Annotated in this window: 47 protein-coding genes and 1 riboswitch (1 of these 48 running past the window's edge); of the genes, 20 read left to right on the top strand and 27 right to left on the bottom strand. The window is 57.0% G+C overall.

The genetic code is table 11. The features are described 5' to 3' along the window. Nucleotides 1-210, top strand: the final stretch of a protein-coding gene (gene fruA, locus EPG66_RS08875) for a PTS fructose transporter subunit IIBC (protein ID WP_182686569.1). It extends 1503 nt beyond the left edge of the window; 210 of the gene's 1713 nt are visible here — the last part of the coding sequence; its start codon lies off the left edge, out of view; the stop codon is at nucleotides 208-210. A gap of 888 nt (nucleotides 211-1098) precedes the next feature. Here fruA and nfo read toward each other — a convergent pair. Together nfo and EPG66_RS08865 are read right to left on the bottom strand one after the other, a co-directional pair. Next, nucleotides 1099-1944: a deoxyribonuclease IV gene (gene nfo / locus EPG66_RS08870; protein WP_010671008.1), complete on the bottom strand. Its 846-nt coding sequence runs from the start codon at nucleotides 1942-1944 to the stop codon at nucleotides 1099-1101. 51 nt (nucleotides 1945-1995) lie between these two features. Next, nucleotides 1996-3051, bottom strand: coding sequence for a YeiH family protein (locus EPG66_RS08865; RefSeq protein ID WP_064703792.1), 1056 nt, complete (start codon nucleotides 3049-3051; stop codon nucleotides 1996-1998). A 106-nt stretch (nucleotides 3052-3157) separates the two neighbouring features. On the opposite strand from EPG66_RS08865, the gene EPG66_RS08860 reads away from it, so the two are divergent. The 5 genes from EPG66_RS08860 to EPG66_RS08840 all read left to right on the top strand — a co-directional run bounded on the left by EPG66_RS08860 (nucleotide 3158) and on the right by EPG66_RS08840 (nucleotide 8064). Further along, complete coding sequence (locus EPG66_RS08860) at nucleotides 3158-3532, top strand: YkvA family protein (protein WP_031592072.1); 375 nt, start codon at nucleotides 3158-3160, stop codon at nucleotides 3530-3532. Between the two features lie 9 nt (nucleotides 3533-3541). Continuing rightward, nucleotides 3542-4408 (top strand): DNA-binding transcriptional regulator YeiE, encoded by an 867-nt coding sequence (gene yieE, locus EPG66_RS08855; protein WP_010248285.1) that lies wholly within the window; start codon nucleotides 3542-3544, stop codon nucleotides 4406-4408. 117 nt (nucleotides 4409-4525) lie between these two features. Next, on the top strand, nucleotides 4526-5992 hold the full coding sequence (locus EPG66_RS08850) for an amino acid permease (protein ID WP_010671005.1): 1467 nt from the start codon (nucleotides 4526-4528) through the stop codon (nucleotides 5990-5992). A gap of 207 nt (nucleotides 5993-6199) precedes the next feature. Further along, nucleotides 6200-7276, top strand: coding sequence for a FecCD family ABC transporter permease (locus tag EPG66_RS08845; protein WP_010248280.1), 1077 nt, complete (start codon nucleotides 6200-6202; stop codon nucleotides 7274-7276). Beyond that, nucleotides 7276-8064 (top strand): ABC transporter ATP-binding protein, encoded by a 789-nt coding sequence (locus EPG66_RS08840; RefSeq protein ID WP_182686738.1) that lies wholly within the window; start codon nucleotides 7276-7278, stop codon nucleotides 8062-8064. The genes EPG66_RS08845 and EPG66_RS08840 overlap by 1 nt, the downstream gene beginning before the upstream one ends. Nucleotides 8065-8215: 151 nt before the next feature. On the opposite strand, the gene fghA is transcribed toward EPG66_RS08840, so the two are convergent. The 3 genes from fghA to ptrR all read right to left on the bottom strand — a co-directional run bounded on the left by fghA (nucleotide 8216) and on the right by ptrR (nucleotide 11207). Continuing rightward, entirely contained in the window at nucleotides 8216-9058 is an 843-nt protein-coding gene (gene fghA, locus EPG66_RS08835; RefSeq protein WP_115758280.1) for an S-formylglutathione hydrolase, read from the bottom strand. 12 nt (nucleotides 9059-9070) lie between these two features. Beyond that, nucleotides 9071-10195 carry an S-(hydroxymethyl)glutathione dehydrogenase/class III alcohol dehydrogenase gene (locus EPG66_RS08830; RefSeq protein ID WP_010248270.1) on the bottom strand — a complete coding sequence of 375 codons (1125 nt, stop codon included), beginning with the start codon at nucleotides 10193-10195 and terminating at the stop codon, nucleotides 9071-9073. Nucleotides 10196-10295: 100 nt separating this feature from the next. Beyond that, complete coding sequence (gene ptrR / locus EPG66_RS08825; RefSeq protein WP_182686567.1) at nucleotides 10296-11207, bottom strand: putrescine utilization regulator PtrR; 912 nt, start codon at nucleotides 11205-11207, stop codon at nucleotides 10296-10298. A 117-nt stretch (nucleotides 11208-11324) separates the two neighbouring features. On the opposite strand from ptrR, the gene EPG66_RS08820 reads away from it, so the two are divergent. The 7 genes from EPG66_RS08820 (at nucleotide 11325) to mglC (ending at nucleotide 19567) form a co-directional block, all read left to right on the top strand. After that, nucleotides 11325-12452, top strand: a complete 1128-nt coding sequence (locus EPG66_RS08820; protein ID WP_039389265.1) for a YbfB/YjiJ family MFS transporter — start codon at nucleotides 11325-11327, stop codon at nucleotides 12450-12452. 125 nt (nucleotides 12453-12577) lie between these two features. Beyond that, entirely contained in the window at nucleotides 12578-13243 is a 666-nt protein-coding gene (gene folE / locus EPG66_RS08815) for a GTP cyclohydrolase I FolE (RefSeq protein WP_010248259.1), read from the top strand. A 49-nt stretch (nucleotides 13244-13292) separates the two neighbouring features. Beyond that, a complete protein-coding gene (yeiB, locus tag EPG66_RS08810) occupies nucleotides 13293-14453 on the top strand; it encodes a DUF418 domain-containing protein YeiB (protein ID WP_010248256.1) in 1161 nt (386 codons plus the stop codon). 147 nt (nucleotides 14454-14600) lie between these two features. Beyond that, nucleotides 14601-15641 carry an HTH-type transcriptional regulator GalS gene (gene galS, locus EPG66_RS08805; protein WP_022625039.1) on the top strand — a complete coding sequence of 347 codons (1041 nt, stop codon included), beginning with the start codon at nucleotides 14601-14603 and terminating at the stop codon, nucleotides 15639-15641. Nucleotides 15642-15952: 311 nt separating this feature from the next. Next, on the top strand, nucleotides 15953-16948 hold the full coding sequence (mglB, locus tag EPG66_RS08800) for a galactose/glucose ABC transporter substrate-binding protein MglB (RefSeq protein ID WP_010248252.1): 996 nt from the start codon (nucleotides 15953-15955) through the stop codon (nucleotides 16946-16948). Nucleotides 16949-17016: 68 nt separating this feature from the next. After that, entirely contained in the window at nucleotides 17017-18537 is a 1521-nt protein-coding gene (gene mglA, locus EPG66_RS08795) for a galactose/methyl galactoside ABC transporter ATP-binding protein MglA (protein WP_010248250.1), read from the top strand. 19 nt (nucleotides 18538-18556) lie between these two features. Continuing rightward, complete coding sequence (mglC, locus tag EPG66_RS08790) at nucleotides 18557-19567, top strand: galactose/methyl galactoside ABC transporter permease MglC (protein WP_010248248.1); 1011 nt, start codon at nucleotides 18557-18559, stop codon at nucleotides 19565-19567. Between the two features lie 557 nt (nucleotides 19568-20124). On the opposite strand, the gene sanA is transcribed toward mglC, so the two are convergent. From sanA to metG, 6 genes are all read right to left on the bottom strand, one after another. Further along, on the bottom strand, nucleotides 20125-20844 hold the full coding sequence (sanA, locus tag EPG66_RS08785) for an outer membrane permeability protein SanA (protein ID WP_182686565.1): 720 nt from the start codon (nucleotides 20842-20844) through the stop codon (nucleotides 20125-20127). A 135-nt stretch (nucleotides 20845-20979) separates the two neighbouring features. Then, entirely contained in the window at nucleotides 20980-22677 is a 1698-nt protein-coding gene (locus tag EPG66_RS08780; protein WP_031592077.1) for an NAD-dependent malic enzyme, read from the bottom strand. Nucleotides 22678-22946: 269 nt separating this feature from the next. Next, on the bottom strand, nucleotides 22947-23837 hold the full coding sequence (gene cdd, locus EPG66_RS08775) for a cytidine deaminase (protein ID WP_182686563.1): 891 nt from the start codon (nucleotides 23835-23837) through the stop codon (nucleotides 22947-22949). 120 nt (nucleotides 23838-23957) lie between these two features. Next, nucleotides 23958-24650: a CidB/LrgB family autolysis modulator gene (locus EPG66_RS08770; RefSeq protein ID WP_010248240.1), complete on the bottom strand. Its 693-nt coding sequence runs from the start codon at nucleotides 24648-24650 to the stop codon at nucleotides 23958-23960. Beyond that, on the bottom strand, nucleotides 24643-25035 hold the full coding sequence (locus EPG66_RS08765; protein ID WP_083069090.1) for a CidA/LrgA family protein: 393 nt from the start codon (nucleotides 25033-25035) through the stop codon (nucleotides 24643-24645). The genes EPG66_RS08770 and EPG66_RS08765 overlap by 8 nt, the downstream gene beginning before the upstream one ends. A 233-nt stretch (nucleotides 25036-25268) precedes the next feature. After that, nucleotides 25269-27302, bottom strand: a complete 2034-nt coding sequence (metG, locus tag EPG66_RS08760) for a methionine--tRNA ligase (protein ID WP_182686561.1) — start codon at nucleotides 27300-27302, stop codon at nucleotides 25269-25271. A 177-nt stretch (nucleotides 27303-27479) separates the two neighbouring features. Between metG and apbC the strand changes: the two genes are divergently transcribed. After that, nucleotides 27480-28592 (top strand): iron-sulfur cluster carrier protein ApbC, encoded by a 1113-nt coding sequence (apbC, locus tag EPG66_RS08755; protein ID WP_182686550.1) that lies wholly within the window; start codon nucleotides 27480-27482, stop codon nucleotides 28590-28592. On the opposite strand, the gene EPG66_RS08750 is transcribed toward apbC, so the two are convergent. After that, complete coding sequence (locus EPG66_RS08750; RefSeq protein WP_010670997.1) at nucleotides 28589-29044, bottom strand: GNAT family N-acetyltransferase; 456 nt, start codon at nucleotides 29042-29044, stop codon at nucleotides 28589-28591. The genes apbC and EPG66_RS08750 overlap by 4 nt on opposite strands. A gap of 236 nt (nucleotides 29045-29280) precedes the next feature. Between EPG66_RS08750 and ahpC the strand changes: the two genes are divergently transcribed. Continuing rightward, nucleotides 29281-29844: an alkyl hydroperoxide reductase subunit C gene (ahpC, locus tag EPG66_RS08745; RefSeq protein ID WP_010248225.1), complete on the top strand. Its 564-nt coding sequence runs from the start codon at nucleotides 29281-29283 to the stop codon at nucleotides 29842-29844. 71 nt (nucleotides 29845-29915) lie between these two features. Then, nucleotides 29916-31484 (top strand): alkyl hydroperoxide reductase subunit F, encoded by a 1569-nt coding sequence (gene ahpF / locus EPG66_RS08740; protein ID WP_010248223.1) that lies wholly within the window; start codon nucleotides 29916-29918, stop codon nucleotides 31482-31484. Nucleotides 31485-31544: 60 nt separating this feature from the next. On the opposite strand, the gene EPG66_RS08735 is transcribed toward ahpF, so the two are convergent. Then, nucleotides 31545-32504, bottom strand: coding sequence for an AEC family transporter (locus tag EPG66_RS08735; protein WP_182686548.1), 960 nt, complete (start codon nucleotides 32502-32504; stop codon nucleotides 31545-31547). A 97-nt stretch (nucleotides 32505-32601) separates the two neighbouring features. Beyond that, on the bottom strand, nucleotides 32602-32799 hold the full coding sequence (locus EPG66_RS08730) for a hypothetical protein (protein ID WP_031592082.1): 198 nt from the start codon (nucleotides 32797-32799) through the stop codon (nucleotides 32602-32604). Between the two features lie 307 nt (nucleotides 32800-33106). Continuing rightward, nucleotides 33107-33207: riboswitch (TPP riboswitch) on the top strand. 34 nt (nucleotides 33208-33241) lie between these two features. Here EPG66_RS08730 and thiM point away from each other — a divergent pair. Beyond that, on the top strand, nucleotides 33242-34039 hold the full coding sequence (gene thiM / locus EPG66_RS08725) for a hydroxyethylthiazole kinase (protein ID WP_031592089.1): 798 nt from the start codon (nucleotides 33242-33244) through the stop codon (nucleotides 34037-34039). After that, on the top strand, nucleotides 34026-34826 hold the full coding sequence (thiD, locus tag EPG66_RS08720; RefSeq protein WP_182686546.1) for a bifunctional hydroxymethylpyrimidine kinase/phosphomethylpyrimidine kinase: 801 nt from the start codon (nucleotides 34026-34028) through the stop codon (nucleotides 34824-34826). Before thiM ends, thiD begins: the two co-directional genes overlap by 14 nt. Nucleotides 34827-34878: 52 nt before the next feature. Here the strand turns inward: thiD and EPG66_RS08715 are convergent, their stop codons facing one another. From EPG66_RS08715 to EPG66_RS08655, 13 genes are all read right to left on the bottom strand, one after another. Further along, on the bottom strand, nucleotides 34879-35565 hold the full coding sequence (locus tag EPG66_RS08715; protein ID WP_182686544.1) for a GntR family transcriptional regulator: 687 nt from the start codon (nucleotides 35563-35565) through the stop codon (nucleotides 34879-34881). 100 nt (nucleotides 35566-35665) lie between these two features. Further along, nucleotides 35666-37126 carry a mannitol dehydrogenase family protein gene (locus tag EPG66_RS08710; RefSeq protein WP_182686542.1) on the bottom strand — a complete coding sequence of 487 codons (1461 nt, stop codon included), beginning with the start codon at nucleotides 37124-37126 and terminating at the stop codon, nucleotides 35666-35668. Nucleotides 37127-37193: 67 nt separating this feature from the next. Beyond that, nucleotides 37194-38477: an MFS transporter gene (locus EPG66_RS08705; protein WP_182686540.1), complete on the bottom strand. Its 1284-nt coding sequence runs from the start codon at nucleotides 38475-38477 to the stop codon at nucleotides 37194-37196. Nucleotides 38478-38559: 82 nt separating this feature from the next. Beyond that, nucleotides 38560-39570 carry a Zn-dependent oxidoreductase gene (locus EPG66_RS08700; RefSeq protein WP_083069074.1) on the bottom strand — a complete coding sequence of 337 codons (1011 nt, stop codon included), beginning with the start codon at nucleotides 39568-39570 and terminating at the stop codon, nucleotides 38560-38562. Nucleotides 39571-39580: 10 nt separating this feature from the next. Further along, the gene (gene manD, locus EPG66_RS08695; RefSeq protein ID WP_010670990.1) at nucleotides 39581-40795 is read right to left on the bottom strand and encodes a D-mannonate dehydratase ManD; all 1215 of its coding nucleotides are present in this window, start codon (nucleotides 40793-40795) and stop codon (nucleotides 39581-39583) included. A 219-nt stretch (nucleotides 40796-41014) separates the two neighbouring features. Beyond that, nucleotides 41015-41914, bottom strand: coding sequence for a lipid kinase YegS (yegS, locus tag EPG66_RS08690; protein ID WP_033772226.1), 900 nt, complete (start codon nucleotides 41912-41914; stop codon nucleotides 41015-41017). A gap of 220 nt (nucleotides 41915-42134) precedes the next feature. Continuing rightward, nucleotides 42135-43514 (bottom strand): prephenate-dependent tRNA uridine(34) hydroxylase TrhP, encoded by a 1380-nt coding sequence (gene trhP / locus EPG66_RS08685; RefSeq protein ID WP_182686538.1) that lies wholly within the window; start codon nucleotides 43512-43514, stop codon nucleotides 42135-42137. Between the two features lie 123 nt (nucleotides 43515-43637). Further along, nucleotides 43638-44345, bottom strand: a complete 708-nt coding sequence (gene baeR / locus EPG66_RS08680; protein WP_031592098.1) for an envelope stress response regulator BaeR — start codon at nucleotides 44343-44345, stop codon at nucleotides 43638-43640. A 6-nt stretch (nucleotides 44346-44351) separates the two neighbouring features. Beyond that, nucleotides 44352-45740: an envelope stress sensor histidine kinase BaeS gene (gene baeS / locus EPG66_RS08675; RefSeq protein ID WP_031592101.1), complete on the bottom strand. Its 1389-nt coding sequence runs from the start codon at nucleotides 45738-45740 to the stop codon at nucleotides 44352-44354. Further along, a complete protein-coding gene (gene mdtD / locus EPG66_RS08670; RefSeq protein ID WP_031592103.1) occupies nucleotides 45737-47143 on the bottom strand; it encodes an MFS transporter in 1407 nt (468 codons plus the stop codon). Before mdtD ends, baeS begins: the two co-directional genes overlap by 4 nt. A gap of 51 nt (nucleotides 47144-47194) precedes the next feature. Then, nucleotides 47195-50269, bottom strand: a complete 3075-nt coding sequence (gene mdtC, locus EPG66_RS08665) for a multidrug efflux RND transporter permease subunit MdtC (protein ID WP_031592105.1) — start codon at nucleotides 50267-50269, stop codon at nucleotides 47195-47197. After that, a complete protein-coding gene (locus EPG66_RS08660) occupies nucleotides 50266-53388 on the bottom strand; it encodes an MdtB/MuxB family multidrug efflux RND transporter permease subunit (RefSeq protein ID WP_182686536.1) in 3123 nt (1040 codons plus the stop codon). The genes mdtC and EPG66_RS08660 overlap by 4 nt, the downstream gene beginning before the upstream one ends. Continuing rightward, nucleotides 53388-54626: an MdtA/MuxA family multidrug efflux RND transporter periplasmic adaptor subunit gene (locus EPG66_RS08655; protein ID WP_109650796.1), complete on the bottom strand. Its 1239-nt coding sequence runs from the start codon at nucleotides 54624-54626 to the stop codon at nucleotides 53388-53390. Before EPG66_RS08655 ends, EPG66_RS08660 begins: the two co-directional genes overlap by 1 nt. Before the next feature lie 240 nt (nucleotides 54627-54866). Between EPG66_RS08655 and EPG66_RS08650 the strand changes: the two genes are divergently transcribed. Both EPG66_RS08650 and EPG66_RS08645 read left to right on the top strand, forming a co-directional pair. Then, a complete protein-coding gene (locus tag EPG66_RS08650; protein ID WP_182686534.1) occupies nucleotides 54867-55826 on the top strand; it encodes an aldo/keto reductase in 960 nt (319 codons plus the stop codon). Nucleotides 55827-56035: 209 nt separating this feature from the next. Continuing rightward, on the top strand, nucleotides 56036-57379 hold the full coding sequence (locus EPG66_RS08645) for a carbohydrate porin (RefSeq protein WP_182686532.1): 1344 nt from the start codon (nucleotides 56036-56038) through the stop codon (nucleotides 57377-57379). Nucleotides 57380-57671 lie beyond the last annotated feature (292 nt).

Below are 57671 nucleotides of genomic sequence, written 5' to 3'. Positions count from 1 at the left end.
TGTATCGTTGGCGGTGCAACCACCGGCGCGATCTCCATGGCGGTTGGCGCAAAACTGATGGCACCACACGGTGGACTGTTTGTGCTGCTGATCCCTGGCGCAATTACCCCCGTTGTCGGCTATCTGATGGCGATCATCATCGGCACCGCGATTGCAGGTCTGAGCTATGCGGTACTCAAACGTCCGGAAGAGCAGCTGGCGAAAGCCTGATGTGCAGAAGTGCATAATCTGCTGAAGTAAAAATAACAGGGAGCCGGATGGCTCCCTGTTTGCTTTTACAGACGGTTCCCGAAGTCAAAGCGACGGGAACCGTCTGGAGTAAAGCATCGCGGGCCATGGACAAAAAGCCGGGAGCGTTTTTGAACAACGCAAAGCGTTGGCCCGGCTGCGGGCGCACCTCAGGGATGAGGTGCGTAATCGCCCGCGCTGCGCCTGCCAGGGATGGCGTTTTTTTGCGTCTTTACGGAAGGCGTATGCTCCCTGAGCCAGCGTTCTCTCTAAACGAAAAGGGAGCATGCCAGCCAGTTAAGCGACAGGTGATAACGCAGTCTGGTGCCGCTCAGGGGCTGCCGGTCCTCGCGCCGCTGCGCGGTTCCTTCACGTCATTCGCCTGCCTGACGGACCGCCGGGGATGGCACATCCTGTGCCGCCCCGCCTTTCGCCCGCGTCCTGCGGGCTCTCCTGGCAGACTCATTCTGTTCAGCGCTGCGGATTGCCTGCTCCTGATCGCCACCGGCCTGCTCTGAAGCTTCTGGTGCGTACTGTTAAAAAGGGCACGAGAGTGGAGGCCAGCGCGCCTCTGCTGCTGAAAGGGCTATCCGCAGCGCTGAGGCGTGACGGTGGGCCAGAAGTCCACGCCGGGAAGCGTGGACAGTTCGAGGCCGGCCAGTGAGGGCCGATCCCCGAACGGTTCGTCGGCACGACGTCAAAGCCGAAGGTACCGCGTGAGCGGCGCGAGGACGGCCCGGCAGCAGCAGAGGTGCGCTGGCCCGCACTGCGGCTCGCTCGCACTGACAAAAAAGCTGCCACGTCTGACCGTGACAGCCTTTACAAATCTAATCTTAACTGAGCAGCATTAAGCCAACCGGCTCCCTTTTACTATCCCTGCTGTTCGGCTTTCAGCCAGGCAATCTCATCTTTCCAGATATCGGGATTAATGGTTTCCAGAATCAACGGGATGCCATCAAATCGCGGATCTTTCATCAGCCAGCTAAACGCTGTTTTGCCGATATTGCCTTCACCCAGGCTGTGATGGCGGTCAACGCGACTGTCGAAGGCGCTTTTAGCATCGTTAAGGTGCATGCCGCGCAGATAATTAAAGCCGACAATGCGCTCAAATTCGGCGAAGGTCGCTTCGCAATCCGCTTCGGTACGCAGATCATAGCCACCGGCAAACGCATGGCAGGTATCAATACAGACGCCGACACGCGACTTATCTTCAACATGCTCAATAATGGTGGCGAGATGCTCGAAACGGAAACCCAGATTACTGCCCTGACCGGCGGTATTCTCAATAACGGCGGTGACGTTCTGACTCTGGTCGAGGGCGATGTTGATCGACTCCGCAATCCGCTTCAGACAGGCTTCTTCATCAATCTGATGCAGATGGCTGCCCGGATGGAAGTTCAGCAAAGTCAGGCCGAGCTGGTCGGCACGTCGCAGCTCATCAATAAAAGCCGCGCGGGATTTCTCCAGCGCCTCTTCAACCGGATGACCCAGGTTTATCAGGAAACTGTCGTGCGGCAGGATTTGCTGCGGACCGAATTTGTACGTCTCGCAGGCGGCGCGAAAAGCATCAATCACCTCAGTCGAGAGCGGGGCAGCCTTCCACTGACGTTGATTTTTAGTAAAGAGCGCGAAGGCGGTGGCTTCTATTTCATGGGCGCGGATCACTGCCTGATCCACGCCACCTGCCGCACTCACGTGTGCGCCAATATATTTCATGCCTTTCTCCTGGGGCTGTGCTCGGATGAGACGGCATGATACCCGATGCCGCTAGCCCATGAAATGTTGCACCAGCAGATTGATTGCACCGCCGCCCGCAATTAACCAGCCAAATACCAGCGCACCCAGCAGCAGCGGTTTAACGCCCGCCTCACGCAACGCCCCAAAACGGGTGGTCAATCCCAGCGCCGCCATCGCCATCGCCAGCAGCAGACCCGCCAGCTGATTCAGCGTCGCCACCACCGCGGCAGGCAGCAGTTGTAGCGAGTTAAACAGTGCGACGGCAATAAACAGCAGGGCGAACCAGGGAAACGTCACAGCCTGGCGTGCGTTGCTCCCTTGACGTTTGCCGCGTATCACGGCGCTCAGGCAGAGCAGAAAGGGAGCCAGCATCATTACCCGCAGCATTTTGGCAATGACCGCGCTGTTCTCAGCTTCCGGGCTGATGCTGTGTCCGGCGGCCACCACCTGCGCCACTTCATGAATGGTTGAGCCGGTAAAAACCCCGAACTGCGATGCACTGAGATCCGGGAACAGTTCATGCGCCAGCGGCCACAGCAGTGGATAGATAAAGATCGCCAGCGTGCCGAACAGCACCACGGTCGCGATAGCCACCGCAACTTTCGACGGCGCGGCTTTCACCACCGGCTCGGTCGCCAGTACCGCCGCAGCACCGCAGATACTGCTGCCCGCGCCAATCAGCCAGACGGTATCGCGATCCAGCTTCAGCAGCCGCATGCCCAGCAGGCAGGTTATCAGGAAGGTGCTGGTCAGGGTCAGCGCATCAATCAGGATGCCGCTGAAACCGACGTCAGCAATTTGTTGTAAAGTAATGCGAAAGCCAAACAGGATGATCCCCAGCCGCAGCAGTTTCTGCTTAGCCAGCAGCACGCCGTTGTCGCAGCGTGACGCCAGCGGCGAATAGATGCTGTTACCGACCAGGATGCCCAGCATAATCGCCAGAGTCAGTGAACCCAGCCCCAGGGCGGCAATCATCGGTTGCTGCGCCAGCCAGCTGGCTGCCCCGGCAATCACGGCGGTCAGCAGCAGACCCGGGATCCAGAGCGGAACGGGATGATGCGGTTTAGCGATGCTCAGTTCAGTCATGATGGTCACTCCTCCTGGTTGAGACCCGATCATGATGGCAACTGGTTTAAAAGTGAAATTGATAATATATTTATAATTAACCAGAATAAACGATAAGGCAGTAATCATGATAGTTTCGCGTCTGCGCCGCTGGGCGACGCTGATCAAAAGAGATGTGTTTGTGCTGGGGTTTGCCTTCCGCGATCCCCGCACACCCTGGTGGAACAAGCTGGGGATGCTGGGGCTGGTCGCCTATGGCATCAGCCCGATCGATCTCATTCCTGATGTCATCCCCTTTGTCGGTCTGCTGGATGACGCGGTGATTATTCCGACGGGCGTCATGGTCCTGCTGCGTTTACTGCCGCGAGAGGTGCGCATCAGCAGCAGCGAGCGGGCACAGTCTCAACGTTCGCGCGGCAAAAAAATTGCAGGCTGGCTGGTGGCAATAGGGTTGATCTGGCTGGCATTAATCATTTACCTGGTCAGGCAGTCACTGAGTTAAGAGGCAACGATGCACATTACGCTGCGGCAAATTGAAGTTTTCACCGAAGTGCTTAAGAGCGGCTCCACCACTCAGGCTTCGCAACTGCTGGCGCTGTCGCAGTCGGCGGTGAGTGCAGCGCTGGCCGATCTGGAGAGTCAGCTCGGCGTGCAACTGTTTGACCGGGTCGGCAAACGGCTGGTGCTGAATGAGCATGGACGGCTGCTCTATCCCCGTGCAGTAGGGCTGCTGGAGCAGGCGGGCGAAATCGAGCAGCTGTTTAAAGAGGATAACGGCGCGATCCGCATCTTTGCCAGCAGCACCATCGGTAACTATCTGCTGCCAGGCATGATGGCCGCTTATCGTCGCGATTTTCCCCGCCTGCCGCTGGAGCTGAGTGTCGGCAACAGTCAGGATGTGATTCAGGCGGTTTCCGATTTCCGCGTCGATGTCGGATTGATTGAAGGGCCGTGCCATATGACCGAGCTGGTCAGCGAGCCCTGGCTCGAAGATGAGCTGGTGGTGTTTGCCGCACCAGACGCGGCGATTCTGCAACAGCCGGTAACGCTGCAAACCCTGGCTGACGCCCCGTGGATCCTGCGCGAACGCGGCTCCGGCACCCGTGAAATTGTCGATTATCTGCTGCTGTCGCATCTGCCGAGTTTTCAGCTGGGCATGGAGCTGGGCAATTCCGAGGCGATTAAACATGCGGTGCGGCACGGCATGGGCATCAGCTGTCTTTCGCGCCGGGTGATTGCCGATCTGCTGGAGGCGGGCACGCTGGTTGAACTGACGATTCCGCTGCCGCGTCTTATCCGCACGCTCTATCGCATCCACCACCGGCAGAAGCATATTTCCAAAGCACTGACGCGGTTTTTTTCCTATTGTCGCGAGTAATTACTAATAATTCCGGCGCGATCATGAAGTTAACTAATAACAGGTTGGCATTCGCTATACAGAGGCGATCTGGCTGCTACAATCGCGCCTCATTTTTACCCAGCGTAGCGTTAACACATGCATAATGACTCAAATACAACACAACAACCTGCATTACGACGTGCGTTAAAAGCCCGTCACCTGACGATGATCGCCATCGGCGGCTCCATTGGTACCGGCCTGTTTGTCGCCTCTGGTGCCACCATCGCTCAGGCTGGCCCCGGCGGAGCACTGCTCTCCTATATCCTCATCGGCCTGATGGTCTACTTCCTGATGACCAGCCTCGGCGAACTGGCTGCGTTCATGCCGGTATCGGGTTCCTTCGCCACTTACGGCGCAAAATATGTCGAAGAGGGCTTTGGTTTCGCACTCGGCTGGAACTACTGGTACAACTGGGCGGTGACCATCGCGGTTGACCTGGTAGCGTCCCAGCTGGTGATGAACTACTGGTTCCCCGACACGCCTGGCTGGATCTGGAGCGCGCTGTTCCTGGGGCTGATGTTCCTGCTCAACTACATTTCGGTCAAAGGCTTTGGCGAGGCGGAATACTGGTTCTCGCTGATTAAAGTGGCCACCGTGATTATCTTTATCATCATTGGCGTGCTGATGATCACCGGCATTATGCGCGGTGCTGAGCATGCGGGCTGGCAGAACTGGCAGGTGGGCGACGCGCCGTTTGCGGGCGGCTTTGCGGCCATGATTGGGGTGGCGATGATTGTGGGATTCTCCTTCCAGGGCACCGAGCTGATCGGTATCGCGGCGGGCGAATCTGAAGATCCGGCGAAAAATATTCCGCGCGCTGTGCGGCAGATTTTCTGGCGTATCCTGCTGTTCTATGTGTTCGCTATCCTGATTATCAGCCTGATCCTGCCATATACCGATCCGCAGTTGCTGCACAATGATATCGACGATATCAGCGTCAGTCCGTTTACCCTGGTGTTCCAGAACGCCGGTCTGCTCTCTGCCGCCGCCGTCATGAATGCGGTGATCCTGACGGCTGTGCTGTCAGCGGGTAACTCCGGGATGTATGCGTCAACGCGTATGCTTTATAACCTGGCCAGCGAAGGTAAAGCGCCACGGATTTTCGCGAAGCTCTCTAAAGGCGGCGTTCCACGTAATGCCCTGTGGGCCACCACCGTGGTGGCTGGGCTGTGCTTCCTGACCTCAAAGTTTGGTAATCAGGAAGTCTATCTGTGGCTGCTGAATACCTCAGGCATGACCGGGTTTATCGCCTGGCTGGGTATTGCCATCAGTCACTATCGCTTCCGTCGGGGCTATGTGGCCCAGGGACGTGACCTGAACGATCTGCCTTACCGTTCCGGCTTCTTCCCGCTGGGTCCGATTTTCGCTTTTGTGCTCTGCCTGATCATCACGCTGGGTCAGAACTACCAGGCATTCCTTAACGACAGCATCGACTGGTACGGCGTGGCGGCAACCTACATCGGCATTCCGCTGTTCCTGATTATCTGGTTCGGCTACAAGCTGACGCGCGGCAGCCGTTTCGTGAAGTACAGCGAAATGGAGTTTCCGGTTCACAAAGATTAGCCCTGCGTAATCGCCCGCTCTGAGCCCGCCAGTGATGGCGGGTTTTGCGTCTTTGCGAAAGGCGCAGGCTCCTGTGCCATTCTCCCGCCTGCAACACCGTTTCTTACTGTTTTTTCACGTCTCGCTTATGTTCACGAATTGATAATTATTATCACCTGCACTATTGTGGCTGCGTTTTCTGACGTGATAGCCACACAGGGTTCAAACATGACTACCGAAACTTCGCTGCTGGCGGGGGAAGAGACGCTTCACCACACCATGCAGAACTATCATCAGGTGCTGCGCCGCCGCTTAATCTGGATTGGCGTGCTGCTGCTGGCGATACTCGCCTCGCTGATCCTCGACTTCACGCTGGGTCCGGCGGGACTCTCACTTGAAACGCTGTGGAATACGCTGCTCAGCCCCGAGAGCGTCGATGCCGGTACGCGCGTCATTGTCTGGGACATTCGTCTGCCCTATGCGCTGATGGCGCTGGTGGTGGGGCTGTCGCTGGGTCTGGCGGGCGCGGAAATGCAGACCATCCTGAATAACCCGCTGGCCAGTCCGTTTACCCTCGGTGTCTCATCGGCGGCGGCGTTTGGTGCCGCGCTGGCCATCATCCTCGGCGTGGGTATTCCCGGCATTCCCGATCAGTGGTTAATTTCTGCCAACGCCTTTGTCTTTGCTCTGTTTGCCGCGCTGATGCTGGATGCCGTGACCCGCTGGACTCAGGTCTCTTCGGCGGGCGTAGTGCTGTTCGGTATCGCGCTGGTCTTCACCTTTAACGCCCTGGTATCCATGATGCAGTTCATCGCCAGCGAAGATACCCTGCAGGGCCTGGTGTTCTGGACCATGGGCAGCCTGGCGCGAGCCTCCTGGGAAAAGCTGGGCGTGCTGAGCGTGGCGCTGGCCATTCTGGTACCGTTTTCCATGATGAGCAGCTGGAAGCTGACGGCGCTGCGTCTGGGCGAAGACCGCGCGGTAAGCTTTGGCATTGACGTGCGTCGTCTGCGCCTGACTACGTTACTGCGCATCAGTATCCTCTCTGCCCTGGCGGTCGCGTTTGTCGGCCCGATCGGTTTCATTGGCCTGGTCGCTCCCCATATCGCCCGCATGATGTTTGGTGAAGATCACCGTTTCTATCTGCCCGCCAGCGCGCTGGTCGGCGCGCTGGTGCTGTCGCTGGCGTCGGTCGCCTCGAAAAACCTGCTCCCCGGTGTAATCATCCCGGTTGGCATTGTCACCTCACTGATTGGCGTGCCGTTCTTCCTGAGTATTATTCTGCGTCATCGGGGGACGGTATGATGGAACAGGGTCTTACGTTACGCGGCTTCAATGCCGGGTATCCAAAAAATAAAGTCATTGATAATCTTAATATCGCGCCGCTGCCGCGCGGCGAGATCACTGTGCTGCTGGGGCCGAATGGCTGTGGTAAATCGACGCTGCTGCGTGCACTGGCCGGTCTGAATAAAGGCCAGGGCGAGATGTGGCTCAACGGTGAGGATCTCATGACCCAGCCGTTTGCCCGGCGGGCGAAGAACGTGGTTTATCTGCCGCAGTCGCTGCCTGCGGGCGTACATCTGCATGTGCTGGAGTCGATCATCGTGGCGCAGCGTGCCTCCGGGGGTCTGCACAGCGCCAGCAGCGAAGCGGAAATCATGCATCTGCTGGAGCAGCTGGGCATTGCCCATCTGGCGATGCGATATCTCGATCAGCTCTCCGGCGGTCAGAAACAGCTGGTCGGGCTGGCGCAGTCACTAATCCGTCGCCCGGCGCTGCTGCTGCTGGATGAACCGCTGAGCGCGCTGGATCTCAACTATCAGTTTCACGTGATGGATCTGGTGCGGCGCGAAACCGCCCAGCGTAACATCGTGACAGTGGTAGTGGTGCATGACATCAATATTGCACTGCGTCATGCGCAACATGCGCTGATGCTGAAGCAGGGCGCGCTGGTGGCGGAAGGGCAGCCGGATAAGGTGATCACGCCTGCCACTCTGGCAAAGGTGTATGGCGTCGATGGTCGTATCGAACACTGCTCGCGTGGTATTCCGCAGGTGATGATCGACGGGCTGACTGGCCCGGCACTGGTCTGATATTGAGCAGGCGTCCGGTAGGGCGCTGAGCATCACTGTTCTGAGAAAGGAATTTTTACAGGGCAGACTGGCAGGACGCTGGCTCTGTGACAGAGCGTTAGCCAGCAGAGCAGGCATAAAAGTTCAGGGCCGCGAATGCGGCCCTGATTGTTTACGCCAGCAGATGCTGCGCATGGAAGCGCAGATGATCTTCCACAAAGCTGGCTATAAAGAAGTAGCTATGGTCATAACCCGGCTGAATGCGCAGCGTCAGCGGGAAACCCACTTCATTCGCGACGTCTTCTAACCGCTCCGGTTGCAGCTGATCGGCCAGGAACTGATCGCTGTCGCCCTGATCAATCAGCATCGGCAGCCGATGCGACACCTCCGCCATCAGCTGGCAGCTGTCATATTCCCGCCACGCCGCACGATCGTCACCCAGATAGGCCTGAAACGCTTTCTGGCCCCAGGGTACCTGCATCGGATTCACAATTGGTGCAAAGGCGGAAGCCGAGGCAAAGCGGTTACCCAGACGCAGCGCCAGCATCAGCGCGCCGTGTCCGCCCATGGAGTGACCCATAATCGACTGACGTTCACTGACCTTGAAGTTATCCGCAATCAGGGCGGGTAACTCGCTGCTCAGATAATCGAACATGCGGAAATGGCTGGCCCAGGGCTGTTGGGTGGCATTGAGATAAAATCCCGCGCCCTGACCCAGATCGTATCCCTCATCATTCGCAACCCCTTCGCCGCGCGGGCTGGTATCCGGCATAATCAGCACCAGACCCAGTTCCGCTGCAACCCGCTGTGCGCCGGCTTTGCTGGTGAAGTTCTCATCGTTGCAGGTCAGCCCGGCCAGAAACCAGACCACCGGCGGCGGCGCATCACCGTGCGGGGTGGGCAGATAGATGCTGAAGGTCATCGGGCAATTCAGCACCGCAGACTGATGACGCCAGCGCTGCTGCCAGCCGCCAAAAATACGGTGTTCTTCCAGTAGCTCCAGAGTGGATGCCATAACGCCTCCTGATTACTTGTTAAAGTGCACGACCGAGCGAATCGATTTTCCTTCGTGCATCAAATCAAAGGCGTCGTTGATCTCTTCCAGCGGCATGGTGTGGGTGATGAAGTCGTTCAGCGCAAATTTACCGTCGAGGTAATCCTGCACAATGCCAGGCAGCTGCGAACGGCCTTTGACGCCGCCAAACGCGGAACCGCGCCAGACGCGACCGGTGACCAGCTGGAACGGACGGGTGGAGATCTCTTCACCGGCACCGGCGACGCCGATAATTACGGACTCGCCCCAGCCTTTGTGACAGCACTCGAGCGCGGAACGCATCACGTTGACGTTACCAATACATTCAAATGAGAAATCCACGCCGCCGTCGGTCAGCTCGACAATCACATCCTGAATCGGCTTGTCGTAATCTTTCGGGTTGATCAGATCGGTGGCACCCAGTTTGCGTGCCAGATCGAATTTGCTGGTGTTAAGGTCGATGGCAATGATGCGGCCCGCTTTCGCCATCTTCGCGCCGATGACCGCAGAGAGGCCAATGCCGCCGAGACCGAAAATCGCCACGGTGTCGCCTTCTTTCACTTTGGCGGTGTTCATCACCGCGCCCATGCCAGTGGTCACGCCACAGCCCAGCAGACAAACCTCTTCCAGCGGTGCTTCTTTACTGATTTTCGCCAGCGAGATCTCCGGGATTACCGTGTACTCAGAGAAGGTTGAGGTGCCCATATAGTGGAAAATGGGTTTGCCATCTTTAAAGAAGCGGGTGGTGCCATCCGGCATCAGGCCTTTGCCCTGAGTGGTACGGATCGCCTGGCAGAGGTTAGTTTTGCCTGAAAGACAATATTTACATTTGCCACACTCCGGCGTGTAGAGCGGAATGACGTGGTCACCCACTTCAACGCTGGTCACGCCTTCGCCCACGGCTTCGACGATGCCGCCGCCTTCATGGCCAAGAATCGCCGGGAAAACGCCTTCCGGGTCGGTGCCGGACAGGGTGTAGGCGTCGGTATGACAGACGCCGGTCGCGACGATACGCACCAGCACTTCACCTTTCTGCGGTGGCATTAAATCAACTTCTTCGATTTTCAGCGGTTCGCCAGCAGCCCAGGCAACAGCGGCACGGGTTTTGATCATATTCATGCAATCCCTCTTCCAGTCAGATTGTGACGCGCAGTGGCGCCGGGTGGTCGTGATGATTCAGAACCTGGTGGGTCAGGCTCTTAAACATAGCGTGGAACGCTTATTCCGCCGCCTGTAATGGGTAAATCAGCTCATCGTTGAGCGGACGATCGTCAAATTGTTCAATAATCAGGTACTTCAGTGCTTCAACATTCGGCGTAAAGGCGTCGCGTCGCCACATCAGCCAGGTGGCGGTGTCGCGATAAGCGGGAGGTAACGTATGCGCCTGCACCCGTGACCGATCCGCCATCTGCTTCAGCACCGAGGCCGGGATCATCGCTACGCCCGCACCGCCTGCCACGCAGGACAGCATGGCGTGATAGGACTGAATCTCCATCACACTGTTGGGCGCAGTCTGGCTGTCGCGATACCAGCTCTCCAGCTTCACCCGGTAAGAGCAGCTGTTGCGAAAGGCAAACAGGGTATCGTCCTGCACGTCGCGCGCGGTGGCGATTGGCGCATGATCGAGGCCGGTGATCAGTATCATCTCTTCGCGAAAGGCGATGCAGCCATTGAGATCGTCATGGGAGACCGGGCCATCGACCAGCGCGGCCGCCAGGGTGCCTTCACGCACCCGATCGATGATTTCGCCCGAGGTGCCGGTAATCAGCGACAGCGCCACTTTGGGAAAGCGCTGGTGATAGGCGGCGAGCAGGCCGGGCAGACGCGTCGCCGCGGTGCTCTCCATTGAGCCCAGCGCAAAGTTGCCCGCCGGTTCACCGGTGCGGGTCATGCTCATCGCTTCTTCACTTAATGCCAGGATACGCTGCGCATAATTCAGAAAATTATGGCCCATTGGTGACAGGCGAATGCGCTGTTTCTCACGAATAAAGAGATCCACACCTAATTCTTCTTCCAGCTGGCGCAACCGCGTGGTGAGATTAGAGGGGACGCGATGCAGCTGTTCTGCTGCGCGCGCCAGCGAACCCGTTTCGGCGACGGAACAGAACATACGCAGCTGAACTAAATCCATATCTTCTCTTCCTGTAAGCAAGTTGGTTAAAATTATTCACTTTCCGTGAGTTTAATCATCCTGCATGCTGTTAGCAAGTCAGAAGAGATCTCAGGGCAGAACAACAGGAGTTCAGCAATGGCGTTACGCGTCGCGCTCAGCGCGTTTTTAACCTTATTTGTCGCGATGGGCATTGGCCGGTTTGCTTTTACGCCCCAGGTGCCGCTGATGATTCAGGCACACCAGCTGACACTCACCAGTGCCAGCCTGGTCGCGGCACTTAACTATCTTGGCTATCTGTGTGGCTCATTTGATGCCATGCGTGCACACCGGCGGGTTGAGCTGCGATTGCAGGCGGGCGTATGGGGCGCGGTGATCCTGACCCTGCTCTCAGCATTGGCCAGCGGACCGTGGCTGCATGGCGCAATCCGCTTTCTTATTGGCTGGGCCAGCGGCTGGGCGATGGTGCTAGTGGCGGCCTGGAGCAACGAACAGCTGCATCGCCATGGCCGGGCAGGGCTGTCGGCGGCCGTTTTTGCCGGGCCAGGCTGCGGCATTTTTGTCAGTGGTCTGCTGGGGGTAGCGCTGCACACATTGCAGGTTTCTGCCGGTCTGGCCTGGGCCGCTTACGGTGCGCTGGCGCTGCTGCTGATTGCGCTGATTACCCGTAATCTGCCGCGTCGGGGTGAACTGCACCGCCCGGATCAGGCACCCGAGCCGCTGGTGCTGGACCGCAACCTTAAACGTCTGGTACTGAGTTACAGTCTGGCGGGCTTTGGCTACATTCTGCCCGCCACCTTTTTGTCGCAGATGGCCGCCACGCGGTTTCCTGACGGCATCTTCGCGCAGTTTGTCTGGCCGATTTTTGGCGGCGCGGCGATGATCGGCATCCTGCTGGGGATCCTGACGCGACGCTGGGGGCACAGCCACGTCCGCCTGGCTCTGGTGCTGTGGGCGCAGGCGCTGGGCGTATTTGCCGCGGCGCTGCTGCCAGGCTTTAGCGGCCTGCTGGCCGGTGCGCTGCTGGTAGGGGGCGGTTTCCTCAGCGTGGTGCAGCTGTCGCTGCTCTGCGCCCGTGAGCTGGCACCCAATCATCTGCGCTACATGGCTGGCCTGCTGACCACCGGCTATGCGGTCGGACAACTGGTCGGCCCGCTGCTCTCTTTTCTCTCTACCGCTCTGTTACATCGGCTGGAGCCTGCCCTGTGGGTTGCCGGGGTTAGCCTGGTCTGGGCCGGCCTGCTGGTGTGGCGGCGAACCGGGTGAAAAGCTTTCATCACCAATCTGATTGATTGCTGGATTCCCCGCAAAGAAAGTTTCACAATACGCGCCTGATTACAGGGCCCGCAGGCAAAAGCTCGCGGGCGCAACACCAGCCGGAGAAGAGTAAGATGAGCACCCTAAGTCAGGAAGCTGCCCTGGTTCACGAAGCGCTGCTGGCACGTGGACTGGAAACGCCGTTACGTGCACCGACGCGCGATATAGATGACAATACACGTAAAAGTCTGATTGCCGGGCACATGACCGAGATTATGCAGCTGCTGAATCTGGATCTTGAAGATGACAGCCTGATGGAAACGCCGCATCGCATCGCCAAAATGTATGTGGATGAAGTCTTTTCCGGTCTCGACTACGCCAACTTCCCGAAAATCACCGTCATTGAGAATAAAATGAAGGTTGATGAGATGGTGACCGTGCGTGATATCACGCTGACCAGCACCTGTGAACATCACTTTGTGATCATCGATGGCAAAGCGACCGTCGCCTACATTCCCAAAGAAAAGGTGATTGGCCTGTCGAAAATTAACCGTATCGTGCAGTTCTTCGCCCAGCGCCCGCAGGTGCAGGAGCGTCTGACACAGCAGGTTCTGGTCGCACTGCAGACGCTGCTGGGCACCAACAATGTGGCTGTTTCTATTGATGCGGTGCATTACTGCGTAAAAGCGCGTGGCGTAAAAGATGCCACCAGCGCCACCACGACGACCTCTCTGGGTGGCCTGTTCAAGTCCAGCCAGAATACCCGCCAGGAATTTTTGCGCGCGGTGCGCCATAGTTGAGTCTACGGCGGGCGCATAATGTTGCCCGCCTCAATGGTGCAGGTGCCGCATGCAACGCTATCACGCGCTGGATTTCATTCGTGGATGTGCCATTCTCGGCATTCTGCTACTCAATATTGTCGGCTTTGGCCTGCCTTCTGCCGCCTACCTTAATCCGGCCTGGCAGGGCAGCGTCAGCCTGTCCGATGTCTGGACATGGGCGATCTCTGACGCCTTTGCCCAGCTCAAATTCCTCACCCTGTTTGCGCTGCTGTTTGGCGCAGGCCTGCAAATGCAGCTGCCACGCGGCAGTCGCTGGCTGACAGCCCGGCTTTCACTGCTGGTGCTGATCGGTTTTCTGCACGGCGTCTTTCTCTGGGAGGGCGATATCCTGCTGGACTACGGCATTATCGGGCTGGTGGTCTGGCGGGTAGTGCGCGATGTCCCTTCCACCCGCAGTCTGATGAATACCGGCATTCTGCTCTACCTGGTGGGCTGTGGCGTTCTGCTGGTGTTTGGGTCGATCTCCGATCCTGAACCGACCCGATCCTGGCTGCCTGGTGCTGCCGATCTGCAATATGAACAATACTGGAAACTGACTGGCGGCTGGGAAGCGATACAGAACCGGCTGGATCATCTCTCGTCAGGACTGATGGCGCTGGCGGCGCAGTATGGCTGGCAGCTGGCGGGCCTGATGATGATCGGTGGCGCACTGCTGCGTAGTGGCTGGCTGATCGGCGAGTTTTCAGCGCAACATTACCGTCAGGCTGCGGCGCTGCTGTTAACGATGGGGTTGTTAATTGCGGTGGCCGGTGTGGCAGCGCAATGGCTGTTACATTGGGAGTTCCGCTGGACCGCTTTTTATCTGCAAGCCCCGCGCGATCTCGCCAGCCCGCTGATTAGCCTGGGCTACGCCGCGCTCTGTCTGGCTTACTGGCCGCAGATAGCGCGCTGGCGCATCAGCTATGCCATTCAGTGCGTGGGCCGCATGGCGTTGACCAACTATCTGCTGCAGTCGCTGATCTGCACCACGCTGTTCTATCGCTTCGGCTTCTATATGCACTTTACCCGGCTGGAGCTGGTGCTGATGGTGCCTGCGGTCTGGCTTATCAATATTCTGTTTTCACTCATCTGGTTACATTTCTTCGCACAGGGTCCGCTGGAGTGGCTGTGGCGGCGGCTCACGCTGATCTCAGCCGGTAAATCGCGCATCACTGACAACGCCAGATAATGACCGCCATCACAAAGGTTACAGAATTGTATGTAACCGTTTTCATTGATGTGACGCAATTCACGCTGTACGCCTCCTGCCCCTGACAAAATAGCGCCGGTGTTCAACCCGGCGTGATGCCTTATTTTTCCTCTGTGGAACTGCTGCATGATAACAATTCGTGATGTTGCCCGTCAGGCTGGCGTGTCGGTGGCGACCGTGTCGCGCGTCCTCAATCAGAGCAGCGCCGTCACCTCTGACACCCGCGACGCCGTGTTACAGGCGGTGGAAGCGCTTGGCTATCGGCCCAACGCCAATGCGCAGGCGCTGGCGACGCAGGTCAGTGACACCATTGGCGTGGTGGTGATGGATGTTTCGGATCCCTTCTTCGGTGCACTGGTTAAAGCAGTGGATACCGTGGCGCAGCGCGTGCACAAACATGTGTTAATCAGCAACTCCTGGCATCAGGAAGAGAAAGAGCGTCATGCCATTGAAGTGCTGATTCGTCAGCGTTGCAGCGCCCTGGTGGTACACGCTAAAACACTGCCTGACGCTGAGCTGGCGGATTTTATGCGCCACGTTCCGGGCATGGTGGTCATTAACCGCATCGTGCCCGGATTTGAACACCGCAGTGTCAGTCTGGATAACGTCACGGGTGCGTTGATGGCCTCACGAACCCTGCTACAACAGGGGCATAGCCGCATTGGCTACCTTTGTTCCAGTCATCCTATCGAAGATGTGGCGCAGCGCCGTGAAGGGTGGATTCAGGCGATGGCAGAGCAGGGCATCCGGCCGCAGGAGAGCTGGATAGCCAGCGCAGAGCCCGATATGCAGGGCGGCGAAGCGGCGATGGTGGAGTTGCTGGGACGCAATCTCAACCTCAGTGCGGTGTTTGCCTATAACGACGGCATGGCGGCTGGCGCACTCACTGCGCTGAAAGACAACGGCATCCAGGTGCCACAGCATTTTTCTGTCATTGGCTTTGATGATATCCCGATTTCCCGTTACACCGATCCGCAGTTAACCACTGTGCGCTATCCCATTGTATCTATGGCAAAAATCGCCACTGAACTGGCGCTGCAGGGTGCAGCCGGACTGCTGGATGACACGGCAACGCACATCTTTATGCCAACGCTGGTGCGGCGTCATTCGGTGGCGCAGCGGCAAAATGTGGAGTCCGTCACTAATTCAGGCGATTCAGCCATGTAACCGTTTTCAATCTGTGATTACATTCACAGTTAATTAACATTGCTCTCACTATGATGGCAGCGTCTTACCGGACTGAAACATTATGTAACGCCAGTGTAACGGCATCAGTTGTGGTCTCAGTAGCCGGTTAAAGGGTTTATACCCTCTTCATGGAAGCATTCTGGCACAGGGAAGTCAGGTTTTAGACGGTGTTCAATGGCTTAACATTCTCATTACGTTAACCGACGCGCCGCTCTGTTTTACCGATTGCTCTCCCGCCTGTATGGCGCGGTAGCGCTAAAAAGACCCTGCATAATAAAACCGGAGATACCATGAATAAGAAGGTTTTCACGCTTACAGCACTGGTTGCCAGCATGATGTTTGGTGCAACCGCTCACGCAGCTGACACCCGTATCGGCGTGACCATTTACAAATATGATGACAACTTCATGTCAATGGTACGCAAAGACATCGAGAAAGAAGCGAAAGCGATCGGTGGCGTGCAGTTGCTGATGAATGATTCACAGAACGACCAGTCCAAACAGAACGATCAGATTGACGTGCTGATGGCAAAAGGCGTGAAAGCGCTGGCGATTAACCTGGTTGACCCGGCTGCGGCTGCGGTGGTGGTAGACAAAGCGCGTGCCAACGACGTGCCGGTGGTCTTCTTCAACAAAGAACCTAACGCCAAAGTGCTGGCCGGTTATGACAAAGCTTACTATGTCGGTACCGACTCTAAAGAGTCAGGCATCATTCAGGGGCAGCTGATTGAGAAGCACTGGAAAGCCACACCAGCATGGGATCTGAACAAAGATGGTCAGATTCAGTTCGTGCTGCTGAAAGGCGAGCCGGGCCATCCTGATGCAGAAGCCCGTACCAAATATGTGATCGATACCCTGAACAAAGATGGTCTGAAAACCCAGCAGTTAGCGATGGATACTGCAATGTGGGATACCGCGCAGGCCAAAGATAAGATGGATGCGTGGCTGTCAGGCCCGAATGCCAAAAAAATCGAAGTCGTGATTGCCAACAACGATGCGATGGCAATGGGTGCGGTTGAAGCGCTGAAAGCGCACAACATGACCTCAATCCCGGTCTTCGGCGTCGATGCACTGCCAGAAGCGCTGGCGCTGGTGAAATCCGGTGCGCTGGCCGGTACCGTGCTGAACGATGCGGAAAACCAGGCGAAAGCAACGCTGGATATTGCCAACAATCTGGCTAACGGCAAAGCCGCCACCGACGGAACAAACTTCAAGATGGTTGATAAGATCGTCCGCGTTCCTTACGTGCCGGTTGATAAAGAAAATCTGTCTCAGTTCGTGAAATAAGATCGATTACGGGCGCGACCGCTGTCGCGCCTTTTTTATGTCACCACCGTTTTTTAGCCAGGTAAAATATGGCCAGTGATAATACGACCGCGCAGCGAGAATATCTGCTGGAAATGACGGATGTCTCAAAATCATTTCCCGGCGTTAAAGCGTTAGATAATGTGAATTTAAAAGTGCGGCCTCACTCTGTTCATGCATTAATGGGCGAGAACGGTGCCGGGAAATCCACCTTATTAAAATGCCTGTTTGGTATTTATAAAAAAGATACCGGCAGTATCCTGTTTCAGGGTAAAGAGATCGACTATAAAAGCTCCAAAGAGGCGCTGGAAAATGGCGTGTCGATGGTGCATCAGGAATTAAACCTGGTCCTGCAGCGTACCGTGATGGACAACATGTGGCTTGGGCGTTATCCACGCAAAGGCTTCTTTGTCGATCAGGATAAAATGTACCGGGATACCAAAGCGATTTTTGACGAGCTGGATATTGATATCGATCCGCGCGACAAAGTTGCCAATCTTTCTGTATCGCAGATGCAGATGATTGAAATTGCCAAAGCGTTCTCCTACGACGCGAAAATTGTGATTATGGATGAGCCGACCTCCTCGTTAACCGAGAAAGAGGTTAATCACCTGTTCACGATTATTCGTAAGCTGAAAGATCGCGGCTGTGGCATTGTTTATATTTCGCACAAAATGGAAGAGATTTTCCAGCTGTGTGATGAGATCACTATCCTGCGTGATGGTCAGTGGATCACCTCTCAGCCGCTGGAAGGGCTGGATATGGATAAGATCATCTCCATGATGGTCGGCCGTTCACTGAACCAGCGTTTCCCTGACCGTACCAACGTGCCAGGCGAGACGATTCTTGAGGTGCGTCATCTGACGTCACTGCGTCAGCCATCGATTCGCGACATCTCATTTGATTTGCGTAAAGGGGAGATACTCGGCATTGCCGGGCTGGTGGGCGCCAAACGTACCGATATCGTCGAAACGCTGTTTGGCATTCGCGAAAAATCGGGCGGCACCATTAAACTGCATGGCAAACCGATTAATAATCACAGCGCCAATGAAGCCATTAACCACGGTTTTGCGCTGGTGACTGAAGAGCGTCGCTCAACTGGTATTTATGCTTTCCTTGACATTGGTTTTAACTCGCTTATTTCCAATATCAAAAAATATAAAAACAGTATGGGACTGCTGGATAATAAACGCATGAAGAGTGATACCCAGTGGGTTATCGATTCTATGCGTGTAAAAACGCCAGGCCACCATACCCAGATTGGTTCGCTTTCGGGCGGTAACCAGCAAAAAGTGATTATTGGCCGCTGGTTATTGACCCAGCCTGAAATCCTGATGCTTGATGAACCCACTCGCGGTATTGATGTTGGTGCAAAATTCGAAATTTACCAGTTAATTGCTGAGCTGGCGAAAAGAGAGAAGGGCATCATTATTATCTCATCCGAAATGCCGGAGCTGTTAGGCATTACCGATCGTATTCTGGTAATGAGTAATGGTCTGGTAGCAGGCATAGTTGATACCAAAACGACCACGCAGAACGAAATATTGCGTTTAGCGTCATTACACCTTTAATGAAGCAAGGGCTGTTAACATGAAAGCGACTACAAAAAAGAATGCGCTAACCTGGTTAAAAGAGGGCGGCATTTATGTCGTGCTGCTGGTATTGCTGGCTATTATTATTTTCCAGGACCCCTCATTTTTAAGTTTAATGAACCTGAGTAATATTCTGACCCAATCTTCGGTGCGCATTATTATTGCACTGGGTGTGGCGGGTCTGATTGTGACCCAGGGTACTGACCTGTCAGCCGGACGTCAGGTCGGTCTGGCGGCGGTGGTCGCCGCGACGCTGCTGCAGGCGATGGATAACGCGAACAAGGTCTTCCCGACGCTGGATACGGTACCGATTCCACTGGTTATTCTGACCGTGTGCATCATCGGCGGCGTGATTGGTCTGGTCAACGGTGTGATTATTGCTTACCTCAAGGTAACGCCATTTATCACCACGCTGGGCACCATGATCATCGTTTACGGTATTAACTCACTCTATTACGACTTTGTTGGCGCATCACCGATTGCCGGGTTTGATACAGGGTTCTCGAAATTTACACAGGGCTTCTTACGCTTTGGTGATTTCAAGCTTTCGTTCATCACCTTCTACGCCGTGATTGCCATTATTTTCGTCTGGGTGCTGTGGAACAAAACCCGCTTTGGCAAAAACATTTTTGCTATCGGCGGTAACCCGGAAGCGGCGAAAGTCTCAGGCGTTAACGTCAACCTGAACCTGATCATGATTTATGCCCTGTCAGGTGTGTTCTACGCCTTCGGCGGGATGCTGGAAGCGGGGCGTATCGGTTCGGCCACCAACAACCTTGGCTTTATGTATGAGCTGGATGCGATTGCGGCCTGTGTGGTCGGCGGTGTCTCCTTCGCCGGTGGTGTGGGTAGCGTGGCGGGCGTAGTGACCGGTGTGTTGATCTTTACCGTCATCAACTACGGTCTGACCTATATCGGCGTCAACCCTTACTGGCAGTACATTATTAAAGGCGGCATCATTATCTTCGCCGTGGCGCTGGATTCCCTGAAATATTCCCGTAAGAAGTAAGTCTTCTTCAGTGCTCACAAAGCGACCTTCGGGTCGCTTTTTTATTATGTAAAAGAAGGGATTGTCGCTGGAGTGCATGCATTGTCGCTGTGAGATCGAGTCTGCGAAGGGAACACGGTCAGATCGGAAAGTCGCAAAAGCCGTCATCCATGACACGCTCGGCCCACGCCATCCCTGGCGTGGGACGCTTTCCTCTTCTGACCATGTTCCCTGCGCGTTGAGCTGATTTATTGCTGTCATATGTAGCCCGCTTCAACTTCTCAGCAGACTGGTCTTTACCATCAGACGGCGACAAAAGCTAAAACGATGAGAGCATACGCCTGTAGCAAAGCATCGCGGACCATGGACAAAACGCCGGGAGCGTTTTTGAACAACGCAATGCATTGGCCCGTTTACGGGCGCACCTCAGGGATGAGGTGCGTAATCGCCTGCGCTGAGCCCCGCCAGTGATGGCGTCTTTTGCGTCTTTACGGAAGGCGTATGCTCCGTGAGCCCTGCACGTCACTGCCAGACTTCGGCACAGCAGTAACCAGCATAAATAAGCCGCAGCGCGTGAGCTATTTCTGCAGCTTCTGTTCCAGCTCCAGCAGCTGCTCCGGCGTCACTGCCGGGTAACTCTGTGCATCTTCAGGGACATCGCGTACGGCGGGGATCGGCACCAGTGGGCCCAGGAAGCGCGGTTCGCGCTTAAGCAGGAAGAGATCCACCAGCGCGCCCAGCCGGGCACCTACCTCACGGAAGCGCACGCTAAGCATGTTTTTTGGGGAGGGCACCGCATAACACTGCGCCTGAATACCCAGCTGTAAGGCGATAAACAGCGCACGCTCACAATGGAAACGCTGTGTGATAATAATGAAGTCGTTGGTATCAAACACTTTGCGGGTGCGTACAATCGAATCCAGCGTGCGGAAACCGGCATAGTCCAGCACGATATCAGCCGGATCGACACCGGCTTTGATGAGATCGCGGCGCATCGTCATCGGCTCGTTATAGCTTTGCAGCGCGTTATCACCGCTTAACAGCAGATAATTGACCTTGCCGCTGTTGTAGGCATTCAGCGCGCCCTGCATACGATAGAGGTAATACTGATTGATGACGCCGGTGCGATAATATTTCGCCGTACCCAGTACCACACCGACCTGACGATGTGGCAAAGAGGCGACATTTTCGTAGATAAAGGGCGCAGTTTTCCAGCTGATCCAGCGATCAAGGCCGAGCGCCGTTGCCATCATCAGTAAGATGATGAAAAGCAGACCAATGAAAACGCGTTTCAGCATGCGCCTGGAGACTCGATGTCAGAATAGTGAGATGGGACAAGGCTACTTGAGCTGTCACTGTGAAGCAAGTTACTGCCGGCTGGCTGTGCTCTTTTTGAACACTGCCGGATCGGATGCAATCCGGCAGTCTGAAGATTAAATTGAGGTACGACGATAATGACGGTACTGCGGCAGCCAGAAGTTGTTGGCGATAGCCTGTGACAACACATCTTCAGAGGTCACCACGGCGACACCCGCCAGCTGAGCAGCTTTACCCACTTCCATCGCAATGATTTTCGATACACCCTGGATATCTTTAATCTCAGGCAGCACCGGGCCTTCACCTTCATTCACCAGCGGAGAGCAGTCAGCAAGCGCGCGGCTGGCGGTCATCAGCATGGTATCGGTAACGCGGCTGGCACCCGAAGCAATCACACCCAGACCAATGCCCGGGAAGATGTAGGAGTTGTTGCACTGCGCAATCGGATAGGTTTTACCGTTCCAGCTCACCGGCGAGAACGGACTGCCGGTTGCGACCAGTGCGGCACCGTCAGTCCAGGCGATGATATCGGCTGGCGTCGCTTCCACACGTGATGTCGGGTTCGACAGTGGCATCACGATAGGGCGCTTACAGTGCTTGTGCATCTCGCGGATGATCTCTTCGGTGAACAGGCCCGGCTGGCCAGAGACTCCAATCAGAATATCGGGTCTGGCATTGCGCACCACGTCCAGCAGCGAGATGGAATCATTGGTGACATCCCACTGCTGCAGGTTTTCGCTCTTCTGCACCAGCTTGCTCTGGAAATCGAGCAGGTTAGGCAGCTTGTCAGTGAGCAGACCAAAGCGATCCACCATCATTACCCGGCCACGCGCTTCCTCGTCACTCAGACCTTCGGATTTCATCTGTGCGATGATCTGTTCAGCGATACCACAACCTGCGGAACCGGCGCCCAGGAACACCACTTTCTGCTCGCACAGGCGGCTGCCGGCGGCGCGGCTGGCGGCAATCAGGGTGCCCACGGTCACGGCGGCTGTGCCCTGAATATCATCGTTAAAGCAGCAGACTTCATCGCGATAGCGGTTCAGCAGCGGCATGGCATTCTTCTGGGCGAAATCTTCAAACTGCAACAGCACTTTCGGCCAGCGGCGTTTAACGGCCTGAATAAAATCGTTCACGAACGCATCATACTCTTCACCGGTGATGCGCGGATGACGCCAGCCCATATAGAGCGGATCGTTCAGCAACTGCTGGTTGTTGGTACCAACATCCAGCACCACCGGCAGGGTGTAAGCCGGACTGATGCCGCCACAGGCGGTGTAGAGTGAAAGCTTACCAATCGGGATACCCATACCGCCGATGCCCTGATCGCCGAGGCCCAGAATACGCTCGCCATCGGTCACCACGATCACCTTCACATTCTGCTTGGTGGCATTTTGCAGCATATCTTCGATATGGTCGCGGTTAGGGTAGGAGATGAAGACGCCGCGCGCACGACGGTAGATTTCAGAGAAATGCTCGCAGGCTGCGCCGACGGTCGGGGTGTAGATGATGGGCATCATCTCTTCGAGATGGTTATCCAGCAGGCGGTAGAACAGCGTTTCGTTGGTGTCCTGGATGTTACGCAGGTAGACATGCTTATCGTTATTGTTTTTGAAGTCCTGGAACTGACGCCAGGCTCGCTGCGCCTGCTCTTCAATCGATTCCACTGCTTCTGGCAGCAGACCGTTGAGGTTGAATTCGTTACGTTCTTCGATGCTAAAGGCGCTGCCTTTGTTCAGCAGGGGAAATTCCAGCAAAATCGGGCCAGCATAAGGGATATACAGCGGGCGTTTACTTTCGTAGTCGAGTTCCATGCGGTAATGCTCCGGTTGCAGTGTTGTCTGGCGTCACGCCGGAAAGGTAGCGCCAGTTTTCTTACCCGTTATAGCTCAGACTGCAGGCCTGGCAGCGGCAGGGTAACCGCTGCAGAAACATTCACGACCGTGCTTCTGTCCTGCAACCTGAATTATTCAGAGTAATTTGTAATCACGTGAATTCTGGCGCCAGATCCTATGAAATTTCCCGCAGAAGTACAGCGTTTGTTAATAAAAGCTCACAAAACTGTGGCCTCTCTGACAGCGGGTTATGCTTTGTACAGCGTCACCTGTAGCAGCTCACCGCAACCAAATGTCTCAAGCGTCGCCTGTGTGGCGGCGAACTGGCTTAGCGTGGCATTTTCCACTTCGGCTAATACCGCTTTTTTTATCTGACGAACATCGCCACCCTGCATGTTGAGCAGGACCAGCGCTGCCTGAAGGGGCGGGAAACTCGGGTTAAAGGCGGCATTTTCCGCATAGCGCCCGGTGACAATCGCGCCGGTTGCGGTCAGCAGCGCAACACCGGCGTGTGACTGGCTGTAAGGCGCGTGGCTGGCATTGGCAGCGGCAACCGCGGCCTGCACCAGTTCATCGCCTTCGGCTACATAGCCGTGATCCACGCGGTCCATCAGGAAGGTCGTGATGTCCAGATCGCGCGGTCCAAAGGCATCCGGCAGATAATCGGCCAGGGTGCTGATCGCGCGTTGTGGCAGGCTGATGCGAATGTTCGTGCCGCTGTTCAGCTCGTTCATAAACTGACGGCAGTGACCGCACGGTGTGTAGTTAACGGTGATCGTCTCAAGCTGACTTTCGCCACGCAGCCACGCATGAGTAATGGCGCTCTGCTCGGCGTGAACCGTCTGCTGCAACGGCGTACCGGTAAATTCCATGTTGGCCCCGAAGTACCAGTTGCCGCTGACGCCACGGGCGATAGCCCCGACGTTAAAATGCGACACGGTAGCAACGGCACAGGCCGCCGCCAGGGGCAGCAGCGCCAGCGCCAGGGCATCGGCATCCATCCGTGTCTGTTGCTGCAGTGAGGCGACCTGGTCGGCGCTCAGCACCGCCTGAAAGCCAGGATCGTCCAGCAGCGGAGCGAGTGCGGTTTGCAGCGTTGACGGCAATGTCTCAAAGGCAGAGAGGAAACGGGATTGCATGTGAGCCTCATTAGATTCAGCAGGGCGATGTGCCAGTCACCGGTTTATATGTGATCCACATCGCTCTGACAATGTAACCTGTGTTGCATGTTTCAACTTTGCGAGATCTCTCGCAAACTTTCAGCCAAACCAGTGCAGCAGCAGCGGAAAAATAAACGGCGCCAGCAGTGAGGTGATGATGCCGCAGATCACCAGCGCCAGTGAGCTGAATGCCCCTTCCTGATAGTCGAGTTCAGCGGCGCGCGCTGTGCCGAGTGCGTGCGACGCGTTACCTATCGCCAGTCCGCGCGCCGCCTTAGATTTCACGCCAAGCAGATTCAGCACAGTATGTCCGAACACCGCACCCAGTACCCCGGCAATCAGCACGCAGATGGCGCTGATGGCGGGAATACCGTGCAGCGAACCGGAGACGGCCATCGCAATGGGCGTGGTAACGGATTTAGGAACGATGGTAGCGGCGATTTCAGGCGTGGCACCCATCCACAGAGCAATAGCGGTGCCAGAGGTCATGGCGGTCACACTGCCGATAAAGCAGACGCCAATAATCGATTTCCAGCGGGCACGGATCTGATGCATCTGCTCATACAGCGGCAGTGCCAGCGCGACAACAGCCGGTTGCAGCAGCTGATTAAGAATCTGACTGCCCGCGAAATAGCGCGAATAGGGCAGCTGCAACAGCAGCAGAATCGGGATAATAATCGCCATCGCCACCAGCAGCGGATTGAGCAGCGAGATTTTCAGCCGTATCGCCAGTTTGCGCGCCAGAAAAAATGCCGCCAGCGTCAGTGGCAGTGACCACCATATTTCACTCATCGCCTGACTCCCTGGCCGGGCGGCGACTATGAAGCTGGTGAGCGCTTACGCCGACAATAGAGAGAACCAGGAAGGTGCTGACGACGCAGGAGATCACGATAGGGCCAAACTGCGCGGTCAGAATATCGGTGTAGCTCATCACCCCGACGCTGATCGGCACAAACAGCAGCGCCATATAGCGAATCAGCAGATGGCAGCCCGGTTTAACCCAACTGACAGGCAGGATCTGCGAGGCGAGCAGGGCAAACAGAATTAACATCCCAAGGATGCTGCCAGGCAGTTTGATGGGCAGCAGCGAGGCGATGCCGATTCCGGCGTATAAGCAGAGATAAATGATGATAAAGGCGCGAAGATAGCGCCCGCAGACAGACAGCACGGTGAGCATGGCAGGCTCCTGTTTTCACTGAGCTTCATCATACGCATTAACCGCTTAGCGTGCTAGCGATCACATTTATGCAGCGGTGTGACAGTAGCAGATACAGATTTTCAGGGGCGGGAGTGGAGTGGAAGCGGTGGACATTCAGAGCGAGGAGTGATAACCCTTCGCGCCCGTGATGAGGCACGAAGGGTGTGAGAACGGCACTGCGCTAAGCGGTTAAAGCCGCAGAATGCAGAGTGTTACTTAACGGGCATTCCCGGTACGGCACCGCTGTCGACGGACAGCACAAACAGATCTTTGCCGCCAGGACCCGCTGACAGCACCATGCCTTCAGAGATACCAAAGCGCATTTTACGCGGCGCGAGGTTGGCCACGATAATGGTCATTTTACCGACCAGTACGGAAGGATCGGGATAGGCGGCGCGGATACCCGAGAAGATCTGACGCTTTTCACCGCCCAGGTCGAGCTGCAGGCGCAGCAGCTTGTCCGAACCCTCAACCAGTTCCGCCTGCTCAATCAGCGCCACGCGCATATCAACTTTGGCGAAATCGTCGATGGTGATGGTGTCACCTACCGGCGAATCTGCCAGCGGGCCGCTTGCGGCCGGTGCACTGGCGGCAGCGGCATACTCTTTCGAGGCTTCAATCAGTCCTTCAACCTTTGCCATCTCAATGCGGCTGTAGAGCGCTTTGAATGGCGCAACCTGGTGGTCCAGCAGCGGTTGCGCGATAGCATCCCAGCTCAGTTCGCAGTTCAGGAAGCCTTCTGCGCGGGCGCTCAGTGACGGCAGCACCGGCTTCAGCCAGGTCATCAGAATGCGGAACAGGTTAATGCCCATTGAACAGATCGCCTGCAGATCGGCATCACGGCCTTCCTGCTTCGCCACCACCCACGGAGCCTGCTCATCGACATAACGGTTCGCCAGGTCAGCCAGCGCCATGATCTCACGAATAGCCCGGCTGTATTCACGACCGGCCCAGGCGTCACCAATCTTCTCTGACGCGTCCACAAAGGTCTGATAGAGCGCCGGATCGGCCAGCTCAGCCGCCAGTTTGCCGTCAAAGCGTTTAGTGATAAAGCCCGCGTTACGTGACGCCAGGTTAACCACTTTGTTGACGATGTCGGCGTTTACGCGCTGGACGAAATCTTCCAGATTCAGATCGATATCGTCGATACGTGAAGAGAGTTTCGCCGCGTAGTAGTAACGCAGGCTGTCCGCATCCAGATGCTGCAGCCAGGTGCTGGCTTTAATAAAGGTGCCGCGCGACTTCGACATCTTGGCACCGTTGACGGTGACATAGCCGTGCACAAACAGGTTGTTCGGCTTGCGGAAGTTACTGCCTTCCAGCATCGCTGGCCAGAACAGGCTGTGGAAGTAGACGATATCTTTACCGATGAAGTGATAGAGCTCGGTCGTGGAGTCTTTACGCCAGAATTCGTCGAAGTCGATGTCGCCGCGCTTGTCGCACAGGTTCTTGAACGAGCCCATGTAGCCGATAGGCGCATCCAGCCAGACATAAAAATACTTTCCTGGCGCGTCCGGAATTTCAAAGCCGAAGTAGGGCGCGTCGCGGGAGATATCCCACTGCTGCAGGCCCGATTCGAACCACTCCTGCATTTTGTTCGCCACCTGATCCTGCAGCGCACCCGAGCGGGTCCAGGCCTGCAACATGGCGCTGAACGAGGGCAGATCAAAGAAGAAGTGTTCAGAGTCGCGCAGAACCGGCGTCGCGCCAGAGACCACCGATTTTGGCTCGATCAGCTCGGTCGGGCTGTAGGTCGCGCCACACACTTCGCAGTTATCGCCATACTGATCGGCAGATTTACATTTTGGGCAGGTGCCTTTTACAAAACGGTCCGGCAGGAACATCCCTTTTTCCGGATCGTAAAGCTGGGAGATGGTGCGGTTCTTAATGAACCCGTTCTCTTTCAGACGGCCATAAATCAGCGCAGAAAGCTCACGGTTTTCGTCGCCGTGGGTCGAGTGATAGTTGTCATAGCTGACGTTGAAACCGGCAAAGTCGGCTTCATGCTCGCTTTTCATTTCTGCAATCATCTGCTCCGGTGCAATCCCTAACTGCTGAGCTTTCAGCATGATAGGCGTGCCGTGAGCATCATCGGCGCAGATGAAATAAACCTGATTGCCACGCATTCGCTGATAACGCACCCAAATGTCGGCCTGGATATGCTCGAGCATGTGGCCGAGATGGATTGATCCGTTCGCGTAAGGCAGTGCGCACGTTACCAGAATTTTTTTAGCGACTTGAGTCATAGTTTGCGTAGCTTTCTGTTGATTGAAAAAACGGGCTTAGATGGTAACTGAAGGCTTCTCCTGCGTAAACACAAGGGATTCACCCCCTGCGGTCACCGCAGATCCACGGGCATCTGATATCATTGACAATACATCGCTGAAACACAGCGTAAGCACAGCAGAAATAAGGAGTAGGGGATGACAGCACAATCCCGGGAACCGCAGACGCCAGAAGGCCTGCGCGCCATCGTGGCTGGCGTATTGAGAAGCTTTGAGCATCCGACCCTTAAGCAGAATCTCACCGCCCTGAAGGCGTTACATCACGTGGCACAGCTTGACGGTACGCTGCATGTGGAGCTGCTGATGCCGTTTGCCTGGGCCAGCGGGTTCGACGTCCTGAAAGAGCAGGTCAGCGCCGAACTGCTGCGTCAGACCGGCGCGGGTGCCATCAACTGGCGACTCAGCCATGACATTGCCACCCTGAAACGGGTGAAAAACCAGCCGGGCGTCAACGGCGTGAAAAATATTATTGCAGTCAGCTCTGGCAAAGGCGGCGTGGGTAAATCCAGCACCGCCGTGAACATGGCGCTGGCGCTGGCAGCAGAGGGGGCGCGGGTCGGCATTCTTGACGCCGACATTTATGGCCCGTCAGTGCCGAACATGCTTGGCACCCAGGATCAGCGGCCTACCTCGCCGGATGGCACCCACATGGCACCGATCATGGCGCACGGGCTGGCAACCAACTCTATTGGTTATCTGGTAACGGACGACAATGCGATGGTGTGGCGCGGGCCGATGGCCAGCAAAGCGCTGATGCAGCTGCTGAACGAGACGCTGTGGCCTGAGCTGGATTATCTGGTGCTGGATATGCCACCCGGTACCGGCGATATTCAGCTGACGCTGGCGCAGAACGTACCGGTCACCGGCGCGCTGGTGGTGACTACGCCGCAGGATATCGCCCTGATTGATGCCCGCAAAGGGCTGGTGATGTTTGAAAAGGTTAATGTGCCGGTACTTGGTGTGGTGGAAAACATGAGCCTGCATATCTGCAGTCAGTGTGGCTTCCATGAGCCGATTTTCGGCACCGGCGGCGCACAGAAACTGGTAGAGGATTACCAGACGCAGCTGCTGGCTCAGCTGCCGCTGCACATTGACCTGCGCGAAGATCTCGATGAAGGACAGCCGACGGTGATTCGCCGGCCCGATAGCGAGTTTACCGCGCTTTATCGCCAGCTGGCCGGACGCGTTGCTGCCCAGCTTTACTGGCAGGGCGAAGTCATCCCCGGCGACATCGCCTTCCGCGCGCTCTAAGCACGACCCGACCCGCTGGCATATTGCGAAGCCAGCGGGTAGTGCATTAGCACGTAGCCGCCATGTTCGCCTTCGCCTTGTGAAATCATCTTCCAGCCATGTTTCAGGTAAAAGGCCTGCGCCGCTTTATTCTTCTGCAGGCACTTTAGCGCACCGGTTGAGGTAAAGCGCGCCTCTGCCGCCTTAAGCAAAGCGCTGCCCACGCCGCGCCCCTGCCAGTCAGGATCGACATAGAGGCTGTGCAGGAAGTTATCGTTCTCCAGCAGGCCGGCAAATCCGACCCGCTGTCCATCAGCTTCCGCGACCAGCACGGTTTCACCCAGGATTACCCCATCAAAATCTTCCAGCTGCCACTCGCTGCCGTCCAGCCAGCGCCAGTTATGCCGACGCGCCGCCAGAAACAGCGTACGCAGAAAAGGACGATCGGCTTCAGTAAACGGACGAATCTCCACAAGTCAGCTCCCTTTTAATCCGGTCTTACAAAACTAGCAGCGATTCGCGGAGAGGGGCGGAAAAGATAAAGCGGGTTAAATGTCACGTAAATCGCTGTACACTGCCTGCCGGGCCAGAGAGCATCAGGCTCTTAGCGTTTGATAGCTTTCGTTAATCAAATTGATAACGACTGCATATTAGATGTTGGCCCGGAAATTATGTAACCTGCATCACATATTTTAACGGAGGCCACCAGATGTCTATTATCAATACCAAAATCAAGCCGTTCAAAAACGCAGCATTCAAAAACGGCGAATTCATCGACGTAACCGAGAAAGACGTTGAAGGTAAATGGAGTGTGTTCTTCTTCTATCCAGCTGACTTCACCTTCGTCTGCCCGACCGAGCTGGGCGACGTGGCTGATCACTACGAAGAGTTCCAGAAACTGGGCGTAGATATCTACTCCGTTTCTACCGATACCCACTTTACCCACAAAGCCTGGCACGGTTCTTCTGACACCATCGCGAAAATCCAGTACACGATGATCGGTGACCCGACTGGCGCGCTGACCCGTAACTTCGAAATCATGCGCGAAGACGAAGGTCTGGCTGACCGTGGTACCTTTATCGTTGACCCGGAAGGCGTTATCCAGGCAATCGAAATCACTGCTGAAGGCATTGGCCGTGACGCCTCTGACCTGCTGCGCAAAGTGAAAGCGGCTCAGTACGTGGCTTCTCACCCAGGTGAAGTGTGCCCGGCTAAATGGAAAGAAGGTGATGCAACACTGGCTCCGTCTCTGGACCTGGTTGGCAAAATCTAATTCCGCTTCGGCCTTTCGACCATTCTCCAATCGGGTGCTGCGGCACCCGATTTTTTGACCAGGATATCACTATGCTCGACACAAATCTGAAAACCCAGCTCAAGGCTTACCTTGAGAAATTAACCAAACCTGTTGAGTTGATTGCCACGCTGGACGAAGGTGCAAAATCAACCGAGATCCGTGAACTGTTGGTTGATATCGCCGGTTTGTCTGACAAAGTCAGCTTCCGCGAAGAGAACGATCGTCAGGTGCGTAAGCCCTCATTTCTGATCACCAACCCAGGTTCGAACAGCGGCCCGCGTTTTGCCGGTTCACCTCTGGGTCACGAATTTACCTCACTGGTGCTGGCACTGTTACAGACCGGTGGGCATCCGTCGAAAGAAGCACAAAGCCTGCTGGATCAGATTGCCGCGCTGGACAGCGACTTCCATTTCGAAACCTACTATTCGCTCTCATGCCATAACTGCCCTGACGTCGTACAGGCGCTGAACCTGATGGCGGTGATTAACCCGCGTATCAGCCACACCGCTATCGACGGTGGCCTGTTCCAGAACGAGATTCAGGAACGTAACGTGATGGGCGTGCCAGCGGTTTACCTCAATGGTAAAGAGTTTGGTCAGGGTCGCATGAGCCTGGCGGAAATCGTCAGCAAAGTGGATACCAATGCAGACAAACGTGCGGCGGAAGAGCTGAACAAGCGTGACGCCTATGAAGTCCTGATTATCGGCAGCGGCCCGGCGGGCGCAGCGGCAGCCATCTACTCAGCACGTAAAGGTATCCGTACCGGCCTGCTGGGTGAGCGTTTTGGCGGCCAGGTGCTGGATACGGTCGATATCGAAAACTATATCTCCGTACCGAAAACCGAAGGGGCAAAACTGGCCGGTTCACTGCGCGCACACGTGGATGATTACAACGTGGACGTCATTGAAAGCCAGAGCGCCATCAAACTGATCCCGGCAGCGAAAGAGGGCGGAATGCACGCCATCGAAACCGCCTCTGGCGCAGTATTGAAATCACGCAGCATCATCCTGGCGACCGGCGCACGCTGGCGTAACATGGGCGTGCCGGGTGAAGAAGAGTATCGCACCAAAGGCGTGACCTACTGCCCACACTGCGATGGCCCGCTGTTTAAAGGCAAACGCACGGCGGTGATCGGCGGCGGTAACTCCGGCGTGGAAGCGGCCATTGACCTGGCCGGTATCGTTGAACACGTTACTCTGCTGGAGTTTGCCGGTGAGATGCGCGCCGATCAGGTGCTGCAGGATAAGCTGCGCAGCCTGAAGAACGTGGATGTGATTCTGAACGCCCAGACCACCGAAGTGAAAGGCGACGGCACCAAAGTCACCGGCCTGCACTATATCGATCGCACGACGCAGACCACTCATGAGCTGCCGCTCTCCGGTATCTTCGTTCAGATTGGTCTGTTGCCAAATACCCCATGGCTGGAAGGGGCGGTTGAGCGCAACAAAATGGGTGAGATCATCATCGATGGTAAATGCGAAACCAGCCTGAAAGGCGTGTTCGCCGCGGGCGACTGCACCACCGTACCGTACAAGCAGATCATCATCGCCAGCGGCGAAGGTGCTAAAGCCTCACTGAGCGCTTTTGACTATCTGATTCGTACCAAATCGGCAGAGTAACATTTAGTTAGCCAGACAATAGCCCTTCAGCACGCCTGCTGAGGGGCTTTTTTTTGCCTGTTAATAGCCCGCCAGTGTCATCAGCATCATCCAGATTGGCGTTGTCACCGCCGCAAACACGGTAGAAAAGAGCATGCTCGCCGCTGCCGGGCCGGTGATAACATTAAACTTCTGCGACATCAGGTAGACGTTAACCCCGACTGCCATCGATCCCAGCAGCACCACCACTTTACTCTCCAGCGGCGGCAGATCGGTCAGCCACGCGATAGCCCATACCGTCATCGGTTGCAGCACCAGCTTCAGCAGGCAGATGGTATAGCTCTCTTTTAAGCCATCCCGCACCCGATAGTGCGCCAGGCTCATGCCCAGCGTCACCAGCGACAGAGGTGCGGCCAGGGAGGCCAGCATCTTTAGCGGTTCAGCGGCCAGCAGCGGCAAGGGACGTTGCAGAAAGCTCCAGGCTGTTCCGCTGAGAATACCGATGATCAGCGGATTCTTCAGCACGCCGAGCAGGGTCCGCCAGAGTCCTTCCAGCGAGAAGCTGCCCTGTTTTGCCCACTCGACCGAAACGGTCAGTAAGGTCCAGAGGATCAGGCTGTTAAACACCAGCACCAGCGCCACCGGGGGCAGGGCTTCTGGCCCCAGCAGTACCGTGGCCACCGGGATCCCCAGCATCACGTTATTGGAAAAGATGCCGCCCAGCGCAAAAACCGACGCTGCTACGCCATCCAGATTAAACAGCCTTGTTGCCAGCAGTCGCCCCACGATAAACACCAGCAGGCAACTGCCGAAAAAGGCCAGCAACAGGCGCACATCCACCGGCGGACTTTGCGAGAAGGTGCTCATCACCCGAAACAGCATGCAGGGCAGGGCAACGTTAAACACAAAGCGGTTCATCCCTTCGCTGATGCTGGCGGGCCATTTCCCGAGGCGCGTGAGGCAGTACCCCAGCAGGATCAGGATAAACAGCGGGGCTGACAGGTAAATTTGATGGCTTAAGCTTTCAAACAGCAGTGGCATAAAGAGAGTCTGGTCAGACGATGATTAGTTACCAGACTAACAAATTGCTAACTAACTGTTAACCTGAACTGTGTCCGGAATGACCGTTGCCGGGACGCTAACCTAACCAGCGGCGCGCCTGATGATCGCTGATGTCGCGATAATAGACCCGGTGAATAATTTCGCCACAGCCTGTGCAGCGGGCGGAAATATAGGTGGAGAGGTACTGTCTGCCATTGGGTGCCACGGCACCCTTGCGTTCAATATTAATATCCTGCCATCGATGGCGGTGTGGAATAAGCGCTAAAAATCGCATCATACATCCTGAATAGTATGAAGTTCCGCTTCAGGAGTTTTCTAACCCCATGAAATAAAGTGTTTTTTACGATGATGCTGCAAGCAGGTTAATTATTATGGGGTAACCAGAGTCACTGCGGGAAATATTACCCATCCGGGTAATAAGCGGGGCTACCTATAAAGAGGTATCTCGTTAACCCGCAGCATTAAGCCTTTTTTTGCACCCTCAGGCGTTGATCGGGATCATGTGAATTGTTTCAGCTCCGATTATTTCCCCGGCGGGAGTCGCTTGCTTTCGCTGCGCGGCTTGCCTATGCTGCAAGCCGTAACACGACTCGGGGTGCCGCTTTCCACACGGAAAGGGCTGAGAAAAACCCGCTGACCTGAACTGGATAATGCCAGCGTAGGGAAGTCTGATGCCTGACCGCATTCGCCTTCTTGTTCGCCGGTTGGGAGCTACGATGACACATCAATCTCAACACCTTTCTGCCGCGCACTTCGCGCCCATTCTGCACGCTTTCCGCCGCCAGTCACCGCTGGTGCACTGTATGACCAATGACGTGGTCCAGAACTTCACCGCCAACGTGTTACTGGCACTCCATGCCTCACCGGCGATGGTGATCGATGCCGCTGAGGCCGCCCAGTTCAGTAGCATGGCCGATGCACTACTGATTAATGTGGGCACCTTAACCCGCGAGCGCCAGCAGGCGATGCAGGCTGCCGTCACCGCGGCTAATCAGGCGGGCACGCCCTGGACACTCGATCCGGTTGCCGTCGGCGCGCTGACGCTGCGCAGTGACTTCTGCCAGCAGTTGTTAAACCAGCAACCGGCGGTGATTCGGGGGAATGCGTCAGAGATTCTGGCGCTGGCACAACAGGCCAGCGGCGGGCGTGGTGTCGACACGCTGCATCAGGCGGATGCAGCGCTCGATGCGGCCCAACAGCTCGCGGAAACCTGGAGCACGCTGGTGATCGTCACCGGTGAAGTGGACTACGCCACCGATGGTCAGCGACTCCTTGCTATACAAGGTGGAAACACCTTAATGACACGGGTAGTCGGGACCGGCTGCGCCCTCTCGGCAGTGGTGGCGGGGTTCAGCTCTCTGCCAGGCGATCGGCTCATGAATGTCGCGGCCGCCTGTCAGGTGATGGCGCTGGCGGGTGAAAAGGCGGCGGCACAGGCTGCCGGACCCGGCAGCTTTGCCACAGCGTTTATAGATGCACTCTGGACGCTGGAGGATAATCATGAAGCGTATTAACGCTCTGACGATTGCGGGTACCGATCCCAGCGGCGGCGCTGGTATTCAGGCCGATCTGAAAACCTTCTCGGCTCTGGGAGCCTATGGCACCAGCGTCATTACCGCGCTGGTGGCACAGAACACCTGCGGCGTGCAGTCGGTTTATCGCATTACGCCTGACTTTGTTGCCGCCCAGCTTGATTCAGTACTCAGTGATGTGCGCATCGACAGTGCAAAAATTGGCATGCTGTCAGAAACGGCTATCGTGGAGCAGGTTGCGGAACGGCTGATGCGTGCGGCAATCCCGTTTGTTGTGCTGGACACGGTCATGGTCGCGAAAAGTGGTGATGCGCTGCTCTCGCCAGACGCCGTAGCCAGTGTTCGGGAGCTGTTATTGCCGCAGGTCTCGCTGATCACACCTAATCTGCCGGAAGCGGCGGCGTTGCTGGACTGCCCCATTGCGGCAGATGAAGAGGAGATGCGCGAGCAGGGACGGGCATTGCTGGCACTGGGCTGTCAGGCTGTGCTGATGAAGGGCGGTCACCTTGCGGCGGCGGAGAGCCCGGACTGGCTGATCACGCACTCAGCAGAGCAGCGATTCAGTACGCCGCGCGTGAATACCCGTCATACGCACGGCACCGGCTGTACGCTGTCGGCAGCCTTAGCCGCGCTGCGACCGCGTCATGCTGACTGGGCAGAGACGATTGGGGAAGCCAAAAACTGGTTACAGCAGGCGCTGCTGCAGGCAGATTCGCTGGAGGTCGGGAAGGGTATCGGACCGGTTCACCATTTTCATCAATGGTGGTAATGACGAAGGCCCGCATCGACCTGGTAATCAGGTGGTGCGGGCGGTTTCAGGTTCAGGGTGCTTCAAACCAGGCGCTGTTGCGCTCGGCAATCGGGGTGATAGAGAAGATCATCTCCTGCAGATGACGACGCATTGCCGCTTCGGCTGCATCGGCGTCATGACGCTTCAGCGCCGCAAAAATCTCTTCATGCTGCTCAATCAGCTTGTCCGGTGGAGAGACTTCACTCAGCGTCAGAAACCGCACCCGGTCCATGGCCGCTTTGATGTTCTCCACCGTTTCCCAGGCCAGCTTACAGTCAATGCTTTCAGCAATCAGGCGATGAAACTCATCGTCCAGAGTGAGAAAAGCCTGGCTGTCATGCCGCTCAGCGGCCATGCGCTGCAGTTGCAGGTTATGCTCCAGCGCCATCAGGGCCGGAGCATCAATCTCCAGTGCCGCACGGCGAACCACCGACACCTCAACGGCCTCCCGGATAAAGCGGCCATCCGCCACCCGCTTAGCGGAGATTTTGCGCACGAAAGTGCCACGCTGCGGCAATACCTGTACCAGTCCGGCTTCGGCCAGCTTGATGAACGCTTCGCGCACCGGCTGGCGTGAAACGTTGAAGCGCGCGGACACCTCTTTTTCCGAGAGCAGCGAGCCCGGCTGAATTGCGCAGGTGACGATATCTTTGCGCAGATACCGGTAAATCTGCTGATTTACCGGTTCGCTGGTAGTAATGGTATAGGCGATCGACATGCAGCAATATCCATATTACGGCTGGCAGGGGCCAGCGCGATGGGAAAGTGTCAGTCTAATCAGCGCGCTGCGTCTGCGCCAGCGCTTTGTCACCAGGCTGTTATGCCTGGCTCATACACTGCTGCACCGTCGCCCGCGCGCCCTGAGTCGTTAGCTGCTGGTAATACGTCGTCAGTCGGGCAACCAGATCGGCGTTCTGCGCCAGATCGTCGCCAAAGATGTCGCGCAGACCCAATAGCGCACGGACACGCGCTTCGCCTTCTTCGCTACCGGCAACCGTCTCTGCCAGCGTGGCTTTCAGCGGATCGCGGTTCTCAATCGGTTGACCCTGTTCATCGACGCCGCCGACATAGCGCATCCAGCCCGCCACGCCCAGCAGCAGCAGGTCGCAGCGGCTGCCGCGCTGCAGGTGCCAGCGCAGACTGTCGAGCATGCGTTGTGGCAATTTTTGCGATCCGTCAGTGGCGATTTGATATGTGCGATGTTTAATGGCACGGTTTTCGTAACGGGCGATCAGCGAATCGGCATAGGCGTTGAGATCCATGCCCTGGGTACGCAGCGTCGGCGCCTGTTCATCGATCATCAGTGAACGGGCGGCGGCGCGGAAATGGGGATCGGCCACGCAGTCGCTGATGTATTCATAACCTGCCAGGAAGCCGAGATAGGCCAGGAAAGAGTGGCTGCCATTGAGCATGCGCAGTTTCATCTCTTCATAGGGCAGAACGTCACTGACCAGTTCTGCGCCCGCTTTTTCCCACGCCGGACGGCCATTGACGAAGTTATCTTCAATCACCCACTGAAAGAAGGGCTCCGCTTCAACCGCAACCGGGTCATCGGAACCCAGACGCGCGCCGAGTGCCGCAAACGCCGCATCGGTCATGGCCGGAACGATACGATCCACCATGGTGGAGGGGAAGGTAATGTGTTGCTGAATATAGTCTGCCAGGGCCGGATCCTGATGCTGTGCCAGTTGCACAACAACGTTGCGGGTCACGTGACCGTTTTCCGGCATGTTGTCACAGGACATCACGCTAAAGGCGGGTAAGCCCTGATCCCGTCGGCGGCGAATCGCGGCCAGAATCAGACCGGGTAGCGAACGCGGCGAATCAGGATTCTGCAGGTCATGCACGATGTCAGGGTGATCGGGATTTAAATTGCCACTGGCTGGCTGGTGACAATAGCCTTTCTCGGTGACAGTCATGGAGACAATCGCCACCTCAGGCTGGCTCATGGCATTGATCACCGCCTCAATACCGTCACTTTTGCCGTGCAGTGCCTGAGTAATGACGCCAATCACCCGGGTATGCAATGAATCATCGGCCATCTCGGTGAGGGTATAAAGCAGATGCTGCTCTCGCAGGGCCTCAATCAACGCGCCGCTGTTGAGGTTCACTTCACAATATCCCCAGTCGCTGCCCTGTTCAGCCAGCTTATCGCTGCAGAGCGCCTGATGGGCGCGGTGAAATGCACCAAAACCGATATGTACCATGCGGGTTTTTAACTGGCTGCGGTCGTAAGCGGGGCGCTTGACTTCAGCGGGCAGGCGATCAATCTGTAACATAGTCCATCCTTATGGCAAACGGGGCGCAAAGCGCCCCGAAATCATACATCTGTTAGCGAAACAACACTCAGACCGAAACCGGTTTATCCTGGGTTTTCGGACTGCGAATCACAAATAACACCAGGAAGGCACCCAGCGCGGCGACACAGCCCGCAAGGATAAAGGCGCTATCGAATTTACCGGTGTGATGAACAATAAACCCGGTGACGATGGGCCCGATGATGCCGGAGAGGCTACCCACCAGATGGATAAAGCCGCTGATGCTGCCGATACGGCTCTTGTGCACCACATCCTGAATAATCGCCCAGTAGATTGCGCCGGTGATATAGAGAAAGAAAATCGACACCGACATCATAATTACCGCAGGCACCACATCTTTTATCGTACCCGCCAGCGCCACACAAATTGCGGCGGCCAGCAGTGAGACCACCAGCACAATTTTACGGGACAACAACAGCTTGCCGGTGATGTTAAAGATCTTATCGGAGATCCAGCCACCCAGCGCCAGGCCAACGAAACCGACGATCCAAGGGATCATGGTGGTGATGCTCATTGATTTGATATCCAGGCCGTGCGCCTGCACCAGGTAGGCCGGGAACCAGCTCAGGAAGAAGAACAGAATGTAGTTGTAGCAGAAGAAGGCAAAAGCGGTGACCAGGATAATCGGCTGGCGCAGGTAGTAGCCAAACGGATGTGACGTTTCCGACAGGTCAACTTCATCATTCGGGTTCGTTGCTTTCAGGCGAGCAATCAGCAGACGTTCCTCTTCGCTGACGCGCTTGCTCTTCGCCGGATTGTCAGCGGCGAAGAAGAGCCAGAACGCCATCCACACCAGACCGATGCAGCAGACAATCACGAACGCCGGACGCCAGCCATAGGCGAGCGCCAGATAACCAATGATCGGGCCAGCGACCGCACCACCTAAAGGTGATCCGGCACTCAGTAAGCCCATGGCCGTCGCGGCCTGTTTTTTCGGGAACCAGCCGTTAATCGCTTTGTTGGCCGAGGAGCAGATCGGGCCTTCAGCCATGCCGAACAGCACACGCAGGATCAGCAGCGACCAGAAGCCGGTGGCCAGTGCGGTCATGCCGCAGAAAATGGACCAGGCACCTACCGCCACAGCCAGCACGATTTTAGGGCCATAGCGGTCAGTGGCAAGGCCGCCAAGAAAGTTAAACAGGGCATAGCCAAAGAAAAAGCTGCCGAAGATCATGCCAAACTGCTCAGCATTGATCGCCAGATCTTTTTCCACCAGCGGCACCGTCAGCGACAGGGCGACACGATCGAGGTAGTTAATCATGTAAACCAGGAACAGCAGCAAAACGAGGGTCCAGCGCAGATTCTTGAACATACAAACTCCGTGATCTGTTTTATCTTTATAGTCATGCCGGCGGGTACGCACCGGCTGAGGAGACCTGGTGTTCAGCGGATAATTAACCCATCTGAAGTATGACTTTGCAGCAGGTGCGCGGATCTTTTTCAAACAGGGTCATCGCACGCTCAATCTCCTGCAGCGGGAAGTAGTGCGTGACCAGTTTCTCTGGCTGGATTAACCCTTTTTCCATCCATTCGATCACCTGTGGGAAACGATTGCTGTTAAGACGTGAGGTAAACAGCGACAGCTCCTTGCTGGTCAGGCTCTGCTGAGTAATGCTGCATGGCTCGCCGGAGAAGCCCAGCAGGCCGATGCGCGCAGCCGGTGAGGCGAGGGCAGCCGCTTCAGCCAGAATGGTGGGATGGCAGGCCGCGTCGATAATCAGCGTAGGCTGCACGCCCTCAAGCTGTGCCGCCAGCGGGATTTCGCTGTTATCGAACAGTTGATCGGCACCGCTCTGCTCTGCTAGTGCCAGCCTTTCCGGCAGGCGATCCACCACCATCACCTTTTTAACCTTATAGACGCCCTTCAGCACCTGAATCGCAGTGAGACCCATCGGACCGGCACCGTAAATCAGTGCCACATCATCTGGCTGCGGTTTGAGAAACGCGGTGATATTGGCGGCGATAGTGAAAGGCTCAACCAGACTGGCGAGCCGATCGGGGATGCTCTCCGGCAGGGAAAAGGCATTTTTCGCTGGAGCCAGCGCAAACTCGCTGAAGCCGCCGTCACGGTGCACGCCAATCACCTGCAGTGTGGTGCAGACATTGGGACGGCCTACCGAGCAGGGATAGCAGCTGCCGCAGCTCACCACCGGATCCACCGCCACGCGGTCGCCCACCCGGGCCGGATCAACACCGTCGCCCACCGCATCAATCACGCCAAAAAATTCGTGACCAATTACCCGTGGATATTTCGCGAACGGGTTATGACCGTGCCAGATATGCACATCAGAACCACAGATACTGGCATAAGCCACTTTGACCCGGACTTCGCCCGCCGCAGGTTGTGGCAGCGGACGTTCAGCCACCACCAGTTCACCCGGCTGTTCAATAACAACGCTTTTCATCAGCTTCTCCTTACCAGTTCCACAGGGTGCCATCTTCAAGACGGGCGACCGGGAGATAGGCAGGTTCATAGGGATATTTCGACGCCAGTTTCTCGTTGAATTCAATGCCGAGACCTGGTTTGTCACCTGGATGCATGTAGCCCTGGTCAAAGGTCCAGTTAGCATCAAACAGCTCCATCATCTGTTCGGAGAAGCCCATGTACTCCTGCACACCGAAGTTCGGCACCCAGAGGTCAAAGTGCAGTGCAGCCGCCATGCAGACAGGGGAGAGATCAGAAGGACCGTGCGAGCCGGTGCGCACCTGATAGAGCGAGGCAAAATCAGCGATACGTCGCATACCGGTAATGCCGCCCGCATGCGTAATGGTGGTGCGGATGTAGTCGATCAGCTGTTCTTCAATCAGCTGCTTACAATCCCAGATGCTGTTGAACACTTCACCCACGGCAATCGGCGTAACGGTATGCTGGCGGATCAGGCGGAAGCACTCCTGATTCTCAGCAGGCGTCGGATCTTCCATCCAGAACAGGCGATAATCTTCCACGCTTTTACCAAAACGCGCCGCTTCAATCGGCGTCAGGCGATGATGCATGTCATGCAGCAAGTGCTCGTCGAAACCAAACTTGTCACGGATGGCGGCGAACAGTTTCGGGGTGAAATCGAGGTATTTCTCGGTTGACCAGAGCTGCTCTTCCGGCCAGTTACCTTTGGTTGCAGGCTCATAGGCCAGACCTTTACCTTTCGCCATGCCGTAAGTGGTTTTCATGCCCGGAACGCCGCACTGCGCGCGAATTGCTTTGAAGCCCAGCTCTTTGTGCTTCGCGTAGTCATCCATCACTTCATCAATGGAGTGGCCGGTGGTGTGGCAATAGACCATTACGCCGGTGCGTGATGCGCCACCCAGCAGCTGATACACCGGCATATTGGCGGCTTTGCCTTTGATATCCCACAGTGCCATATCGACGGCCGAGATAGCGGACATGGTGACCGGGCCACGACGCCAGTAAGCGCCCTTGTAGAAATATTGCCAGATGTCTTCGATCTGATGCGCATCGCGGCCAATCAGCTGCGGGCAGACGTGATCTTTCAGGTAGGAGGCGACCGGTAATTCACGGCCATTCAGCGTTGCGTCGCCAATGCCGGTCAGACCCTGATCGGTGGTGATTTTTACGGTGACAAAGTTTCTGCCTGCGCAGGTTACAAATACTTCTGCCTTAACAATTTTCATCCTGGTTGCCTTAAGTCAGCGTTCAATGATGAAAAAGTACGCTCTTTAATACTACCATACAAGTTAGGGTGGCAGAGTTGTGAACGGAATCACAGAGTGTTTACATTGTCTGAAAACGGCGATTAAGGCGTCATAAAGCGAGGCAGCAGGGGGAATGTTACGAACAAAATAGGCGCTATTGGCAGCAATAAAAAAGGGGCTTTCGCCCCTGATGTTGGTTCAGGCAAGCAGCGCGCACTGCGGCGGCAGGCGGCAGCTCAGCGCGCCCGCCATCACCTCAATCACGAATTCGCGCCCGGAAAGCGGCTCGCCATCAAGGTTAAAGGTCATCTCATGCGGAGAACGGATCGTCAATGACTCCAGTTGCGTGGTCACGATGCCGGGATTGTCATCGTCGCCGGTCAGCGAGTGCAGTAGGGTAGGCAGCAACTCCTGCGCGGTGACAACACTGACGTCCAGTCTGCCATCGTTGATCAGGGCAGAAGGGCACAACCGCTGACCGCCGCCCGCCTGACGACCATTACCAATACCGATCACCAGCGCATCACCCTGCCAGGCGAAATCGGGGCCGCTGATCTCGCAGGTATCCGGTTTCAGCGTATCCATGCGCATCAGGCCGTGAATAAAGTAGGAGACGCCGCCCAGCGCCGACTTCAGCTTTTCCGGGGTTTCAGTCGTGATACGGGTGCCAAACCCGCCGGTCGCCATATTGATGAAGTAGTGGCTCTGGTTTACCCTGGCCAGATCGATGGCACTGGCTTTGCCCTGAATCGCCAGTCGCAGTGCCGGTTCCATCTCTTCCGGGATGCCGACGCTGGTGGCAAAATCGTTGGCGGTACCCAGCGGCAGGATGCCCAGCACCGGGCGATGATCCGCTTCAGAAGAAGCCAGCGCTGTCGCAATTTCATTGATGGTGCCATCGCCGCCACCCGCCACCACGGTCGCGGCCTGCAGCGCAATGGCCTCTTTGACGTACCGATCGCCGTCACCTTTTTCAAATGTGACACGCACCGCAATGTCGAAGCCTTCTTCACGCAGAGTCGTAATAGCTTCGCGCAGATCATCATTACCCGCGCCTTTCCCATTCAGGATGAGCAGCGTAAGCGGTTTATTATCCATTTTGCGTTCCTTGAAGATCTACAGAGTAAGAAGGGATTTATAACACAGCTGCCAGCAGTAAATTATTGGCGAAAGAGAGAAAAAAGAAAACCCGCACGGGGGAGCCGGGCGGGTAAATGAGGTGGTTCCTGGTAAATCTGCCGTTTGTTGTTACTCGTTAGCAGCAGGCGGGACTATAAAGCAGCGCCGCGCAGGGGTCTGTGATCCTGTTCTGATTTCCTCAAAATGTTTCCGTTGGTAAACGATTATGAGGGTCACGGGTATCTTCACCGTGGTCGAAGTTGCGCAGCAGCAGTGCAAAACGCAGATCCACCTCCTCTGGCACCCGCAGCCAGACGCGATGGCCATCGCCCGGGGCAACTTCAGTGGGTTCGCCGCGCGCATTCTGCAGCGCGTCCAGCTGGCAATTCAGGTTCCCCTGAGGCGTCATGATCTCCACACTGTCGTGCAGCATAAACTTATTCTTCACCGCCACTTCAGCCCATTCGCCCCGGCGTTCGCCGGTGAATTCGCCGACAAACTGCTGGCGATCGGACACCGAAAAGCCCTGCTGATAATTCTGGTAGCTGTCGTGAGTGTGGCGGCGCAGGAAACCTTCGGTATAGCCACGATGTGCCAGGCCTTCCAGGGTTAACAGCAGTGAGGGATCAAACGGCTTACCGGCAGCGGCATCATCAATCGCCCGGCGATAAACCTGGGCGGTGCGGGCGCAGTAGTAGTAGGACTTGGTGCGTCCCTCAATCTTCAGCGAATGAACGCCCATCTCGCTGAGCCGCTCCACGTGCGCGACTGCGCGCAGATCCCGCGAGTTCATGATGTAAGTGCCGTGCTCATCTTCGAACGCGCTCATCACCTCGCCGGGCTTCATCTTCTCTTCCAGCAGAAACACCTTGTCGGTGGGCTGACCAACGCCCAGCGTTGGCGTCACATCCTGTACGGCGACAGGCGTGTGGATACCAACGATATTCCCCACCTCATCCTGCTGACCCTCCGCCACTTTATACTCCCAGCGGCAGGCGTTGGTGCAGGTTCCCTGATTCGGATCGCGTTTGTTCATGTAGCCGGAGAGCAGGCAGCGACCGGAGTAGGCCATGCAGAGTGCGCCATGGACAAAGACTTCCAGCTCCATCTCCGGGACCTGCTGGCGGATCTCGGCGATCTCCTCCAGCGACAGCTCGCGTGACAGAATCACCCGGCTCAGCCCCATCTGCTGCCAGAATTTTACCGTGGCCCAGTTAACCGCATTGGCCTGCACTGACAGATGAATCGGCATCGTCGGGAAAGTGTCTCGCACCAGCATAATCAGGCCGGGATCGGACATAATCAGCGCGTCGGGCTGCATCGCCACTACCGGCGCTAAGTCACGAATAAAGGTTTTCAGCTTGGCGTTGTGTGGCGCAATGTTCACCACCACGTAGAATTTTTTACCCAGCGCGTGCGCTTCACTGATGCCCAGTGCGAGGTTTTCGTGGGTGAATTCGTTGTTGCGCACCCGCAGGCTGTAGCGCGGCTGGCCGGCATAGACGGCATCGGCACCATAAGCAAACGCGTAACGCATGTTCTTCAGGGTGCCAGCGGGGGAAAGCAGTTCGGGTTTCATGATTTTCTCACTGATGTCAGGTCAGCATGTCGCCTCAGGCGGCAGGTGCAGGGCAGTTAAGCCCTGCAAAAGGTGCGGAATTGTAGGCAGTGAGAAAAGGGAAGTAAATTGATCAGGATCAAACTAGATCAAATGACAGGCATCGGCTTCCCAGCGATAGCCCATGCCGTAGACGGCGCGGATAAAAGGTTGCTCGCTGTCGAGATTCTCCAGCTTGCGCCGCAGGTTCTTGATATGGCTGTCGATGGTGCGGTCCGTGACCACGCGATAGTCATCATAGAGATGGTTGAGCAGCTGTTCGCGTGAAAAGACCTTGCCCGGCTCCAGCGACAGCGTTTTCAGCAGGCGGAACTCCGCCGGTGTTAAATCCAGCGGTTTTTCGCGCCAGCTGGCGAAGAAGCGGCTCTCATCGACGCGAAGTAACGAGGCGCTTTGCGGCTCTTCCGCCGACCGTTTTACCCGGCGCAGAATCGTTTTAACTCGCGCCACGACTTCACGCGGGCTGAAGGGCTTACAGATGTAGTCATCCGCGCCCAGCTCCAGCCCCAGCAGCCGATCGATCTCCTCGGTACGGGCGGTGACCATAATGATCGGCAGCTCGGAATGACGACGGATTTCACGGCACAGCGTTAAACCGTCGGTGCCTGGCAGCATCAAATCCAGCAGCATCAGGTCGGGTGGCGTCTGGCGCACATACTCCAGCACCGCGTTGCCGTCGGCGATGTGATGGGTACGGTAATTCGAGGCATGCAGATAATCGATCATCAGCTGCGCCAGTTTCGGCTCATCTTCGACCACCAGAATCAGCGGGTCGTGGTTTTCCAGGCTCATAAGCGTCTACACAAGGGGAACATAGCGCAAGTGTAGCGCGATTTTCAGTCCACCTAAATCAGAGTGCGCCGCATGAATATCGCCGCCATGCGCGTCAGCGATATTTTTACAGATGGCCAGGCCCAGTCCTGAGCCGCCGCTGGCGCGATTGCGCGAGCCTTCGGTGCGGAAGAAGCGCTCAAAAATCTGGGCCTGATGTTCCCCATCCACGCCTGGTGCGCTGTCATCAAACTCGATGCGCCAGTTGGGCGCCTCATAGTTCAGCGTCACTTCAACCCGGCCCCCGCTGTCGGTGTAACGCAGGCTGTTCTCCAGCAGATTAGTGAACAACTGCATCAGGCGGTCGGGGTCGCCAAAGAAGGGGGCGTTATCGGGCAGATTGAGTTTCAGCGTCAGGCCGTGTGCCCGATAGCGTTCGGCAAAGCTGCCTGCCGTCACTTCCAGCAGCTGCACCAGATCGGTTGCCTGTTTGCGATAGGCAAGAGCGCCCTCATCGGACAGCGACAGCTGGTGCAGATCGTCGACCAGCTTGGTCAGCACCACCACTTCGCTCTGCAGCGAGGCGATCGCTTCCGGTGTCAGTTTGCGGACTCCATCCTGCATCGCTTCCAGTTCACCGCGCAGGATCGCCAGTGGTGTGCGTAACTCATGGGAGATATCGGCCATAAAGGCGCGGCGCATGCTCTCATTTTTCTCCAGCGAGCTGGCAAGGAGGTTAAAGTCCCTGGCCAGCTGGCCCAGCTCATCCCGGCTGCTGACCTCAACGCGGGTGGCAAAATTACCGGCCGCCAGATGATGGGTGCCGTCGACCAGTCGTTTGACCGGAGCCAGCAGACCGCGCCCCATCAGCCAGGTCGCCAGCGCCGCCAGCAGCGTAGACAGCCCGACGATAATCCAGCTGGTGCGGCGCTGCTGCTGATCAAAGTTAATGTCGGTGCTGCGCGTCAGCCGCTCCGGCGGCGAGCCGATGACCCAGCCGACCACTTTATTATTGCTGGTGGTGATATTGCGTCGCGTGCCTTCGGGCGGCACCGGCGATTTTGGCCCGGCCAGGACTTTATATTGCTGGTCGAGGATCCAGAACTGGGTGCGCCAGCCGTGCGGCGGCAGCTGACTGTTGCTGTCGGGATTCTGCTCCAGCGAGCGCAGCATGGTGAACACCAGCCGATCGTTGTGGCGCAAAAAATCCCAGTTGCCGTGCTGCTCATACTGATCGGCCAGGGCATCGCTGAGCAGATTTAACCGCTGCTCGTTGCCGCGCTTAATGTAGTCGACAAAGCCATGCTCGAAACTGAGGCGAACTCCCCAGTGCATGGTAATCAGCACCAGCATGCAGGTGGCGAAAATCGCCATAAACAGTTTGGCCCCGATGCCCAGGCGCAGGTTAACTCTCATTTTTTTCTCCGGCGTCGCAAATCAACGTTGGTACTCACCTGTGGCGGCACGCGCCAGAACACCAGCGCGGGCAGGATGATAATCAGCGACATGCAAAGGTAGGTATAAATAAACATCTGATGTTCCGCCGTGCTGTTCGCTGCGCTCTCCTGAGCAAATGCCCCCAGCAGCAGCCCGGCCACGGTAACGCCAATACTCATCGACAGCTGCATAATCATCGACAGCAGGCTGTTGCCGCTGGACGCCAGCTCATCGGGCAGCTCCTTCAGCGTCAGGGTATTCATTGAGGAGAAACGAATGGCGTTGACCATGCCCTGCAGAAACAGCACCAGTGGCAGCAGCCAGACCCATCCCAGAATTGCCACCAGCGGGAACAGCAGGACCACCAGCGCCAGCGCCACGGTCGACATCACCAGCACGTTGCGGTAGCCAAAGAGATTGACGATGCGCACCACAATGCGCTTCATCCCCATATTTCCCAGCACCATCGGAATCATCATCAGACCAGCATGAAACGGGCTGTAACCCATGCCGAGCTGCAGAAAGATAGGCGTCATAAAGGGCAGCATGCCGCTGCCGATGCGGCCGGTAAAACTGCCGAGCAGTCCGATGGAGTAGATACGATTATCAAACAGCTTCAGGCTGAACAGCGCATTATCATTGCCGCGCGCATGCATCAGGTAGAACAGCAAAGAAAACATGCCAATGAGGATCATGGCACCCAGCAGCAGCGGAGAGCCGCCACTGCTGCGCTGACCATCCAGCGCCAGCGTCAGGGTTGCCATTCCGGCGGCCAGCAGGATAAAACCGCCGAAATCAAAGCGCCGCGTCTGCATGCTGTAGTTGGGCATCAGCATCAGGGTGGCGATAGCGCCTGCGATGCCGACCGGGATATTGATCAGGAAGATCCAGTGCCAGCTGGCGTACTCCACCAGCACACCGCCCAGCGCCGGACCCAGCAGCGGGCCAATCTGGCCGGGCAGAGTGACAAACGTCATGGCGGACATATACTGCTCGCGCGGCACGATTTTCATCACCGTCAGGCGACCCACCGGCACCATCATGGCCCCGCCAATCCCCTGAACCACCCGCGACAGCACCAACTGATCCAGAGTGCCGGAAAGGGCGCACAGCAGTGATCCCAGGCTGAATAGCACAATCGCGCAGAAGAAAATGTTGCGCACGCCAAAACGGTCGGCCAGCCAGCCGCTGACCGGCAGCATGACGGCGACCGTCAGCACGTAATAGACGATGACCGAGTGCATGTGCAGCGGGCTGACACCCAGATCGTGCGCCATCGACGGGATCGCGGTATTCACGATAGTGGTATCCAGCGTCTGCATAAAAAAGCCGATGGCAACAATCCACAGTTGCCAGCGGACGTTAGTGCTTTGCGTACTCATCGCTCCCCCCGATAAAGGCGTCACGTCCGATGTCTGCTGCCGCCATACCTGTTACGGCTGCTGCGCGGCAGCCAGCGGGCGTTTTTTACGGCGCAACTTATCCATCATTAAATAGACCACCGGCGTGGTGTAGAGCGTCAGTAACTGGCTCATCACCAGCCCACCGGCAATGGTAATCCCCAGCGGCTGACGCAGCTCTGCGCCGTCACCGCTGGTCAGCACCAGCGGCAGCGCGCCAAACAGCGCCGCCAGCGTCGTCATCATAATCGGCCGGAAGCGCAACAGGCACGCCTGGAAAATTGCCTCCCGCGCGCTGAGCTGGCCGTTGCGCTCTGCCTCCAGCGCAAAATCGACCATCATGATGGCGTTCTTTTTCACGATTCCGATCAGCAGCAGAATACCGATCAGCGCAATCAGGCTGAAGGGCGTATCGAACAGCTCCAGCGCCAGCAGCGCACCGACACCCGCCGAGGGCAGGGTAGAGAGGATCGTCAGCGGATGGACATAGCTCTCATAGAGGATCCCCAGCACGATATAGACCGCCGCAATCGCCGCCAGCATCAGCCAGAGCTGATTACTTTGCGACTGCTGAAACACCTGCGCCGTACCGGCAAAGCTGCCGCGCACGCTGGAGGGCACGCCAATCGCGGTCATGGTGCGTTCAATTGCCTCCGACGCCTGCGACAGCGACACCCCTTCCGGCAGGTTAAATGAAATGGTCGAGGCGGCAGACAGCCCTTCATGGTTGACCGAGAGCGGCGCATTCGCGGGCTGCCAGTGGGCAAACCACGACAGCGGAATCGCTTTACCTTCGCTGTTTATTACAAACATCTGCGAAAGGGCGCTGATATCCTGGGTGTAGCGCGGATCGACCTCCATCACCACTTTGTACTGGTTAAGCGGCTGATAGATGGTGGAGATCTGACGCTGACCAAAGGCGTTATTCAGCAGGGCATTGGCCTGAGAGACGTCGATGCCGAGCCGCGCCATGCTTTCCCGGTCATAGGTCAGCGCCATTTCGCTGCCTTTATCCTGCTGATCGGAGTTCACATCCGCCAGCTGTGGCAGGGCAGAGAACGCCTGACGGATTTTTGGCTCCCACTCACGCAGGGCGTTAAGGTCGTCCGACAGCAGGGAATATTGATAACCGGCATTCGATTCCCGACCGCCGACGCGCAGATCCTGCACCGCATTCAGATAGAGACTGGCCCCGGGTTCTTTCGCCAGCTTATTGCGCAGGCGGGCGATAATCTCCACTGCGCTCTCTTTTCGCTCCGACAGCGGCTTCAGCGAGATAAACATGGAGCCGCTGTTGGTACGCATCCCGCCGGTGAAGCCCACCACGCTCTCTACCGCCGGATCGGCCCCGACAATCTCCATAAAATCCTGCAGTTTACTGCGCATTGCCTGAAACGAAATGCTCTGGTCGGCAGAGATAAACCCGGAAAGTCGTCCGGTATCCTGCTCCGGCATAAAGGTTTTCGGAATATGGACAAACAGCCAGCCGGTCAGGACGATGGTGGCGAAAAACAGCACCATCACCCAGCGCGCATGGTTCAGTACCACGCTAAGCGAGCGGCCATAGCCCTGCTGGATCGCCATCAGCAGCCGGCCCGCGCCGCGCTGACGCGGCTGGCTGCGCGGCGCGTGCGGCTTAAGCAGATAAGCGCACATCACCGGCGTCAGGGTGACCGAGATAAACAGCGAGATGACGATAGCCACCGACAGCGTAATGGCAAATTCTGAGAAGAAGCGGCCAATCAGTCCGCCGATCATCAGCAGCGGCAGGAACACGGCAATCAGTGACAGGCTCATCGACAACACGGTAAAACCGACTTCCCGCACCCCTTTCAGTGCGGCGGCCAGCGGCTTCATGCCCGCTTCTACGTGTCGGGCAATGTTCTCCAGCACCACAATCGCATCATCCACCACAAAGCCGGTGGCGATGGTCAGCGCCATCAGCGACAGGTTGTTGAGGCTGAAGCCGCACAGGTACATCGCGGCGAAGGTGCCGATCAGTGAAACCGGCACCGCGACGGCCGGGATCAGCGTGGCGCGGCCCGAACGCAGGAAAACAAACACCACCAGAATCACCAGCGCCACGGCGATCACCAGCGACTGCTCCACCTCATGCAGCGAGGCGCGAATGGTGGGTGAGCGATCCTGCGCAATCTGCAGATCGATGGCGGCCGGGATCACCTCATGCAGCAGCGGCATTTCGGCGCGAATGCGGTCCACCGTATCGATGACGTTGGCTTCAGGCGTTTTGCGGATCAGCAGCAGCACCGCCGGTTTACCGCGCGACATCCCGGCGTTGCGTACGTCCTGCACCGAATCTTCGACTGTCGCCACATCCGACAGCCTGACCGCCGCGCCGTTGTTGTAATGCACTATCAGCGGCTGATACTCACTGGCGGTCTGCAACGCGTCATTGGTACGCAACTGCCAGCGCTGCTGTGAATCATCCAGTGCGCCCTGCGGCCGTCGCTGATTGGCGTTGGAAATGGCGGTGCGCACCGCATCCAGCGAGACGCCCTGATTAAACAGCGCCTGTGGATTCAGTGCCACGCGGACCGCAGGCAGCGAGCTGCCACCCACGGTGACGTCGCCCACGCCCTCAATCTGTGACAGTTTCTGCGCCAGCTGGGTCGAGGCGTAATCGTAGAGCTGACCCGGATTATAGGTATCCGAGGTCAGCGTCATGATCATAATCGGCGCATCTGAAGGGTTCACTTTGCGATAGGTCGGGCGCGACGGCATCCCGGTAGGCAGCAGGCTTTGCGCTGCGTTAATCGCGGCCTGCACATCGCGCGCGGCTCCGTTGATGTCGCGATCAAAATCAAACACCAGAATGATGCGGGTGCTGCCCAGCGAACTGGTAGAGGTCATTTCACTGACGCCCGCGATGCGTCCCAGCGAGCGTTCCAGCGGCGTGGCCACCGACGACGCCATGATCTCCGGTGCGGCACCCGGCAGCGAAGCCGAGATAACGATCACCGGAAAATCAACCTGCGGCAGCGGCGCCACCGGCAGCAGCCGGAAACCCAGCATCCCCGCCAGTGCGATGGCCAGCGTCAGCAGGGTGGTGGCGACGGGCCGGTTGATGAACAGGGCAAAGAACTTCACTCTGCGGCCTCCGTGCGGGCAAAGCGGCGGCGGGTGGCGTGCGCCAGTCGATCAAACAGCAGGTAGATCACCGGTGTGGTAAACAGGGTCAGCACCTGGCTCAGAATCAGCCCGCCAACCATGGCAATCCCCAGCGGATGACGCAGTTCGGCACCGACGCCGGTGCTGAGCATCAGCGGCAGCGCGCCGAGCAGGGCGGCCAGCGTGGTCATCAGAATCGGGCGGAAGCGCAGCAGGCAGGCCTGATAGATGGCATCAACAGGCTTCATACCCTGTTCACGCTCGGCCGCCAGCGCAAAGTCGATCATCATGATGGCGTTCTTTTTCACGATGCCGATCAGCAGGATGATGCCGATTATCGCCACGATATCCAGCTCATTGCCGCTGAGCATCAGCGCCAGCAGCGCGCCGACACCCGCCGTGGGCAGCGTTGAGAGAATTGTGATGGGGTGAATAAAGCTCTCATAAAGCACGCCCAGCACGATGTACATCGCCACAATCGCCGCCACAATCAGCCAGACGGTGCTGCTCAGCGCCGCTTCAAACGCCAGCGTGCTGCCCTGGAACTGCGTCATCAGCTCTGCGGGCATGCCAAGCTCGGCTTCAGCCTGCGACACCGCTTTCACCGCATCTTCCAGCGAATAGCCGTCAGCCACGTTGAAGGAGAAGGTCGCCGACGGAAACTGGTCGAGATGGTTAATGCTGAGCGGCGTGTTGCGCTGTTCAATGCGGGCAATGGCGCTCAGCGGTACGCTGCCGCCGTCGCTGCTGTTAAGGCGAATCGCATTCAGGCTCTCCATGCCTGGAGTGGCACTATTGTCCTGCTCCAGCACTACCCGATACTGGTTCGCCTGGGTATAAATGGTGGAGATGAGCCGCTGACCAAAGGCGTTGTACAGCGCGTTATCGACATCCGCCATGCTGATGCCAAGGCGGCTGGCGCTGTCGCGGTCCACTTTGACATAGGCTTCCAGACCCTGATCCTGCCAGTCACTGCTGACATCACGCAGCTGTGGCAGGGTACTGAGCCGGGTCAGCAGCGCCGGAACCCAGGTGCTGAGCGAAGACAGTGAACCCGATTGCAGCGTGAACTGATAGGGCGTGCGGCTCGCCTGGGTATCAATGGTGAGATCCTGCACCGCCTGCAGCCACAGCTGCACGCCCGGTACCTCACTGACCTGCTGTTGCAGGCGCTGCTGAATGGCAGGAATGCGGTCGTCGCGTTGATCCAGCGGTTTGAGGTTGATCTGCAGACGCGCGCTGTTCAGCGAGGCATTGGTGCCATCCACGCCGACAAACGAAGTCATGCTCTCTACTGCCGGATCTTTCATGATGATGGAGGCGACGGCGCGGGTGCGCTGTGCCATGCTGGCATAGGAGACCGACTGCGGTGCCTGCAGCGTGCCCTGAATAATGCTGTTGTCCTGCTGCGGGAAAAAGCCTTTCGGGATGAGCATCCACAGCACTAGCGTCAGCACCAGGGTGCCAAGCGCCACCGACAGCGTGAGCCAGGGATGATTGAGTACCCGTTTCAGGCCGCGACCATAGGCGGCCACGATACGATCAAACATCGCTTCGCTGGCCCGCGAAAAGCGGTTCTGTTTGCGCAGCGACTCCGCGCTCAGCATCCTGGCGCACATCATCGGCGTCAGGGTCAGTGAGACCACCGCTGAAATCAGAATCGCCACCGCCAGCGTCACGGCAAATTCGCGGAACAGACGGCCGATCACGTCGCCCATAAACAGCAGCGGGATCAGGACCGCAATCAGCGAGAAGGTGAGGGAGATGATGGTAAAGCCGATCTCTCCGGCACCTTTCAGCGCGGCGGTCAGCGGCTTTTCCCCTTTCTCGATATAGCGTGAGATGTTCTCAATCACCACGATGGCATCATCGACCACAAAGCCGGTGGCGATGGTCAGCGCCATCAGCGTCAGGTTGTTAATTGAAAAGCCGAGGAAGTACATCGCCGCGAAGGTGCCGATCAGCGACAGAGGCACCGCAACCGCCGGGATCAGCGTGGCGGGCACGTTGCGCAGAAACAGATAGATAATCATCACCACCAGCGCCATCGCCAGCATCAGCTCATACTGCGTGTCGTTGACCGAAGCGCGAATATTGGTGGTGCGGTCGGTGAGCAGTTTAACCTCCACCGACTTCGGCAGGGCAGCGGTCAGGGCGGGCAACATGGCACGGATATTATCTGCTGTGGCGATGATATTGGCACCGGGCTGACGCTGAACGTTGAGCACAATCGCCGCATCGCGGTTGGCCCAGGCGCCAAGCCAGCTGTTTTCTGCCCCCTGTTCTATGGTCGCCACGTCGCCAAGACGCACCGGTGCGCCGTTTTTGTAGCTGATAATCAGCTGGCGATAATCTTCCGCTGATTTCATCTGGTCATTGGCTGACAGGGTAACTGAGCGGGTCGGACCATCCAGGCTGCCTTTGGCGGAGTTAACGTTGGCATTGCTGATGGCGGTCCGCACCGTTTCGCTGGTCAGACCCAGCGCAGCCAGCGCCTGCGCATTCATTTTCACCCGCACCGCCGGACGCTGACCGCCCGATAGCGTCACCAGTCCGACGCCGCTGACCTGAGAGATTTTCTGCGCCACCCGCGTTTCCACCATGTCCTGCACCTGCGTCAGCGGCATGCTGCGCGTGGTGACGGCAAGCGTCATGATCGGTGGATCGGCAGGATTCACTTTGCTGTAGACCGGCGGATTAGGCAGGTCGTTGGGCAGCAGGTTAGTGGCGGAGTTAATGGCAGCCTGCACCTCCTGCTCTGCCACATCCAGCGGCAGCGTCAGCTGGAACTGCAGCGTCACCACCGAGGCACCGCCGGAGCTTTGCGACGCCATCTGTTTCAGGCCAGACATCTGACCAAACTGGCGCTCAAGCGGCGCGGTGATGGAGGAGGTGACCACATCCGGGCTGGCACCCGGATAGAGCGTGACGACCTGAATAGTAGGATAGTCGACTTCCGGCAGCGCCGAGACCGGCAGGAAGCGGTAGCCCAGCACCCCGGCCAGCAGGATCGCAATCATCAACAGCGTGGTGGCGACCGGCCGCAGGATAAACTGGCGTGACGGTCCGCCACTGTGATCGGGAGGCATGACCTGCATTACTCACGCTCTCCTTTTGACGGCAGGGCGGCGCGGGTAGCGCGCGGTGCGTTGCTCTGCGGCGCGACCACCTCGACTTTTGCGCCTTCCGTCAGGCGATCCAGCCCATCGGTCACGACGCGTTCACCTGCCTCCAGACCGGCGCTGACTACCACTTTCTCGCTATCCTGCAAGCCAGCAATCACGCTTTTCTTACTGACCTTGTTGTCACTGTTAACCACCCAGACAAAGTTGCCTTCGTTGCCCATCTGCAGCGCGGCAGGTGGGATAACAATCGCATCCTGCAGGGTATTGACCTTCAGCCGCACATTCACGAACTGATTGGGAAACAGCGTGTCGTCCTGATTATCAAAACGCGCTTTAATTTTGATGGTGCCGGTGGTGACATCAATCTGGTTATCAAGGCTCAGCAGTTTGCCGCTGGCGATCAGATTCTGATTACTGCGATCCCAGGCTTCCACCAGCAGCGGCTCACCGCTTTTCTGCGCCTTGAGTATGGAACTGATGCTGTTCTCAGCCAGGGTAAAAACCACATCAATCGGGTGCGTCTGGGTGATCACCACGATACCGGTGGTGTCGCCGCTGGTGACGTAGTTGCCGACGTCCACCTGTTTCAGCCCGACGCGGCCGGCAATCGGCGCGGTGATCCGGCTGTAGGTAAGATTGAGCTGCGCACTGGCGACGCTTCCCTCATCCGCTTTCAGCGTGCCGAGCGTTTCACTGACCAGTGAGCGCTGGGTATCCAGTTCCTGTTGCGACACCAGCGAGGTTTTTGCCAGCTTCTCGAAGCGCGCCAGGTCACGACGGGCGTTGGCCAGCGTCGCCTGATCTTTCGCCAATTGGCCCTGCGCCTGCGTTAACGCCACCTGATAAGGCCGCGGGTCGACTTCTGCCAGTAGCTCGCCCGCTTTCACCTGCTGGCCTTCGGTGAAGTGGATTGCCAGCAGATCGCCATTGACCCGGCTGCGCACCGTGGCCGTGTTAGCCGCGGTCACCGTACCCAGTCCACTCAGATAGTGCGGCACGCTCTGGCTGGTGGCCGTAGCGGCCTGAACCGGCGCGAGGGGACGACGGGCGCCGTCACCGCCGCCTTTGCCGCCACGTGGCGCAGGTGCGTCACTCTGACTGCTGCTCTGGGGCTGGGCATGGCGCTGCCAGACATAATAGCCGCCAGCGGCCACGGCGATCAGGGCCAGCACGATAAGGGTTTTCTTCATAACAGGATGTCGGGTGCTCATGATTGTTGGTGCTCTCCAGCAGTGACGTAGTCCCAGGCGCAGGCATCAAATGGGTAGCCTGCAAACGACAGAGTGTAGCCGCCTCTGACGGGCAGAAGTTGAAGGAAATAAGGATATCTGTCAGGGCGGGGTAATTATGCCTGTTCTTTCATTAATCGCATCACAATCGTCATAAAGCCGTGAAATCACTTTGCTATGCTGAAAGACAGGCGGTTTTTTCAGGCAAATAAGGAGCAGGAAATGAGTCAGAATCAAACCCGGCAGTTGGGTGACAGTGGTATCGCGGTGCCGTTGCTGACGTTTGGCGGCAACGTGTTTGGCTGGACAGTGGATCAAACCACCTCCTTTTCTCTGCTGGATGCGCTGGTTGATCGAGGCCTGTGGTTTATCGATACCGCCGACGTCTATTCCCGCTGGGCACCGGGCAATAAAGGCGGTGAATCGGAAACCATTATGGGTGAATGGCTGAAAAAAAGCGGCAAACGCGACCAGATCGTGCTGGCAACCAAGGTTGGCATGGAATTGTCGCCGGAGAAAACCGGACTCAAACCGCAATATATCCGTCAGGCAGTCGAAAATTCCCTGCGCCGGTTGCAGACCGACTATATCGACCTCTACCAGGCGCACCGCGACGATCAGGATACGCCGCTGGCGGAAACGCTAAGCGCCTTTGACAGCCTGATCAGAGAGGGCAAAGTGCGGGCGATTGGTGCCTCCAATTACAGCGCGGCGCGGCTGCAGGAGGCATTGCAGATCAGTGAAACGCAGGGGCTGGCACGCTATGAAACCCTGCAACCTGAATATAACCTTTATGACCGCCAGCCCTATGAGTCGGAGCTGGAGCCGGTGGTGATGGCGCAGGGTCTGGGCGTTATTAACTACTATTCACTCGCCAGCGGCTTTCTCAGTGGCAAATACCGCGAGGCGGCGGATGCGGGTAAAAGCGCGCGCGGTCAGGGTGTCGTAGATAAATACCTTAATCCGCGTGGCTTGCGGATCCTCGACGCACTGGATGCTATCAGCGAAGCGCATCAGGTGACGCCGACGCAGGTGGCGCTGGCCTGGCTCATCGCCCGTCCCGGTATCACCGCACCGATTGTCAGTGCTACCTCGCTGAAACAGCTCGACGATCTGACTGGCGCGATGCAGCTGACGCTGACCCCGGCGCAGATTGAACAACTAAATCAGGCAAGCCAGTAAACACAAGGGGCGATAGCGCCCCTTTTTACGCTGCTCCTGTCAAAAAATTGGCATCCCGCCCAGAGAATAACCAATCAGCGATCCCGATCACAAATGCGTTAATAAACGGATGTTACGGGTAATTATGCGCACGTATTTACAAAAAACAGAGATTATCCAGCACTATCCTCTGCGCGTCATTTTCCGTAACTTACATAAGAATAAGCAAGATGAAAAACAGAAAAGCAGAGCAGCGTTTTCCGCTGCGCCGTGTGGCAACCGGCACCCTGATCCTGGCCATGTTTTCCGCGCAGGCAATGGCCGCTGACGCCCTGAGTCCGGACTCCGAATGGATGTTTGGTGACTGGGGCGGGTACCGAACGCAGCTGCAGGACGACGGCATTAAGTTTGACGTTAACTACACCATGGAAAGCGCCGCGAATTTAGGCGGCGGGGCAGATACCAACACCACCATGCGCTACAGCGATCAGTGGTCGTTCGGCACTAATTTCGATCTGCAGAAGCTGCTGGACTGGCAGGATGCCGAGTTCCAGATGACCGTGACCAGTCGTAACGGACAGAATCTTTCTGAACAGGTCGCGGATCAACGCACCGGTATGCTCTCCTCGGTGCAGGAAGTTTACGGTCGCGGCCAGACCTGGCGTCTGACCCAGTTCTGGTTGCGCAAAGGATTGTTTAACGATGTGGTCGATGTGAAAGCCGGGCGGGTGACGGTGGGGGAAGACTTCGATAACTTCGATGGCAATCTGTTCCAGAACCTGGCGCTGGGCAGCGGGCAGGCGGGTAACTGGCGCGGCGATCGCTGGTTCAACTGGCCGGTGTCGCAGTGGGGCGGCCGGGTGAAATTCAATATCACGCCGGACGTTTTCTTCCAGGTCGGTTTCTATAACCAGAACCGCGCTAACTACGATCGCGGTGATGGTTTCCGTCTGGATACCAGCAATTCAGAAGGAAATCTGGTGCCGGTCGAACTGGGCTGGAAACCGACCTTCGGGCCGGAGAAATTACCGGGTAACTACCGCATCGGCTATTACTATTCGTCGGTGGATGGCGATGTTTATGGCAGCTGGCGAAACGGCGGCTATCAGGATCAGGCCCATTCCTATGGCGGCTATCTGCTGTTACAGCAACAGCTGACCGCGCAGGATGGCGATGTGAATCGCGGTCTGGGCGTGCGGGTGCAGGCGGTGATGAACGATCACAAGACCTCAAAGACCGACAACTATCAGTCTATTGCGTTTACCTGGACAGGACCGTTTGATGCCCGTCCTCAGGATGAGATCGGCGTGGGCGCGTCACGTATTCATGTGAACAGCGACTATACCCGCTCACTGCGTCAGCAGAATCAGGCTAATGGCGAGAGCCGCTTTGACAGCCCGACCTATCTGCCGATTCAGGAAGGTTCAGAGTACAACTATGAGGTTTACTACAACGCTAAAGTAACTAACTGGATGTCACTGCGACCTAACCTGCAGTATGTGGTTGCACCGGGCGCAGTCAGTGAAGTGAAAGATGCGTTTATCGGCGGTATCAGCGCGAATATTGCCTTCTGATTTTCCGGGCGAGCGAGCCGCAGTGCGGGCCAGAGCACCTCTGCTGCTGCCGGGCCGTCCTCGCGCTGCTCAGGCGGTACCTTCGGCTTTGACGGCGTGCCGACGAACCGTTCGGAGATCGGCCCTCCCTGGCCGGCCCCGAACTCTCCACGCTTCCCGGCGTGGACTTCTGGCCCGCCGTCACGCCTCAGCGCTGCGGATAGCCCTTTCAGCAGCAGAGGCGCTCATGCCTTCACTCTCGTGCCCTTTTAACAAAACACACTGAAGTTTCAGAGCAGGCAGGTGCCGGGCT

Source organism: Pantoea pleuroti (assembly GCF_014156615.1).
In the GTDB taxonomy this organism is placed as follows: domain Bacteria; phylum Pseudomonadota; class Gammaproteobacteria; order Enterobacterales; family Enterobacteriaceae; genus Pantoea; species Pantoea agglomerans.
This window is presented reverse-complemented; position numbering and strand designations above follow the sequence as displayed.

What these genes read in the sequence shown, in the direction of transcription:
- nfo (WP_010671008.1), bottom strand. Translation starts at nt 1,944, where the DNA reads ATGAAATATATTGGCGCACACGTGAGTGCGGCAGGTGGCGTGGATCAG.
- EPG66_RS08865 (WP_064703792.1), bottom strand. Translation starts at nt 3,051, where the DNA reads ATGACTGAACTGAGCATCGCTAAACCGCATCATCCCGTTCCGCTCTGG.
- EPG66_RS08860 (WP_031592072.1), top strand. Translation starts at nt 3,158, where the DNA reads ATGATAGTTTCGCGTCTGCGCCGCTGGGCGACGCTGATCAAAAGAGAT.
- yieE (WP_010248285.1), top strand. Translation starts at nt 3,542, where the DNA reads ATGCACATTACGCTGCGGCAAATTGAAGTTTTCACCGAAGTGCTTAAG.
- EPG66_RS08850 (WP_010671005.1), top strand. Translation starts at nt 4,526, where the DNA reads ATGCATAATGACTCAAATACAACACAACAACCTGCATTACGACGTGCG.
- EPG66_RS08845 (WP_010248280.1), top strand. Translation starts at nt 6,200, where the DNA reads ATGACTACCGAAACTTCGCTGCTGGCGGGGGAAGAGACGCTTCACCAC.
- EPG66_RS08840 (WP_182686738.1), top strand. Translation starts at nt 7,276, where the DNA reads ATGGAACAGGGTCTTACGTTACGCGGCTTCAATGCCGGGTATCCAAAA.
- fghA (WP_115758280.1), bottom strand. Translation starts at nt 9,058, where the DNA reads ATGGCATCCACTCTGGAGCTACTGGAAGAACACCGTATTTTTGGCGGC.
- EPG66_RS08830 (WP_010248270.1), bottom strand. Translation starts at nt 10,195, where the DNA reads ATGAATATGATCAAAACCCGTGCCGCTGTTGCCTGGGCTGCTGGCGAA.
- ptrR (WP_182686567.1), bottom strand. Translation starts at nt 11,207, where the DNA reads ATGGATTTAGTTCAGCTGCGTATGTTCTGTTCCGTCGCCGAAACGGGT.
- EPG66_RS08820 (WP_039389265.1), top strand. Translation starts at nt 11,325, where the DNA reads ATGGCGTTACGCGTCGCGCTCAGCGCGTTTTTAACCTTATTTGTCGCG.
- folE (WP_010248259.1), top strand. Translation starts at nt 12,578, where the DNA reads ATGAGCACCCTAAGTCAGGAAGCTGCCCTGGTTCACGAAGCGCTGCTG.
- yeiB (WP_010248256.1), top strand. Translation starts at nt 13,293, where the DNA reads ATGCAACGCTATCACGCGCTGGATTTCATTCGTGGATGTGCCATTCTC.
- galS (WP_022625039.1), top strand. Translation starts at nt 14,601, where the DNA reads ATGATAACAATTCGTGATGTTGCCCGTCAGGCTGGCGTGTCGGTGGCG.
- mglB (WP_010248252.1), top strand. Translation starts at nt 15,953, where the DNA reads ATGAATAAGAAGGTTTTCACGCTTACAGCACTGGTTGCCAGCATGATG.
- mglA (WP_010248250.1), top strand. Translation starts at nt 17,017, where the DNA reads ATGGCCAGTGATAATACGACCGCGCAGCGAGAATATCTGCTGGAAATG.
- mglC (WP_010248248.1), top strand. Translation starts at nt 18,557, where the DNA reads ATGAAAGCGACTACAAAAAAGAATGCGCTAACCTGGTTAAAAGAGGGC.
- sanA (WP_182686565.1), bottom strand. Translation starts at nt 20,844, where the DNA reads ATGCTGAAACGCGTTTTCATTGGTCTGCTTTTCATCATCTTACTGATG.
- EPG66_RS08780 (WP_031592077.1), bottom strand. Translation starts at nt 22,677, where the DNA reads ATGGAACTCGACTACGAAAGTAAACGCCCGCTGTATATCCCTTATGCT.
- cdd (WP_182686563.1), bottom strand. Translation starts at nt 23,837, where the DNA reads ATGCAATCCCGTTTCCTCTCTGCCTTTGAGACATTGCCGTCAACGCTG.
- EPG66_RS08770 (WP_010248240.1), bottom strand. Translation starts at nt 24,650, where the DNA reads ATGAGTGAAATATGGTGGTCACTGCCACTGACGCTGGCGGCATTTTTT.
- EPG66_RS08765 (WP_083069090.1), bottom strand. Translation starts at nt 25,035, where the DNA reads ATGCTCACCGTGCTGTCTGTCTGCGGGCGCTATCTTCGCGCCTTTATC.
- metG (WP_182686561.1), bottom strand. Translation starts at nt 27,302, where the DNA reads ATGACTCAAGTCGCTAAAAAAATTCTGGTAACGTGCGCACTGCCTTAC.
- apbC (WP_182686550.1), top strand. Translation starts at nt 27,480, where the DNA reads ATGACAGCACAATCCCGGGAACCGCAGACGCCAGAAGGCCTGCGCGCC.
- ahpC (WP_010248225.1), top strand. Translation starts at nt 29,281, where the DNA reads ATGTCTATTATCAATACCAAAATCAAGCCGTTCAAAAACGCAGCATTC.
- ahpF (WP_010248223.1), top strand. Translation starts at nt 29,916, where the DNA reads ATGCTCGACACAAATCTGAAAACCCAGCTCAAGGCTTACCTTGAGAAA.
- EPG66_RS08735 (WP_182686548.1), bottom strand. Translation starts at nt 32,504, where the DNA reads ATGCCACTGCTGTTTGAAAGCTTAAGCCATCAAATTTACCTGTCAGCC.
- EPG66_RS08730 (WP_031592082.1), bottom strand. Translation starts at nt 32,799, where the DNA reads ATGCGATTTTTAGCGCTTATTCCACACCGCCATCGATGGCAGGATATT.
- thiM (WP_031592089.1), top strand. Translation starts at nt 33,242, where the DNA reads ATGACACATCAATCTCAACACCTTTCTGCCGCGCACTTCGCGCCCATT.
- thiD (WP_182686546.1), top strand. Translation starts at nt 34,026, where the DNA reads ATGAAGCGTATTAACGCTCTGACGATTGCGGGTACCGATCCCAGCGGC.
- EPG66_RS08715 (WP_182686544.1), bottom strand. Translation starts at nt 35,565, where the DNA reads ATGTCGATCGCCTATACCATTACTACCAGCGAACCGGTAAATCAGCAG.
- EPG66_RS08710 (WP_182686542.1), bottom strand. Translation starts at nt 37,126, where the DNA reads ATGTTACAGATTGATCGCCTGCCCGCTGAAGTCAAGCGCCCCGCTTAC.
- EPG66_RS08705 (WP_182686540.1), bottom strand. Translation starts at nt 38,477, where the DNA reads ATGTTCAAGAATCTGCGCTGGACCCTCGTTTTGCTGCTGTTCCTGGTT.
- EPG66_RS08700 (WP_083069074.1), bottom strand. Translation starts at nt 39,570, where the DNA reads ATGAAAAGCGTTGTTATTGAACAGCCGGGTGAACTGGTGGTGGCTGAA.
- manD (WP_010670990.1), bottom strand. Translation starts at nt 40,795, where the DNA reads ATGAAAATTGTTAAGGCAGAAGTATTTGTAACCTGCGCAGGCAGAAAC.
- yegS (WP_033772226.1), bottom strand. Translation starts at nt 41,914, where the DNA reads ATGGATAATAAACCGCTTACGCTGCTCATCCTGAATGGGAAAGGCGCG.
- trhP (WP_182686538.1), bottom strand. Translation starts at nt 43,514, where the DNA reads ATGAAACCCGAACTGCTTTCCCCCGCTGGCACCCTGAAGAACATGCGT.
- baeR (WP_031592098.1), bottom strand. Translation starts at nt 44,345, where the DNA reads ATGAGCCTGGAAAACCACGACCCGCTGATTCTGGTGGTCGAAGATGAG.
- baeS (WP_031592101.1), bottom strand. Translation starts at nt 45,740, where the DNA reads ATGAGAGTTAACCTGCGCCTGGGCATCGGGGCCAAACTGTTTATGGCG.
- mdtD (WP_031592103.1), bottom strand. Translation starts at nt 47,143, where the DNA reads ATGAGTACGCAAAGCACTAACGTCCGCTGGCAACTGTGGATTGTTGCC.
- EPG66_RS08660 (WP_182686536.1), bottom strand. Translation starts at nt 53,388, where the DNA reads ATGCAGGTCATGCCTCCCGATCACAGTGGCGGACCGTCACGCCAGTTT.
- EPG66_RS08655 (WP_109650796.1), bottom strand. Translation starts at nt 54,626, where the DNA reads ATGAGCACCCGACATCCTGTTATGAAGAAAACCCTTATCGTGCTGGCC.
- EPG66_RS08650 (WP_182686534.1), top strand. Translation starts at nt 54,867, where the DNA reads ATGAGTCAGAATCAAACCCGGCAGTTGGGTGACAGTGGTATCGCGGTG.
- EPG66_RS08645 (WP_182686532.1), top strand. Translation starts at nt 56,036, where the DNA reads ATGAAAAACAGAAAAGCAGAGCAGCGTTTTCCGCTGCGCCGTGTGGCA.